This is a genomic window from Vibrio sp. 1557 (genome assembly GCF_033340175.1).
Lineage (GTDB): Bacteria > Pseudomonadota > Gammaproteobacteria > Enterobacterales > Vibrionaceae > Vibrio > Vibrio alginolyticus.
The window spans coordinates 1-57,671 of record NZ_JAWOVZ010000025.1 but is presented as its reverse complement, the minus strand read 5'-3'; the positions used below and the strand labels follow the sequence as shown (position 1 = coordinate 57,671).

53 protein-coding genes (1 of these 53 running past the window's edge) are annotated in these 57,671 nt (G+C 46.2%); 23 read left to right on the top strand and 30 right to left on the bottom strand.

Annotation, left to right across the window (positions count from 1 at the left end; translation table 11 throughout):
- Nucleotides 1–387, bottom strand: the 5' portion of a protein-coding gene (pyrE, locus tag R7070_RS20990; RefSeq protein WP_033905947.1) for an orotate phosphoribosyltransferase. 255 nt of this gene lie to the left of the window's left edge; 387 of the gene's 642 nt are visible here — the first part of the coding sequence; its start codon is at nucleotides 385–387; its stop codon lies beyond the left edge, outside the window.
- A 104-nt stretch (nucleotides 388–491) separates the two neighbouring features.
- Nucleotides 492–1,208: a ribonuclease PH gene (gene rph / locus R7070_RS20985; RefSeq protein ID WP_031780917.1), complete on the bottom strand. Its 717-nt coding sequence runs from the start codon at nucleotides 1,206–1,208 to the stop codon at nucleotides 492–494.
- Nucleotides 1,209–1,392: 184 nt separating this feature from the next.
- On the opposite strand from rph, the gene R7070_RS20980 reads away from it, so the two are divergent.
- The gene (locus R7070_RS20980; RefSeq protein WP_005384776.1) at nucleotides 1,393–2,259 is read left to right on the top strand and encodes a YicC/YloC family endoribonuclease; all 867 of its coding nucleotides are present in this window, start codon (nucleotides 1,393–1,395) and stop codon (nucleotides 2,257–2,259) included.
- A 55-nt stretch (nucleotides 2,260–2,314) separates the two neighbouring features.
- On the opposite strand, the gene R7070_RS20975 is transcribed toward R7070_RS20980, so the two are convergent.
- The 6 genes from R7070_RS20975 to R7070_RS20950 form a co-directional block, all read right to left on the bottom strand.
- The gene (locus R7070_RS20975) at nucleotides 2,315–2,740 is read right to left on the bottom strand and encodes a phosphate-starvation-inducible protein PsiE (protein ID WP_025768316.1); all 426 of its coding nucleotides are present in this window, start codon (nucleotides 2,738–2,740) and stop codon (nucleotides 2,315–2,317) included.
- Between the two features lie 168 nt (nucleotides 2,741–2,908).
- Nucleotides 2,909–3,748, bottom strand: coding sequence for an ABC transporter ATP-binding protein (locus tag R7070_RS20970; RefSeq protein ID WP_104975751.1), 840 nt, complete (start codon nucleotides 3,746–3,748; stop codon nucleotides 2,909–2,911).
- 35 nt (nucleotides 3,749–3,783) lie between these two features.
- The gene (locus R7070_RS20965) at nucleotides 3,784–4,641 is read right to left on the bottom strand and encodes an ABC transporter ATP-binding protein (RefSeq protein ID WP_005379371.1); all 858 of its coding nucleotides are present in this window, start codon (nucleotides 4,639–4,641) and stop codon (nucleotides 3,784–3,786) included.
- Between the two features lie 9 nt (nucleotides 4,642–4,650).
- Nucleotides 4,651–6,477, bottom strand: coding sequence for an extracellular solute-binding protein (locus R7070_RS20960; protein WP_213896268.1), 1,827 nt, complete (start codon nucleotides 6,475–6,477; stop codon nucleotides 4,651–4,653).
- A gap of 38 nt (nucleotides 6,478–6,515) precedes the next feature.
- Nucleotides 6,516–7,559 carry an ABC transporter permease gene (locus tag R7070_RS20955; protein WP_005379369.1) on the bottom strand — a complete coding sequence of 348 codons (1,044 nt, stop codon included), beginning with the start codon at nucleotides 7,557–7,559 and terminating at the stop codon, nucleotides 6,516–6,518.
- 1 nt (nucleotide 7,560) lies between these two features.
- The gene (locus tag R7070_RS20950) at nucleotides 7,561–8,586 is read right to left on the bottom strand and encodes an ABC transporter permease subunit (protein ID WP_005379368.1); all 1,026 of its coding nucleotides are present in this window, start codon (nucleotides 8,584–8,586) and stop codon (nucleotides 7,561–7,563) included.
- Nucleotides 8,587–9,406: 820 nt separating this feature from the next.
- Here R7070_RS20950 and R7070_RS20945 point away from each other — a divergent pair.
- The 13 genes from R7070_RS20945 to R7070_RS20885 all read left to right on the top strand — a co-directional run bounded on the left by R7070_RS20945 (nucleotide 9,407) and on the right by R7070_RS20885 (nucleotide 25,420).
- Complete coding sequence (locus R7070_RS20945) at nucleotides 9,407–12,007, top strand: TonB-dependent receptor plug domain-containing protein (protein ID WP_104975749.1); 2,601 nt, start codon at nucleotides 9,407–9,409, stop codon at nucleotides 12,005–12,007.
- A 65-nt stretch (nucleotides 12,008–12,072) separates the two neighbouring features.
- Nucleotides 12,073–12,837, top strand: a complete 765-nt coding sequence (locus R7070_RS20940) for a DUF3450 domain-containing protein (protein WP_005379365.1) — start codon at nucleotides 12,073–12,075, stop codon at nucleotides 12,835–12,837.
- Between the two features lie 3 nt (nucleotides 12,838–12,840).
- A complete protein-coding gene (locus R7070_RS20935) occupies nucleotides 12,841–14,202 on the top strand; it encodes a MotA/TolQ/ExbB proton channel family protein (protein ID WP_017634999.1) in 1,362 nt (453 codons plus the stop codon).
- A gap of 9 nt (nucleotides 14,203–14,211) precedes the next feature.
- Nucleotides 14,212–14,739: a MotA/TolQ/ExbB proton channel family protein gene (locus tag R7070_RS20930; protein ID WP_005379363.1), complete on the top strand. Its 528-nt coding sequence runs from the start codon at nucleotides 14,212–14,214 to the stop codon at nucleotides 14,737–14,739.
- Between the two features lie 25 nt (nucleotides 14,740–14,764).
- Entirely contained in the window at nucleotides 14,765–15,172 is a 408-nt protein-coding gene (locus R7070_RS20925) for an ExbD/TolR family protein (RefSeq protein ID WP_005379359.1), read from the top strand.
- A gap of 4 nt (nucleotides 15,173–15,176) precedes the next feature.
- Nucleotides 15,177–15,809, top strand: a complete 633-nt coding sequence (locus tag R7070_RS20920; RefSeq protein WP_005379353.1) for an energy transducer TonB — start codon at nucleotides 15,177–15,179, stop codon at nucleotides 15,807–15,809.
- Between the two features lie 9 nt (nucleotides 15,810–15,818).
- The gene (locus R7070_RS20915) at nucleotides 15,819–17,042 is read left to right on the top strand and encodes a tetratricopeptide repeat protein (protein WP_054579406.1); all 1,224 of its coding nucleotides are present in this window, start codon (nucleotides 15,819–15,821) and stop codon (nucleotides 17,040–17,042) included.
- 448 nt (nucleotides 17,043–17,490) lie between these two features.
- Nucleotides 17,491–18,114, top strand: a complete 624-nt coding sequence (gene gmk, locus R7070_RS20910; RefSeq protein WP_005379347.1) for a guanylate kinase — start codon at nucleotides 17,491–17,493, stop codon at nucleotides 18,112–18,114.
- Nucleotides 18,115–18,295: 181 nt separating this feature from the next.
- The gene (gene rpoZ / locus R7070_RS20905; protein ID WP_005379346.1) at nucleotides 18,296–18,568 is read left to right on the top strand and encodes a DNA-directed RNA polymerase subunit omega; all 273 of its coding nucleotides are present in this window, start codon (nucleotides 18,296–18,298) and stop codon (nucleotides 18,566–18,568) included.
- A 39-nt stretch (nucleotides 18,569–18,607) separates the two neighbouring features.
- Entirely contained in the window at nucleotides 18,608–20,728 is a 2,121-nt protein-coding gene (spoT, locus tag R7070_RS20900; protein ID WP_005379340.1) for a bifunctional GTP diphosphokinase/guanosine-3',5'-bis pyrophosphate 3'-pyrophosphohydrolase, read from the top strand.
- A gap of 52 nt (nucleotides 20,729–20,780) precedes the next feature.
- Nucleotides 20,781–21,464, top strand: a complete 684-nt coding sequence (trmH, locus tag R7070_RS20895; protein WP_017635001.1) for a tRNA (guanosine(18)-2'-O)-methyltransferase TrmH — start codon at nucleotides 20,781–20,783, stop codon at nucleotides 21,462–21,464.
- A gap of 253 nt (nucleotides 21,465–21,717) precedes the next feature.
- Nucleotides 21,718–23,799, top strand: a complete 2,082-nt coding sequence (recG, locus tag R7070_RS20890) for an ATP-dependent DNA helicase RecG (protein ID WP_256900488.1) — start codon at nucleotides 21,718–21,720, stop codon at nucleotides 23,797–23,799.
- Nucleotides 23,800–24,031: 232 nt separating this feature from the next.
- On the top strand, nucleotides 24,032–25,420 hold the full coding sequence (locus R7070_RS20885; protein WP_047103752.1) for a uracil-xanthine permease family protein: 1,389 nt from the start codon (nucleotides 24,032–24,034) through the stop codon (nucleotides 25,418–25,420).
- Nucleotides 25,421–25,491: 71 nt separating this feature from the next.
- On the opposite strand, the gene envZ is transcribed toward R7070_RS20885, so the two are convergent.
- The 5 genes from envZ to R7070_RS20860 all read right to left on the bottom strand — a co-directional run bounded on the left by envZ (nucleotide 25,492) and on the right by R7070_RS20860 (nucleotide 30,726).
- Nucleotides 25,492–26,784, bottom strand: a complete 1,293-nt coding sequence (envZ, locus tag R7070_RS20880) for a two-component system sensor histidine kinase EnvZ (RefSeq protein ID WP_085569724.1) — start codon at nucleotides 26,782–26,784, stop codon at nucleotides 25,492–25,494.
- 102 nt (nucleotides 26,785–26,886) lie between these two features.
- Entirely contained in the window at nucleotides 26,887–27,606 is a 720-nt protein-coding gene (gene ompR, locus R7070_RS20875) for a two-component system response regulator OmpR (RefSeq protein WP_005379333.1), read from the bottom strand.
- Nucleotides 27,607–27,735: 129 nt separating this feature from the next.
- A complete protein-coding gene (locus R7070_RS20870) occupies nucleotides 27,736–28,131 on the bottom strand; it encodes a DUF1090 domain-containing protein (protein WP_017635004.1) in 396 nt (131 codons plus the stop codon).
- Between the two features lie 105 nt (nucleotides 28,132–28,236).
- Nucleotides 28,237–28,728 (bottom strand): transcription elongation factor GreB, encoded by a 492-nt coding sequence (gene greB, locus R7070_RS20865; RefSeq protein WP_053307281.1) that lies wholly within the window; start codon nucleotides 28,726–28,728, stop codon nucleotides 28,237–28,239.
- 117 nt (nucleotides 28,729–28,845) lie between these two features.
- Nucleotides 28,846–30,726, bottom strand: a complete 1,881-nt coding sequence (locus tag R7070_RS20860) for an ATP-dependent zinc protease (protein ID WP_139832030.1) — start codon at nucleotides 30,724–30,726, stop codon at nucleotides 28,846–28,848.
- Between the two features lie 229 nt (nucleotides 30,727–30,955).
- Here R7070_RS20860 and R7070_RS20855 point away from each other — a divergent pair, with 229 nt between their 5' ends.
- Complete coding sequence (locus R7070_RS20855; protein WP_085569726.1) at nucleotides 30,956–33,277, top strand: Tex family protein; 2,322 nt, start codon at nucleotides 30,956–30,958, stop codon at nucleotides 33,275–33,277.
- A 104-nt stretch (nucleotides 33,278–33,381) separates the two neighbouring features.
- On the opposite strand, the gene R7070_RS20850 is transcribed toward R7070_RS20855, so the two are convergent.
- Both R7070_RS20850 and bioH read right to left on the bottom strand, forming a co-directional pair.
- Complete coding sequence (locus R7070_RS20850; protein ID WP_005379316.1) at nucleotides 33,382–33,846, bottom strand: hypothetical protein; 465 nt, start codon at nucleotides 33,844–33,846, stop codon at nucleotides 33,382–33,384.
- Between the two features lie 124 nt (nucleotides 33,847–33,970).
- Nucleotides 33,971–34,738, bottom strand: a complete 768-nt coding sequence (gene bioH / locus R7070_RS20845; RefSeq protein ID WP_005384724.1) for a pimeloyl-ACP methyl ester esterase BioH — start codon at nucleotides 34,736–34,738, stop codon at nucleotides 33,971–33,973.
- Nucleotides 34,739–34,822: 84 nt separating this feature from the next.
- Here bioH and R7070_RS20840 point away from each other — a divergent pair, with 84 nt between their 5' ends.
- The 4 genes from R7070_RS20840 (at nucleotide 34,823) to cysQ (ending at nucleotide 37,848) form a co-directional block, all read left to right on the top strand.
- Nucleotides 34,823–35,548, top strand: coding sequence for a phosphoribosyltransferase family protein (locus tag R7070_RS20840; protein WP_256900489.1), 726 nt, complete (start codon nucleotides 34,823–34,825; stop codon nucleotides 35,546–35,548).
- Between the two features lie 97 nt (nucleotides 35,549–35,645).
- A complete protein-coding gene (nfuA, locus tag R7070_RS20835; RefSeq protein WP_005379313.1) occupies nucleotides 35,646–36,230 on the top strand; it encodes a Fe-S biogenesis protein NfuA in 585 nt (194 codons plus the stop codon).
- A gap of 176 nt (nucleotides 36,231–36,406) precedes the next feature.
- Nucleotides 36,407–36,976: an ADP compounds hydrolase NudE gene (gene nudE, locus R7070_RS20830; RefSeq protein ID WP_005379309.1), complete on the top strand. Its 570-nt coding sequence runs from the start codon at nucleotides 36,407–36,409 to the stop codon at nucleotides 36,974–36,976.
- 44 nt (nucleotides 36,977–37,020) lie between these two features.
- Nucleotides 37,021–37,848 carry a 3'(2'),5'-bisphosphate nucleotidase CysQ gene (cysQ, locus tag R7070_RS20825; protein ID WP_005379308.1) on the top strand — a complete coding sequence of 276 codons (828 nt, stop codon included), beginning with the start codon at nucleotides 37,021–37,023 and terminating at the stop codon, nucleotides 37,846–37,848.
- A 292-nt stretch (nucleotides 37,849–38,140) separates the two neighbouring features.
- Here the strand turns inward: cysQ and R7070_RS20820 are convergent, their stop codons facing one another.
- The 12 genes from R7070_RS20820 to gspC are packed head-to-tail and all read right to left on the bottom strand — an operon-like array spanning nucleotide 38,141 to nucleotide 49,449.
- The gene (locus R7070_RS20820) at nucleotides 38,141–38,902 is read right to left on the bottom strand and encodes a type II secretion system protein N (protein WP_085569728.1); all 762 of its coding nucleotides are present in this window, start codon (nucleotides 38,900–38,902) and stop codon (nucleotides 38,141–38,143) included.
- Between the two features lies 1 nt (nucleotide 38,903).
- Nucleotides 38,904–39,395 carry a type II secretion system protein M gene (locus R7070_RS20815; protein ID WP_085569729.1) on the bottom strand — a complete coding sequence of 164 codons (492 nt, stop codon included), beginning with the start codon at nucleotides 39,393–39,395 and terminating at the stop codon, nucleotides 38,904–38,906.
- 7 nt (nucleotides 39,396–39,402) lie between these two features.
- Nucleotides 39,403–40,605, bottom strand: a complete 1,203-nt coding sequence (gene gspL, locus R7070_RS20810; protein WP_085569730.1) for a type II secretion system protein GspL — start codon at nucleotides 40,603–40,605, stop codon at nucleotides 39,403–39,405.
- Nucleotides 40,574–41,584, bottom strand: coding sequence for a type II secretion system minor pseudopilin GspK (gspK, locus tag R7070_RS20805; RefSeq protein ID WP_017820693.1), 1,011 nt, complete (start codon nucleotides 41,582–41,584; stop codon nucleotides 40,574–40,576). Before gspK ends, gspL begins: the two co-directional genes overlap by 32 nt.
- Nucleotides 41,577–42,254: a type II secretion system minor pseudopilin GspJ gene (gspJ, locus tag R7070_RS20800; RefSeq protein WP_017820692.1), complete on the bottom strand. Its 678-nt coding sequence runs from the start codon at nucleotides 42,252–42,254 to the stop codon at nucleotides 41,577–41,579. Before gspJ ends, gspK begins: the two co-directional genes overlap by 8 nt.
- Complete coding sequence (gene gspI, locus R7070_RS20795; RefSeq protein ID WP_017820691.1) at nucleotides 42,241–42,630, bottom strand: type II secretion system minor pseudopilin GspI; 390 nt, start codon at nucleotides 42,628–42,630, stop codon at nucleotides 42,241–42,243. Before gspI ends, gspJ begins: the two co-directional genes overlap by 14 nt.
- Complete coding sequence (locus R7070_RS20790) at nucleotides 42,617–43,216, bottom strand: prepilin-type N-terminal cleavage/methylation domain-containing protein (RefSeq protein ID WP_017635010.1); 600 nt, start codon at nucleotides 43,214–43,216, stop codon at nucleotides 42,617–42,619. Before R7070_RS20790 ends, gspI begins: the two co-directional genes overlap by 14 nt.
- 29 nt (nucleotides 43,217–43,245) lie before the next feature.
- Nucleotides 43,246–43,689, bottom strand: coding sequence for a type II secretion system major pseudopilin GspG (gene gspG, locus R7070_RS20785; RefSeq protein ID WP_005379298.1), 444 nt, complete (start codon nucleotides 43,687–43,689; stop codon nucleotides 43,246–43,248).
- Between the two features lie 59 nt (nucleotides 43,690–43,748).
- A complete protein-coding gene (gene gspF / locus R7070_RS20780) occupies nucleotides 43,749–44,966 on the bottom strand; it encodes a type II secretion system inner membrane protein GspF (RefSeq protein ID WP_005382993.1) in 1,218 nt (405 codons plus the stop codon).
- Nucleotides 44,966–46,468, bottom strand: a complete 1,503-nt coding sequence (gene gspE / locus R7070_RS20775; RefSeq protein ID WP_005379296.1) for a type II secretion system ATPase GspE — start codon at nucleotides 46,466–46,468, stop codon at nucleotides 44,966–44,968. The genes gspF and gspE overlap by 1 nt, the downstream gene beginning before the upstream one ends.
- The gene (gene gspD, locus R7070_RS20770; RefSeq protein WP_005379295.1) at nucleotides 46,468–48,486 is read right to left on the bottom strand and encodes a type II secretion system secretin GspD; all 2,019 of its coding nucleotides are present in this window, start codon (nucleotides 48,484–48,486) and stop codon (nucleotides 46,468–46,470) included. Before gspD ends, gspE begins: the two co-directional genes overlap by 1 nt.
- Nucleotides 48,487–48,522: 36 nt before the next feature.
- On the bottom strand, nucleotides 48,523–49,449 hold the full coding sequence (gene gspC / locus R7070_RS20765; protein WP_005379294.1) for a type II secretion system protein GspC: 927 nt from the start codon (nucleotides 49,447–49,449) through the stop codon (nucleotides 48,523–48,525).
- A gap of 253 nt (nucleotides 49,450–49,702) precedes the next feature.
- Between gspC and hslR the strand changes: the two genes are divergently transcribed.
- From hslR to R7070_RS20745, 4 genes are all read left to right on the top strand, one after another.
- A complete protein-coding gene (gene hslR, locus R7070_RS20760; protein WP_005379292.1) occupies nucleotides 49,703–50,089 on the top strand; it encodes a ribosome-associated heat shock protein Hsp15 in 387 nt (128 codons plus the stop codon).
- Between the two features lie 31 nt (nucleotides 50,090–50,120).
- Complete coding sequence (gene hslO / locus R7070_RS20755) at nucleotides 50,121–50,996, top strand: Hsp33 family molecular chaperone HslO (protein WP_005379290.1); 876 nt, start codon at nucleotides 50,121–50,123, stop codon at nucleotides 50,994–50,996.
- A 336-nt stretch (nucleotides 50,997–51,332) separates the two neighbouring features.
- Nucleotides 51,333–52,961, top strand: coding sequence for a phosphoenolpyruvate carboxykinase (ATP) (pckA, locus tag R7070_RS20750; RefSeq protein ID WP_017820689.1), 1,629 nt, complete (start codon nucleotides 51,333–51,335; stop codon nucleotides 52,959–52,961).
- A 190-nt stretch (nucleotides 52,962–53,151) separates the two neighbouring features.
- On the top strand, nucleotides 53,152–55,269 hold the full coding sequence (locus R7070_RS20745; RefSeq protein WP_256900490.1) for an AsmA family protein: 2,118 nt from the start codon (nucleotides 53,152–53,154) through the stop codon (nucleotides 55,267–55,269).
- Here R7070_RS20745 and R7070_RS20740 read toward each other — a convergent pair.
- The 3 genes from R7070_RS20740 to R7070_RS20730 all read right to left on the bottom strand — a co-directional run bounded on the left by R7070_RS20740 (nucleotide 55,255) and on the right by R7070_RS20730 (nucleotide 57,629).
- Nucleotides 55,255–56,172 (bottom strand): bifunctional GNAT family N-acetyltransferase/hotdog fold thioesterase, encoded by a 918-nt coding sequence (locus R7070_RS20740; protein ID WP_005379283.1) that lies wholly within the window; start codon nucleotides 56,170–56,172, stop codon nucleotides 55,255–55,257. The two genes, R7070_RS20745 and R7070_RS20740, sit on opposite strands and share 15 nt — an antisense overlap.
- A 106-nt stretch (nucleotides 56,173–56,278) precedes the next feature.
- Entirely contained in the window at nucleotides 56,279–56,713 is a 435-nt protein-coding gene (gene dtd / locus R7070_RS20735) for a D-aminoacyl-tRNA deacylase (protein WP_005379282.1), read from the bottom strand.
- Nucleotides 56,685–57,629 carry a virulence factor BrkB family protein gene (locus R7070_RS20730; RefSeq protein ID WP_085569732.1) on the bottom strand — a complete coding sequence of 315 codons (945 nt, stop codon included), beginning with the start codon at nucleotides 57,627–57,629 and terminating at the stop codon, nucleotides 56,685–56,687. The genes dtd and R7070_RS20730 overlap by 29 nt, the downstream gene beginning before the upstream one ends.
- Nucleotides 57,630–57,671 lie beyond the last annotated feature (42 nt).

Genomic DNA, 57,671 nt, shown 5'->3' with positions numbered 1-57,671 from the left:
TGCTGTGATTACGTCATCTACTAGCATGATACGGCCTTTAAGCGCAGAGCCTACAAGGTTACCGCCTTCGCCGTGATCTTTCGCTTCTTTACGGTTGAAGCAGTAAGGCGTGTCGACGTCATGATGATCCGCCAGCGCGACTGCTGTTGTCGTCGCGATTGGGATACCTTTGTACGCCGGGCCAAACAGCACATCAAACTCAATGCCTGAATCAGCGAGTGCGGCTGCGTAAAAACGACCAAGACGCGCTAGGTCACGACCAGTATTGAAAAGACCAGCGTTAAAGAAGTACGGGCTTTTACGGCCAGATTTCAAAGTAAACTCACCAAACTTAAGAACTTCTTTCTCAAGTGCAAACTCAATAAATTCACGCTGGTATGCTTTCATTATTTTCTCTCTATGTCCTTGGTTTCTTGTGTCTCTTCTCGACAATCATTCATTTCTCTATTGTCGAGATAAAAAAATAGCCCCCATAATGGGAGCTATCTAAATCAATTGGCTAACGCCGCCTTCTGCGCTGCGACAATTTCCGTAATGCCGACTTTCGCCGACTCGAGCAATGCCATCAGCTGTTCGTGACTGAACGGTTCACCTTCTGCGGTGCCCTGAATTTCAATCATCTTGCCTTCTTCGGTCATTACGACGTTCATGTCTGTGTCTGCCGCTGAATCTTCAACGTATTCAAGATCACACAATACTTCATCGCCTAGCAAGCCGACAGAAACTGCCGCTACGTGGCCTTTCATTGGATTCGCTTTTAGCTTGCCGCTATCTACTAGGTGTTGGAATGCATCGGCCATTGCAACACTTGCGCCGCTGATGGATGCAGTACGCGTACCACCGTCAGCTTGGATAACGTCACAGTCAACGGTGATCATGAACTCACCCATGGCTTTTAGATCGACAACTGCACGTAGGCTTCGCGCGATAAGACGCTGAATTTCCATCGTACGGCCGCCTTGCTTTCCACTTGCCGCTTCACGACGAGTACGAGAATGTGTTGCTCGAGGTAGCATGCCGTATTCAGCTGTAACCCAGCCTTTACCTTGACCTTTTAGCCAACGTGGCACAGATTCTTCGACGGTCGCATTACACAACACTTTGGTGTTACCGAACTCAACTAACACTGACCCTTCAGCGTAAGCTGTGTAGTTACGAGTAATTTTGATAGGGCGAACTTGATCCGCCTTGCGATCGTTTGGACGCATGGGCATCTACCTTAAATATGAGGAGAAGACGATTTGGTTGGGCGAAGATTATAACGGAATCGATTCCGGATTCATAGGTTACGCATCTGGCACAACATAAACAATCCATACATGCCGCGCACCTATCGACGCAGCGTGATACACTCTTGAAGTAATTTTCAAAAAATGAAGACAGGAAAATTCGATGATTTACAGTATGACAGCGTATGCACGCAAAGAAGTAAAAGGCGATTGGGGTTCTGCGGTATGGGAAATCCGCAGCGTGAACCAGCGTTATTTAGAAACATACTTCCGCATGCCAGAACAATTTCGCGGATTAGAGCCCGTTTTACGTGAGCGCTTTCGTAAGCGCTTAGCGCGAGGCAAAGTAGAATGTAATCTGCGTTTTGAAGCAAACCCTGCCGCAAAAGGTGAGCTTAGCATCAATGAAGCGCTTGCTAGCCAGGTAATTAAAGCCGCTGAACAAGTCATGCACATGACTGGTGAACTGAGCCGAATCAATCCATTTCAAGTCATGCAATGGCCGGGGGTAATGGAAACGCCAGAGCAAGACATGGATGCGGTAAATAAAGTGCTACTAGAAGCGTTTGATGGCGCAATGGATGAATTTATTGAAGCGCGCGCTCGTGAAGGCGAGAACATGAAGGCGCTGATTGAGCAACGCCTAGAAGCGATCACATCAGAAGTTGTGAAAGTGCGCGCACGCATGCCAGAAATACTAGAGTGGCAACGTGAGCGTCTGTTCTCTAAATTTGAAGATGCGAAAGTAGAGCTAGACCCATCTCGCGTTGAGCAAGAGCTAATCCTTCTGGCACAGAAATCAGACGTAGCAGAAGAGCTAGACCGTCTTGATTCTCACGTAAAAGAAACCACAAACATTCTGAAAAAAGGTGGCGCAGTCGGTCGTCGTCTGGACTTCATGATGCAAGAGTTCAACCGTGAATCGAACACGCTAGCGTCAAAATCCATCAGCACCGACATCACCGCATCGGGCGTTGAACTGAAAGTTCTAATTGAACAGATGCGTGAGCAGATCCAAAACATTGAATGATCTAAAAGTCATCGAGTATTGAAACAAAAAAGCCCCGCTAATACGGGGCTTTCTTTTATTCGTCTTTTTCCAAGGTACTGTTATCAACGTAGGGCCAATAATGATGTCCAATTCTGATCAGCAAAGTAGCCGCAGCCAAAATAAACGCAGCCAGAGATAACCACACAACCAAAACTGCATCCAGCTCTTTCATTCCGAGAGTGATATAGCGGGCGATCGCCATCATCGCGATGTAGATAGGATAGCGTACCGGAATTTTACCGTTCATCACGAACTGCTGCACCATGGCGAGCACTTCCAGATAGATAAACATCAAAAGAATATCTGTGAGTAAGACACGCTTCTCTACAAATACGTGCACAAACTCTTGCATCATGGCGTACAACGTCGCCAAGGTAATAGAGACTAATAACACCGCCTCCAAAATATGGAAGATTTTCAGGAAAGGTCGACTAAAGGATTTCGGTAAATTCGACGGCATGGTCCATTATCCAAACAAAGAAAATAGGCCTTGAGTTTAGCATGCAACGATCTTCAATCAATCAGAATAAACATCAGTGCGAATCGACTCCAAGTCCTGGCATTTGCTTATAAAAACGCTCCGCTTATTTGTCGGAGCGCTTTTGTGTTATAGGACCTGTGGCATCACTTACGCCACTTGCTGCTTTTTTTCAGCTACGCGCTTTTTCTTCCGATATTTAGGGTGAGTGATCGGAATCGCAGATAGGAGTTTTTTGGTGTATTCGTTTTGCGGGTTTGCATAAATTTCTTTAGCGCTGCCTGCTTCTACCACTTTACCAAAATACATCACGGCAACTTTGTCAGAGACATGTTTCACCACAGAGAGATCGTGAGAGATAAATATGATCGCCAAGTTCATTTCTTGTTGCAGTTGTAGCAATAGGTTCAAGATTTGCGCCTGTACCGATACATCTAACGCAGATACCGATTCATCACAAATCAGCAGTTTAGGCTTCAATGCAATCGCGCGAGCGATACCGATACGCTGCCGTTGTCCGCCTGAAAATTCATGTGGATAACGGTTTACTGCCGTTTCTGGTAATCCCACTTTGATTAAAAGCTCTTTTACCCACTGTTTACGCTCTGTTGGCGTGCCAATTTTATGAATAACAAACGGTTCTTCCAGAATCATACCGATGGTATGACGCTGATTGAGTGACTCCATTGGGTCTTGAAAGACGATTTGCATGTCTTTACGCAGCGAGCGCATCTCTTTAACAGACAGTTTAGTGATGTCTTTACCTTCAAAGAAAATCTTACCTTCTGTTGGCTCGTATAACTTTAAGATCGTGCGACCAAGGGTGCTTTTACCACAACCTGACTCACCAACTAGCCCCAGTGTTTCACCTTCAGAAACAGACAGTGAAACCCCGTCTACCGCTTTGATGGTGTAGCCTTTCTTGAACAGCCCTTTACCAGAAACAAAGTGCTGCTTAAGATTTTCAACTCTTAATACTTCTTTTGCCATAACATCCTCTTTTATGACTGGTTCACTTTGCCCAGTTAACTGGCAAACATACTGGCATCAATAGGCTTGATATCGATCATCTGCTTCGGCTCATTATCTAAGCTCGGCATCAATCCCATTAAACGCTCTGTGTAGGGGTGCTGCGGGTTATCAAACAACTCAAAAATTTCTGCTTTTTCGACAATACGCCCACCATACATCACGGCAACATCATCACACACTTCTGCCACAACTCCGAGGTCGTGAGTGATGAAGATCATTGCCATGCCTGTTTCTTCCTGAAGCTCATTCATCAGTTCAAGGATAGACGCCTGAACCGTAACATCCAACGCTGTAGTCGGTTCATCACAAATCAGAATATCCGGCTTACAGGCCAATGCCATCGCGATCATGACACGCTGGCGCATACCACCAGATAGGTTATGGGGATACTCATTCAATCGCTTCTCTGGCATTGGAATTTTTACTTTTGCCAGCATCTCAATCGAGTACGCCTCCCGCTCCTTTTTGTCGAGCTCAGGTCGATGGAGCTCAAGCACTTCACATATTTGACGACCAATGGTGTGCACTGGGTTGAGCGCCGTCATCGGGTCTTGGAAGATGATCGAAATACGATCGCCACGCATGGCGTACATCTCTTCCGCAGGCAAATCAACTAGGTTGGTGCCGCGATAATTCACTTCACCTTTAATGATGTTGCCATATGGCTTAGGTAATAGCCCCATGATCGACATTGAAGTTACGCTCTTGCCACTACCTGACTCTCCCACCAGGCCGAGTGTACGTCCAGCTCTCACATCAAAGTTCACACCATGCAGAACCTTCACTGGCCCATCATCGGTGGTAAATTCAACTTCGAGATCTTTAACACTTAGGATTACATCGTTTTCCATAACCAATCCTTACAGCTTATAAGTGTCATCTACGACAACAACAGGTTCAAAAGCTTTGCCTGATTTCATCGCTTGTTTCGTTTCTTTTTTGATATCACTATCAATCCAGTAAGTGCCATCGCCTATGATTGCACCACTGAACAGCGCCTCTGTCATGCGATTCATTGGCTTATCTGGAAACTTTAACCAGCGCCAGTGACCATAGCGGACATAAGGAACCATGTAGCCTGGGACGATAACGTGAGCATCAATGATGTCACGCTGAATCTCATGACCTAGCTGGATCTTTTTATCCATATCCATGCCAAAACGATACTCGATGATCTTTTCATCCAGTTCAGGCGTGCTGTAGTTTGTGAAAGAGTTAGTTTGCGGCTTGTTCGCATTGACTGAATGGAAATACTCCCAATACGTTGGGATCTCAGACGTACCCATATCTAAGAAAGCCAAATCGTGCTTTTTCTCACGTACGTATTTGAACATGGATGAGCCATCAACTAACTTGAGCTCAATATCCAGCCCTGCTAGCTTGGCTTGCTCACGCAAAAAGGCAATACGAGGAGTATGAACAGGTGTTCCGTAGGTCAGCTCGAAGCTTAAGCGCTCACCTTTATCATTGACACGAATACCATCAGAACCAATTTTGTTAAAGCCTGCGGCTTCGAATGCCTCGGCCGCTTTTGCGGGATCAAACTTCGGTGCCTTAGCATCTGGTAGGGTGTATTTACCATGACCATAACCGGTCGGGTTCGGTTTACGGGAGTAGTCGCCACGCATGACATTCTCTATCATGCCATCAAAGTCAATCGCGTAAGTAATGCCCTTGCGAATGTTTAAATCATCCAGCAAAGGCATCGCGGTGTTCATCCATACACCACCAGCCCCAACTGGGAATTGGTTGTAACCCCAGAACTTTTGAATGTATCCCTTTTGGTAAGGTTCCGTATTCGATTTATCATGCCATAAGCTTGGTAAAACAAGACCAAATGCGTCCAGCTTCCCTTTCTCAAAGTGCTTCATCGCGATATCACTGTCGCGAATCACTGTGATGCGGATTTTGTCGACATTATAGCGATGTTGATAATACTTATTGCTGTAACCCCACCAGTCTTCACCGACATGCTTGAAGGTAACACTTTTACCTTTTTTAATGTCATCTAGGTAGTATGCACTGGTCGTTGGTTCACTTTTAAAATTGTAGTAGCGGACAAAGTTGTCATGTATACCGTCACCATTTTCATCTTTTGAAGGGTTAGCATAAAAATGTGCGGGACGTGGGCGCAGAGCCCCCATTCGTAACAGCAATTCTTCCGGATTGAACTCTTTCGCCGCCTTAACAGCAAACGTGTGAGTGTCGTACTTGATAACATCCGCAATCGTTTTGTTGTAGTAATCGTTGTACCAAGGTTCCAAGATGTCTTTGGAACGATAAAACTTCAGCATGAACACGAAATCGTCGGCAGTCACAGGTTTGCCGTCCGACCATTTGGCTTCAGGGTTGAGTTTAAAATAGACCGTTTTGTTGTCACCTGCTAACGCCCACTCGTTAGCAAGCTCAGGTATGAACTCTAAAGTTTCTGGGTGGCGGACCACCAAGCCTGGTGTTTCATCTAAGATAAAAGAACGTAGCCCTGCATTAGCATCTGGGCCAACACTACGTAACGTCTGCGGGAAACTTGACATAAAGGTGCGATAAGTCCCTCCACGTTTCGCTTCTGGCGAACCATATTGAGGCTCATCCCAGTTTGTTTGCCAGTTTAAGTCAGTCGGAAGCGTTGCTGACATTGCACCAAAACTCAGGGCGCTCAGCGTGGACGCTAAAAATAATTTCTTCATAAAACTTCCCTTTTTTATGTTTTGCTCACAATGCTCGCTTAAACATAGCGTGTGAATTTTTTCGGGTCGAAAGCCGCTCGAATGGCTTCACCAATAAAGGTCACCATTACCAGAACCAGAACAATAGAAGTCACTACTGACGCAACAATCCATGGCGAATCTAAGTTTGACTTACCTTGTTGCAGTAATTCCCCCCAACTTGGTGTTGGTGGCATCAAGCCTAAGCCTAGGTAATCGAGAGCAGTCAATGCTGTGATGTTAGCTGCAATAGTGAAAGGTGCTAGGGTTACAATCATCACCATCGTATTTGGCAAGATGTGATTAAACAAGATACGTCCAGTCGATGCCCCTAAAGCACGTGCCGCCATTACGTATTCTCGTGCCGCTTCTTTATAGGTCATGGTCCGCATGTACCATGTCATCCCCATCCAAGTGAAAAGCACGTTAATAGCGACAAAGAGAGCAAACGTCGGTTGAACGATTGAGACAAGAATCATAATGACGTACAAAAACGGGACCATTGACCAGATTTCGATAAGTCGCTGTACAAACAAGTCAAATTTACCGCCCCAAAAACCCATAGCACAACCGACTGCAGTACCGATCGCGTAGGAAATGGCCATCGTAAGCAACGCAAATCCCATCGCCGTTCTGAATCCGTAGACAAGTCGCGCCAAAATATCACGACCTATCACATCTGTACCTAAATAATGCTTATTTTCGGCGCTAGGTGCTGTTGGCGGGAAATCACCACTAAAATCTTGTTCATATGGGTTCCATGGCACAAGCGGCAAAATAACAAAGTTGTCGCCCCCTTCGGCCTCAAACGCTTTTTGCAGTACGCGATAATCCGCTTCGCTGGATGACTCTTGGCCGAATTCGCTACCTAAACGTACGTCACTGACAACAGGAAAATAGTAGCTACCATCGTACTTGACGACTAGCGCTTTACTGTTAATCAAAAGTTCGGCGAATAGAGAAAGGATCAACATGATAGAAAGAGCAACAAACGACCAATAGCCTCGTTTGATCTCTTTAAAGTGACGAATTTTCTTTTGAGTTAATGGACTAACTTTAATCATGTTACGCTCCAAACTTCACACGTGGGTCGACTAAAGCAACACAAATATCTGAAATAATGTTACCAATGAGCAGCAACAGCGCATTAATGGCGACAATACCCATAACAACAGGGTAATCACGCTCCATGATTGATTCGTAACCCAATAAGCCAATGCCATCAATATTGAAGATAACTTCAATCAGGAAGGCACCGGTCATGAAGAACAACAAAGAGTTACCAAAGTGACTTGCGATTGGAATTAAGCTGTTACGCAACGCGTGCTTACGAACTGCTTTTTTGAAAGGTAATCCTTTCGCAATTGCGGTGCGGATGTAATCTGAGGAAAGGTTTTCCATCAGGTTATTTTTCATTGTCATCGTCAGCGTGGCAAAATCACCAATGAGGTAACAGATCAAAGGCAACACCGCATGCCACATAATGTCTTTAGTGCGTTCAAAGAAGGTTTCGTAATCGTCGAAGTCATCGCCGACAAAGCCTCCCATCGGAAACCATTCCAAGTGATAACTAAATAACGTGATCAGCAATACACCCACCACATAACCTGGTAGCGCGTAGCCTACGAAAATGAGTACTGAAGAAGCGGAATCAAACACAGAACCGTGCTTGAGCGCCTTATAGTAACCAAGAGGAATCGAGATAAAATAACTAATAAAGAAGGTCATGCCGCCATAAAACAACGACACTGGCAAACGCTCTGCGATCATGTCCGAGACAGGCTCGTAGTAACGCGTCGACTCGCCAAGATCTAGCATTACCAAACGACTTAACCACTCGACGTACGCTTCCGTTACAGGTTTATCCAGGCCATAAAACGCATTCAGCTCCGCGATTTGATCGTCAGAAAGGGCCGTATTACCACCCGCAGACGTCATTGATGCGGCGCCGTCCCCCTGGGACTGCATTTGTGACAACATGCGTTCAACAGGTCCGCCAGGCACGAAACGAGTGATAGCAAAGATGAGAATAGTTATCCCGAGAAACGTTGGGATAACCAACGCCAAACGGCGTAAAAAGTACGACAGCATATACAACTTGCTCCTTGTCTACTGTCCAGTTCAAACGGAGTGAAAGAGGATATTTTCCGCCCAAAATGGTGCATATTTATCTCGTAGTAACTAAAACTGTTGAAGCACACTCCCTGCGCCTCAAGAGCTAGACTTTTCTACTACGGCAATAATTTCAGCGTCATATTTATCTTGAATCCACATCAGCTTCAAGTGTTTGAAACCAAAACATGACAAACTTCCTTCGATGTCGAAAAACAGAAATGTTTTTGTAAAAAATTATAAAAAACCACAAAAATAATTCATACAGAATATCAATCTAGGCTGTTTAGAGCCAAAACCCTACATAAAAATGCACCCTACACACATAAATAGACACACAATCCAAGGTTATATTTGACCTAAAAATACGAGTGAGCCCTTTAACCGCAATGGGTATCATATTTTGATACCACCTAATAAGTTCGAGCTAACAAAGTATGGATTCGATATAAAACTCATCTCAGAACAATTCACTGGAAAAATATCTTTTTCCAGATTCAATTACCCACTAAAAAACCATAGGCAAGATAAGTCATTAAAGTTTATAAGAAACACAAAATACGGTGTTTTATTGAAATTTAATATCGATTCATAAACTTTATTCGGTTTTTTATTCCGCCTTTTTAACAAAGCCCAGTCGTTCACATCTTTTTTACATTTAAGCATCCCCGTTTACCACTGGTTTGACTTCCTTTTTTCATCTCGGTTATACATTGGCCGAACGTTAACGAAATATTAACGTCACATTTGGCCGCTATGCGGCCAGACATAGGAAATAATAATAATCGGAGCAACAAGGATGTATAAAAACACAACCGCTTTATCTGTTGCGATAAGCCTTGCTTTGGGGACAGCAGCAGTTGCAGCCCCAGCAACAGCACTGGCAGAAGAGCAGCAAGTTGAAAAACTTCAAAAGATGAAAGTTACTGGTTCGCGTATCTCCACGACGGATATGGAAGGTCCTTCACCAGTTACTGTTATTAATAGTAAAGACATTGAGTCTAAAGGCTTTAACAGCGCGCAAGACGTATTGAACAGTTTGACCCAAAACACAGGTGGTGTAATGGCTCAAACAGACTCTTTCTCGTTTACACCAGCAGCGCAGTCAGTCAACTTACGTGGCCTTGGCGCGTCACGCACATTGATTCTTATTGATGGCCGTCGTCTTCCTCAATACCCGCTAGCACAAGATGGTACATCTAACTTCCAAGATATCGGCCAAATCCCTGTCGCCGCTATTGAGCGTGTTGAAGTAATGACCGACTCAGGTTCTGCTATCTACGGCTCCGACGCAATCGGTGGTGTCGTAAACTTCATTTTAAAGAAAGACTTTGATGGCGTTTCTGTAAAAGTACGCGCGGGTGACGCGACGGATGGTGGTTACCAAAATGGTCGTTTAGACGTTGTAGCTGGCAAAAACTTTGACGACAAACGTATTCTCTTCGTTGGCCAATTTGCGGGCAACGAAATGCTAAAGCAATCTGACCGAGATGATTGGGCTGGCGATGACGGTTCTAGCCGTTCTCAGCTAAGTGGCTACTCTAGCTACGGTGCAAACTTTGAAGGCGCCAACGGAACACTTCTAACACCAGCTGATGCTGGTTCTTCCTGTAAAGAAGTCGTTGGTGATGCCGCGATTGAACGAGCGGATGGAAAGTGTGGTGTTAACCGCTCTGCATACCGAACATTAAAACCAGAAAACAAACAAGTAGACCTACTTTTACGTGGTGAAATGGACATTAACGACAATGTCACTGCCATGGCAGAAGCCCGTTTTGGCTACAAGTCTACAGAATCTGAATTCGAACCTAACCCTTACAGCGTTGAAGTTGATGCCACTCACTTCCGCGGCGAAGGCGAATACACTCGCCGTATGGTCGAATTTGGACCACGCGAAAGTAACACTGAAGCCGATTCTTTTGGCTTAACCTTAGGCTTGAACGGCCTGCTTGCTGATACGTATGATTGGGACCTATCCGCTGGTTACTCTGAGCAAAGCGTTGAAACAAGCAACCCAGCAATCTTCCTAACTCTCGACCAAGCTGTACAAAATGGTGATGTCGATCTTCTAGGGCCTATCTCTCAAGACGTTGTAGACAAATACAGCGGCACTTCAAGCAAAGAAGCTTACTCAAAGCTTTACTCTGTTAACGGCTCACTGGCTGGTGATTTGGTTGAACTTCCTGCAGGTATGTCTGGCTTTGCTGTTTATGGTGAATGGAACCGTACTGACTACAATGAGACGATTGATGCTACAACAGCAGCTGGTGGTTTCTCTGGCCTAGGTGGAACATCAGGCGGCGGTGACCGTGATCAGATTGGTCTTGGTGTTGAAGCTCTTATTCCTATCATTGAAGATTTAGAAATGACTGTCGCTGGTCGTTACGACCACTACTTCGACGACTCGGCAACTGGTGGCGCATTCACTCCTAAAGTAGCCCTAGCATACCGTCCTACTGACACCCTATTGCTACGTGGTAGCTACGGTCTAGGCTTCCGAGCCCCAGACTTGAAGCGACTATTTGGTGATCAAACTCGAGGCTTTGGTTCTGGCTTTGACCCAGAGCTTTGTACCAATGCTGGTGGTAGCGGCCCACAAGATAAAGATAAGTACCCAGAGTGTGATACTCAGTACTTCGATACGCTTAATGGCCCTAACTCAGAGCTGAAAGAAGAAACAAGTACAAACATTAACTTGGGCCTAGCGTGGGAGCCTGTGGATGATCTTGGTGTAACTGTTGACTGGTACCACATCAAGATGGAAGACGTCGTAACAGCACCAACTTACCAAGACGTAATTAACGATCCAGGTAAATACCCAGGTACTGAAGTCGTTCGTAACCCAGATGGCACCATCAAGTCGGTATCCTATGGTCCAGTGAACCAGTCGTATGAAGAGCGTTCTGGTATTGACCTAGCGATCAAATACGCATACGACACTAATGAGTTCGGCTCATTTAACACGCGTGTTGCTGTAACGAAGATCTTGATTGCTGAATATCAAGAAAACGACAGCGAACCTGTAACGGATGAAAGAGATTTCATGCCTGAATACACCGCAACGTTAAATCTTGGCTGGGCATATGAAGATGTCGCTATCAACCTATTTGGTAAATACCGCGACCGTATGTGTTCAAGCTACGCAAACCGTTACTACTTTGATGACTGTGATTCTGCTAAAAAAGCGGGTTACAAAGCAGAAATCGCTAGTATGACAACGTGGAACCTAACGGCTTCTTACCAATTCAACGAGAGTGGTCGTGTAACTCTTGGTGCTATCAACATGTTTGACAAAGTACCGCCTGCAGATCCTCTAAGCGATACCTCTCCATTCTATGCAACTGGGTATGACGATCCAATCGGACGTCAGCTATACGTCGAGGCATCATACGACTTCTAAAAAATATTTGGCGCGGGTTTTCCGCGCCCTTTTCGACTGACTAAAACACTGACAAGGATGCAACCATGAAATTCAAGGAATTTGGTCTCAGTGCCATAGCTGCAGCATTGCTTACTATCAGTAGTAGCTCTATAGCGGCCAACTCTGGTGCTGTCGTTTCCACACAAGCAAAAGCAAATCAATCTTCAGAAGCTTCACAACAAAAAATCGACAATTATGCCGAAAGTACTGAAGGCATGTTGGCAGAATACAAAGGCTTACTACGTCAAATCGACAGCATGAAAGTCTACAACGAGCAAATTAACCGTATGGTTCAATCACAGCAAGGTGAATTGGACTCATTAAATAACCAAATTGCTCAGATCGATCAAACGGCAACAGAAGTAGTGCCACTAACACTTAAAATGATCGATGCACTCGATGAGTTTGTGACTCTCGATCTGCCTTTCCAGAAAAAAGAACGTAATAAACGTGTCCAAGAACTGCGTCGTCTCATGGATCGCGCCGACGTAACGACTTCTGAGAAATTCCGTAAAGTGATGGAAGCCTACCAAATTGAAGAAGGCTTCTCTCGCTCAATTGAATCTTACAAAGCTAGCCTAGATAGAAATGGGGAAACCGTGACTTACGACTTCCTACGTATTGGTCGCACGGCGCTTTTATTCCAATCTCCAGACGGTGGTGAGACAGGTATGTGGAACCAACAAACACGTCAATGGGAAACATTACCGGAAAGCTACCGCATAGCGGTACAGCAAGGCCTTCGTATCGCGAAGAAGCAAGCGCCACCAGCGCTAATCAAATTGCCTGTATATGCTGGGGAGGAATAAGAGATGAAAGGATTCAAAACTCTAGCCGCTGGTCTACTAGCGAGCTTATTTATGGCTTCAGGCGTACAAGCAGAAACGCCTAAAAACCTATCTGAACTACTCAAAAACGTAAAATCAGAAAGCATCGTTGAGTCAAAAGAGAACAAAGCCCGTGAAGCTGAGTTCAAGAACAATCGCGATAAGCAAGCAGCATTATTGCAACAGGCTCGTGAAGAGCTAGCTTCACAGCAAGCACTGGGCGATCAACTTAAAGCGACATTTGATGAAAACGATAAGCAGCTGACTGAACTAACAGAAACCTTACGTGTTCGCTCTGGTACTTTGGGCGAAATGTTTGGTGTGGTCCGCCAATATGCGGGCGAGTTTAAAGGCTTATTTGCAGCCTCTCAAAACGCAGTTCAGTTCCCAGAGCGTGACGCTCTACTAACGAAACTGGCTGAAAGTAAAGAACTGCCATCAACACAAGAGCTAGAAGCATTCTGGCATACTATTCTTCAACAAGTGGTTGCCTCAGGCGAGACAGCAACAACCCAAGCAACGGTTGTTTATGGCGAAGGTAAAGAAGCGGTTCGCGATGTTACTCTTGTCGGTGAATTTAACGCGATTGCCGATGGTAAGTACGTTACTTATGTACCTCAAACAGGTAAGTTCGAAGAACTCTCTCGACAACCTCGCACCAATATTACACGTCATGTTGCAGGCTTTGAGTCAGCGTCAAATAGCTATGAGCCACTGTTTATTGACCCATCCCGTGGTGTAATTCTGTCTCTACTTGTACAAAGCCCAACCGTTCAAGAACGTATTGATCAAGGTGGCATTGTAGGTTACGTCATCCTTGGTATGGGTGCAGTTGGCGCTATCATTGCTCTAGTTTGCTTCCTACGCCTTCAAGTGATTGGCGGTAAAATGCGTAAGCAAGCGAAATCAGAAACCGTGATTCCTGGTAACCCTCTGGGTGAAGTTATCCAAGCTTACCAAGAACACAAAGGTGACAACCTTGAAGATCTGGAAGCGAAACTGGACGAAATCATCCTACGTAACGCACCGAGCATTGAACGCTTTATCAGCTCAATCAAACTGTTCGCTTCTGTAGCACCACTTCTAGGTCTACTGGGTACGGTTATGGGTATGATCGGTACGTTCCAAGCAATCACACTATTTGGTACAGGTGATCCTAAGCTAATGGCTGGCGGTATCTCTGAAGCACTTGTTACTACGATGCTTGGTCTGGTTGTCGCAATTCCTCTACTGTTCCTGTACACCATCGTACACAGTAAAGGTCGTCGTTTGGTTCAAACTCTTGAAGAACAGAGTGCAGGCTTCATCGCTCGCTATCAGGAAAAACTACATAAAGCCGAAAGCTAAGGAGGCGTTATGTGGTGGTTAGTTGGAGAACTTGAATCAATTAGGCGCTTCTTGGGAATGGGTGGCGATGTACTCGTCGCCATCTTCATCCTCAGCTTTATGCTTTGGGCAGTATTGTTAGAACGTTGGTTCTATTTTGCTGCCGTCGCTCCAAAAGCCATGAAAAAAGCCGTTGGCTCATGGCAGGGGCGATCAGAGCACCAGAGCTGGAACGCTAAGATGATCCGACAAGAAATTGTTTCTCGTCAGGACATTGAGAATAAAAAGGGCCTGCCAATCGTGAAAGTGTTGATTGCGCTTTGTCCCTTACTGGGTTTGCTCGGCACCGTTGTTGGCATGATCCAAGTATTCGACATCTTAGCGGTAACAGGAACAGGAAGCCCTCGAGCAATGGCCTCGGGGATCTCAAAGGCAACAATCCCAACGTTAGCCGGGATGGTGGCTTCTCTATCAGGACTGTTCTTTAGTTCACGTCTTGATCATTTAGCCAAAGTCACAACGCAAAAGCTGGAAGATAAGCTAAAGCATATTGCCTGAGTAAATGGAATTAGAGGTATAGGTCATGAAAAGACGCTATAGCAGTGATAGCAGTGATGAAACCGCTATCGATATGACACCGATGCTCGACATCGTATTCATCATGTTGATCTTCTTTATCGTAACAACATCGTTCGTAAAAGAAGCTGGTCTAGAAGTAAACCGCCCGACGGCAAGCTCTGCGCAAACCGTGAAAAAAGGTAACATCATGGTCGCAGTTGGTGCGGCGGGTGATGTTTGGGTTGATAAACGCCGCATCGAAGTGGACGCGGTTCGCGCGAATATTGAACGTCTTCGTGCAGAAAGCCCTGATGGCGCAGTTGTTATCCAAGCCGACACAGAAGCAAATGCTGGCGTAGTCGTGAAGGTTATGGACCAGATCAAAATGGCAGGTGTAGAAAGCATCTCCATTGCCGCAACCAATAAGGATTAAGCTTATGCGGTATCTGGCCTCAATTGCACTGGCGCTCATTGTCTCCCTCGGGTTGTTCTGGGGGATGGACAAGCTAGTAAACAAAGAGCGCCACGAGTTAGTGTCGAATGATGACCTGCGTATGGTCGAGTTTATTCGCATTAAACCAGACGAAAAAATACAGGAGAAAAAACGCGAACTTCCAAAGCCACCACCGCCTAAGCGTCCGCCGCCGCCGCCAGAAATGAAAGTGACAGCGACAGTAAAACCGGTGATGGAGCAGACCCCAATGGATATGCCAAAGCTTGACCTACCCGTAAATGTTACAGGTGGTTCGGTGCTTGGACATTATAGCCAGGGTGGAGGTGCGCAACTCGCGGGTAGCGGAGGTCCAACACCTCTAGCGACATTCCAACCTCAAATGCCTAGGAAAGCTGCGAAAGCAGGAATAGAAAAAGGGGTCGTCTTATTAGAGTTTACTGTCAACGCACGTGGTGCCGTAGAGGACATCAAAGTTCTTAAAGAGCAACCACGACGCTTAGGCCTCGGTCGAGCGGCAAGAAAAACAGTCTCTAAATGGACATTTAAACCAAAATTGGTTGACGGGAAACCTGTTAGCTCGCGCCTATCGCAAGAAATAGAGTTCTCAACCAATTAAGGAGTCACGATGAAAAGTTTATGGAAAAGCAAAGTGGCTTCTTTAATTCTCTTCGTAGGAGTGGCAATGGCCGCTCCTACGATGGCAAAAGAAGCTCCTCAGTTATCAGATCGGACATTTCGAACCGTTAACAAAGTGCAAGAGTTGATCGCAACTGAAAAATATTCAGCAGCGAAAGAAAAACTAGCAAGCGCTTTAGAAAGCACAAGTTCGAAAAAATACGACCGAGCAGTTTTACTTCAGCAGACTGGCTTTTTGTATTCGCTACAAGACAATTATGTGCAAGCAGCAAAATACTTTGCCGAAGCATTACAGCTCGACGCACTTCCCGTTCCTGTTGCTCAACAAGTTCGCTACAGCTTGGCTCAGCTTTACCTAGCTGAAGAAAAGTATACGTTATCTGTAAAAACGATGAAGGAATGGTTCAAGGTTGCAGAAACAACCAAAGAGAAGCCTCAAGCTCATGCTTATATCACGTTAGCGAGCGCCTATGTTCAGTTGGAAGATTACAGAAATGCAATCCCGCCAACCAAAAAAGCCATCGCGATGAGCAAGAGCCCAAGTGAGTCTTGGTACTTAATTCTCGTTGCATCTCACTACGAGTTAGGCCAGCTGAAAAGCGTTGCCAGTGTACTCAAAACTCTGACTTCAAAGTACCCTCAGAAAAAGCGTTACTGGATGCAACTTTCTGGTGTCTACATGGAGCTAGGTCAAGAGCGCAACTCTCTAGCCACCCTAGAAATGGTTTACAAAATGGGGAAACTAGAAGGAGAGAAGGAATATTTACGCTTTGTAAACTTCTTGGCTTATCAAGGTATTCCATATAAAGCAGCCAAAACTCTTGAAAAGGAAATGGCAGCTGGAAACATTGAAAAGACGAAGGAAAACTATGACCGCCTAGCCAGTTTCTGGCAGCAAGCTAAAGAGCTAGATAAATCAATTCTCGCTTATAAAAAGTCATATAACCTCGCTCCTTCTGCTAAAACGCAAATTCAGATTGCTCGCTTAATGATACAAGACAAGCAGTATTCTGAAGCAACTCGTTTTGTAGAAAGCGCGGCATCCAGTGCCTCTAAAGAGCAAAAGGCAGAACTTGAATACATTCGCGGGATGGCCTATTTCGAGCTTAAGCAACCACAAAAGGCCTTGCAGGCGATGAAAGGCGCTGCTCAATCGCCAAAATTCAGGTCAACCGTTAGCCCTTGGATAAATTTCCTAGAGTCTCAAGGATAATTCGAAGATTAAGTGTGAGTCAGTCGCACGCCTGGGGAAGTGAAAGCTTCCCCTTTTTTCCGTTTTATCTTTATTAACCCCTATTTTTAACCAGAGTCACTCACGCAAGCCAAATCGGGACTCTAAACCTAAAATCAGCACACTAAACGGTTGTAGAAATGGTTTTAATAACAGAGTGCGCGGATGGTAAGTCCTGTACCACGCTCCTTCTTCGCTGTTTAGGAACACTCTGGCGTAAGTAACTATTTCATCTGGGACGATCACAGACAGAAAGATCAACTGGTAACAAAATAGAGATCATGATACTCTTCGCCTCCATTTTTCTGGCGGGATTATCACCAATATCCACCCCTTTGGTGGTTGATTTCTCAATGCCAGTGCTATCGTTATAAGAATGTCGAACTTTCCTTCGGCACTCAATCAATCCAATCAAAAGTGGAACAGTACAATGGGCAAAGGTACTCTCTATATCGTATCTGCACCTAGCGGCGCAGGTAAATCTAGCTTGATCTCAGCGATGTTGGAACGCAACCCAACCTACGCAATGAAAGTGTCTGTGTCTCACACCACGCGCAACATGCGACCTGGTGAAGAAAATGGTGTCCACTACCATTTTGTAGCGAAAGATGAGTTTGAAGCCCTGATCGCTAAAGGTGACTTCCTAGAATACGCAGAAGTGTTTGGTAATTATTACGGCACATCTCGTGTATGGATTGAAGAAACACTAAATAAAGGTATCGACGTTTTTCTAGATATCGACTGGCAAGGCGCACGCCAAATCCGTGAACAAATGCCAGAAGCCAAAAGCATCTTCATCCTGCCACCATCAAACGGTGAGTTAGAGCGTCGCTTGAACACTCGTGGTCAAGATAGCGATGAAGTGATCGCAAAGCGTATGGCTGAAGCCAAGTCGGAAATCTCTCATTACAACGAGTACGACTACGTGATCGTAAACGACGATTTTGATACCGCTTTGATGGATTTTAAAGCTATCTTGCGTGCTGAAAGATTGAAGGAAGAAAAGCAAGCTGCTAAATATAAAGGTATGCTTGACGCGTTGTTAGCAGAGTAACTTCAAAAAAGTCACGCTGTAAAACATAAAGAATTTCCCGTTTTTTGCCCAGTGCGAAAAACACAATAAACTACCTGAGAAAGTCCACAAACGGTGGCTTGTCTAATTGCTAGTAAATAAAGTAGTTAGGTTGTATACTTTCTCGTCATTCTAAAATTTTAGTTAACTATTTGGAGTCCTCATGGCACGCGTAACTGTTCAAGACGCTGTTGAAAAAGTTGGCAACCGTTTCGACCTAGTACTGATTGCGGCTCGCCGCGCTCGTCAAATGCAAACTGGCGGTAAAGATGCACTAGTGCCAGAAGAGAACGATAAGCCAACGGTTATCGCTCTACGCGAAATCGAAGAAGGTTTAATTACTAAAGAAGTTCTAGACGCTCGTGAACGTCAAGAACAGCAAGAGCAAGAAGCGGCAGAGCTAGCGGCAGTAAGCAGCATCGCTCACAACCGTTAATTCTGACTTTAGAATTCAACAACCTCCCGGGCCTATAATTTGTATCTATTCGATAGCCTCAAAGACGTTGCCCAAGAATACCTAACAGAGCCTCAGATTGAGGCTCTGCGTCAATCTTATGTGGTAGCGAGAGATGCCCATGAAGGGCAAACCCGCTCTAGCGGTGAACCATACATCATCCACCCTGTCGCTGTGGCTCGTATCTTGGCCGAAATGCGCCTTGATATCGAAACCCTCCAAGCTGCTTTGCTGCATGACGTCATTGAAGACTGTGATGTAACTAAAGAAGATCTCGAAGAGAAATTCGGCAACACTGTCGCAGAATTGGTTGATGGTGTATCTAAACTGGACAAACTCAAATTCCGCGATAGGAAAGAGGCTCAGGCTGAGAACTTTCGTAAGATGGTTCTGGCCATGGTGCAAGATATCCGCGTCATTCTGATCAAACTGGCTGACCGCACGCACAACATGCGTACGCTTGGCGCGCTTCGACCAGATAAAAAGCGTCGTATTGCTCGTGAAACGTTAGAAATTTACGCGCCCCTCGCTCATCGTCTTGGTATTCACAATATCAAAACCGAACTCGAAGAGTTGGGCTTTGAGGCGCTATATCCCAACCGCTACCGCGTACTGAAAGAAGTGGTTAAAGCCGCACGTGGTAATCGTAAAGAGATGATCCAACGCATTCACAGCGAAATAGAAGGCCGTCTGCAAGATTTTGGCTTGAATGCTCGCGTCGTTGGTCGTGAGAAAAACCTGTTCTCTATCTACAACAAGATGAAAACCAAAGAACAGCGCTTTCACACCATCATGGATATCTATGCGTTCCGAGTCGTTGTTGATACCGCTGATACTTGTTATCGCGTTTTAGGCCAAGTACACAGCTTGTATAAGCCACGTCCTGGTCGCATGAAAGATTACATCGCGGTACCAAAGGCGAACGGCTATCAATCGCTACACACTTCCATGGTTGGCCCACACGGCGTACCTGTTGAAGTTCAGATCCGTACTGAAGATATGGATCAAATGGCGGACAAAGGTGTCGCGGCACACTGGTCTTACAAAGACAAAGGCGACAAGTCTGGTACCACTGCGCAAGTGAAAGCTCAGCGTTGGATGCAAAGCTTGTTAGAGCTACAACAAAGCGCGGGTAACTCATTCGAATTCATTGAAAACGTAAAATCCGATCTTTTCCCAGATGAGATTTACGTCTTCACACCAAAAGGTCGTATCGTTGAATTACCTTTAGGCGCAACGGCTGTCGACTTTGCCTATGCCGTACATACCGATGTAGGCAACTCTTGTGTTGGTGCTCGTGTTGATCGTAACCCTTACCCATTGAGTAAGGCATTGAAAAACGGTCAGACGGTGGAAATTATCAGTGCCCCTGGTGCGCGTCCGAATGCGGCATGGCTAAACTATGTCGTGACTTCTCGTGCCCGCACTAAGATTCGACAAGTACTGAAAACGATGCGTCGTGAAGAGTCGATTACTTTAGGTCGTCGCCTACTTAATCACGCACTTGGCCGTCACTCGATTGATTCAATTTATCCAGAAAATATCCAAGAAGTCTTGAATGATCTTCGCCTAGAAAGCATCGATGATTTATTGGCTGCTATTGGATTGGGTGAGTTGATGAGCATTGTGATCGCACGTCGTCTCCTTGGTGACACCGAAGAGCTCACGACAACAAGTTCAATCCCAACGGACTCGAAGAAGAAGCTTCCGATTCGTGGCGCAGAAGGCTTATTGCTGACGTTTGCAAATTGTTGTCATCCTATCCCAGATGATCACATTATTGCTCACGTATCGCCTGGTCGTGGTTTGGTTGTTCACCGAGAAACATGTCCGAACGTTCGTGGTTATCAGAAAGAGCCAGACCGTTATATGGCTGTCGCTTGGTCTGAAGACTACGATAAAGAGTTCATTGCTGAACTTAAAGTCGACATGCTTAACAACCAAGGTGCTCTTGCAGAACTTACCAACGTGATCTCGAAAACAGGATCAAACATTCATGGCCTTTCAACGGAAGAACGTGATGGTCGTCTATACACTGTGACTGTGCTGTTGACGACGAAAGATCGTGTCCACCTTGCTGGTATCATGCGTAAGATTAAGGCAATGCCTCAAGCAACCCGAGTCAGACGCAGAAAGAACTAACCTCTATCGCCACCTACTCTGTTAGGTGGCGATTTTTTATACCTCAATAAATATGAACCTAGAACGTTACAACCGTATTCACCAAGTCCTAAAAACTCGCCAAACTGATCTGACACTTTGTCTCGAAGAAGTACATAAGCCAAACAACGTCTCTGCTGTGATCCGCACCGCTGACGCGACAGGCTTACACAAAGTTCACGCAATTTGGCCAGACAAAATGCGTACGCTGAGCCATACCTCAGCTGGCGCGCGTAACTGGGTTGAAGTGGATACTCACGATTCGATTGAAACTGCGATTACCGAACTCAAAGCGCAAGGTATGCAGGTTTTGGTGACCAATCTTTCGGACACCGCCGTCGATTTTCGCGAGATCGACTACACCAGACCAACGGCAATCATTTTAGGCAGTGAAAAAGTTGGCGCTTCGGAGCAAGCCAAACAGCTTGCCGATCAAGACATTATTATCCCAATGGTGGGCATGGTGCAGTCACTAAACGTATCGGTTGCCAGTGCCGTAATTTTGTATGAAGCGCAACGTCAACGTGAAGCCGCAGGCATGTACGACCGAGAAGAAAGCGCTCTGCCTAAAGAGACAATCAACCGTATTCTCTTTGAACGTGGTCACCCAGTGCTGGCAAAAGTCGCGAAACGAAAAGGGCTCGTTTACCCACCACTCGATGAAGAAGGTCAAATCATCGCCGATGACGCGTGGTGGCAAGAGATGCAAAGCAAGTAACAGACTTTCGTCATCCTGAACGGCGGCGAAGGAGCGTGGTTCAGGATCTAATTCTCAAATATACAGATGCTGATAGTGTTAACTTCAGCGACATACTTGTTGGAAATAGAATCCTGATGTCGCTAAAGCTCCTCGGAATGATAGGTTATCAGTCAAATCATGACACTAACTAAAGCATGACTATTTTTTCCTGTACAAAAACACAGCTCCATGGTTAACATACTGCTATGTTAACCATTTTCTTGAGCCCTCTATGTCCGCCCAAATGTTATCTGCCGTCCCATTAACCTCCCTTTCTGGAGTTGGCGCGAAAGTCGCAGAAAAACTCGCCAAAGTTGGCTTACATAGCGTTCAAGATTTGCTGTTTCACCTTCCGTTACGCTACGAAGATCGTACTCGTATTTACCCTATTGCCAAACTGCATGCTGGCCTTTGGGCGGCAGTGCAAGGTAAGGTCATGGCAGTCGACACCATCTTCGGTAAGCGCAAAATGCTAACGGTAAAAATCAGCGACGGTAATGGCACTATCACGCTGCGCTTTTTCAACTTTACCGCAGCCATGAAGAACAATTTCACGCAAGGTAAGTTAGTACATGCTTACGGTGAAATTAAGCGCGGTGGCATGGGTTTGGAAATTGTTCATCCTGACTACAAGTTTTACGTTAGCGAGCAAAAGCCCGATGTAGAACAGAGCTTAACCCCTGTTTATCCCACCACCGATGGTTTACGTCAAATCACATTGCGCAACCTTACCGAACAAGCTTTAGCCCTGCTTGATAAAACCACAGTGCAGGAATTACTTCCAGCTGGGTTGTATGACCATCAAATCACGATGTCGCAAGCGCTGCACACCATTCATCGCCCACCACCAACCATTAATTTAGATGAGTTTGACGAAGGCAAACATCCTGCCCAAATCCGCTTGATCATGGAAGAATTGCTCGCACAAAACTTATCGATGCTGGCGGTGCGTAGCAAAGGTCAGAAGGATTCAGCGCTACCTCTCGGTCCTTGTCATAAACTAAAAACGCAGCTTTTAGCCCAACTGCCTTTCTCTCCTACAAACGCTCAAACCCGAGTAGTACAAGAGATTGAAGCCGATCTAGAAAAACCGCACCCAATGATGCGATTAGTGCAAGGCGATGTTGGTTCGGGGAAAACATTGGTTGCCGCTTTGGCCGCTGTTAGAGCCATTGAGCATGGCCATCAGGTGGCACTCATGGCGCCAACCGAACTATTGGCCGAGCAACACGCTATCAACTTCGCAAACTGGTTTGAAACAATGGGCATTCAAGTCGGTTGGTTAGCGGGCAAACTCAAAGGTAAGGCAAAGGAAGCCGAGTTGGCTCGTATTGCCAGTGGTGAAGCACAAATGGTAGTGGGTACTCACGCGCTATTCCAAGAGCACGTTGAATTTCATCACCTTGCTTTGGTCATCATTGATGAACAGCACCGCTTCGGTGTCCATCAGCGATTAGAATTGCGTGAAAAAGGCGCAAAACAAGGCGCCTATCCACATCAGTTGATCATGACGGCGACGCCTATTCCTCGCACCTTAGCCATGACCGCTTACGCCGATCTGGAAACTTCCGTGATTGACGAGCTACCACCGGGTCGAACGCCGATTCAAACCGTTGCCATTCCAGATACAAAACGTGACGAAATCGTCGAGCGTGTCCGAAATGCCTGCTTAAACGAAGGCAAGCAGGCATATTGGGTGTGTACCCTGATTGATGAGTCGGAAGTATTAGAAGCGCAAGCCGCGGCAGATACCGCAGAAGAGCTTCAACGTAAGCTACCGGACGTAAAAATTGGTCTAGTACACGGACGAATGAAGCCGGCAGAGAAACAAGCGGTGATGCAAGATTTCAAAGACAATAAACTGCATTTGCTGGTCGCAACGACAGTGATTGAAGTTGGTGTGGATGTACCAAACTCTAGCTTGATGATCATAGAAAACCCTGAACGTCTTGGTTTGGCACAATTACACCAGTTAAGAGGTCGCGTGGGCCGAGGTTCTGTTGCTAGCCATTGTGTACTGCTGTACCACTCTCCGCTGTCAAAAACCGCGCAAAAACGTCTCGGAGTACTACGTGAAAGTAACGATGGCTTCGTCATTGCACAGAAAGACCTAGAAATTCGTGGCCCTGGAGAACTATTGGGTACAAAGCAGACAGGTCTTGCTGATTTCAAAATCGCAGACTTAGTTCGAGATCAACGCCTGATTCCCGAAGTTCAGCGCATTGCGCGTCATATTCATGACAATTACCCGTCTAACGCAACAGCGATTATCGATCGCTGGTTGGGTGAGCGGGATATTTACTCCAAAGCGTAATGATTGAAAGCGAGCCAAATGGCTCGTTTTTTAATGCGCCAAAAACAAAGCAAACGTTTGCTTTTTGAGTAAATCTCTCTATAATCGCGCACAAATTTTTAAGTGTGTTAGATCACACTCCACCAACCTGAGTTGACTCTGATTAACAGCAATCACAGGTAACGACGTCAACTCCACCCTGCTCTCCCATTCAGCGAGAACTAGGGAAATATTGCGACTAGCGAGACAAACAATGACAACTTCAAACCGATCTTCGGAACTGGTCTATCAACTCAACGATCGACCACCTTTGCCTCAAACCATTTTTGCCGCACTTCAGCACTTATTGGCGATGTTCGTCGCGGTTATCACTCCGTCACTGATCATCTGTCAGTCTTTGGGTGTACCAGCAGACCAAACGAATACCATCATCAGCATGTCTTTATTTGCGTCAGGCGTGTCTTCGTTTATTCAAATTCGCACCATTGGCCCAATTGGCTCTGGTTTGCTCTCTGTTCAAGGTACCAGCTTTAACTTTTTAGGTCCTATTATTGGTGCAGGCCTATCGCTGAAAGCCGGTGGAGCAGACATCAGCACCATGATGGCTGCCATTTTTGGTACGATTTTAGTCGCATCATTTGCAGAAATTTTCCTATCTCGCGTGTTGGAGCATGCCCGCCGAATCATCACTCCGCTCGTTTCAGGCATCGTCGTCACTCTTATCGGTCTCACACTGATTCAAGTCGGCTTAGTATCAATGGGCGGTGGCTACGCAGCATTAAATGAAGGAACCTTCGGCAGCTTAGACAAACTTGCTCTGGCTGGGACGGTACTTGGATTAATTGTGATTTTAAACCGCTCGAAAAACCCATACATCCGTGTGGCTTCAATCGTGATTGCGATGCTAGTGGGCTACATCATGGCGTATTTTATGGGGATGGTAGATACTTCTCAGCTAGGCGCAACCGAGATCGTAGCACTGCCCGTACCAATGCAATATGGCTTATCGTTTGACTGGTCTCTGTTCATTCCGCTGGTACTGATTTTCTTTATTACCGCACTAGAGGCCATCGGTGATATTACCGCAACATCTGAAGTGTCTGGTGAGCCAGTAAAAGGCCCAGTGTACATGAAACGCATTAAGGGCGGTGTGTTAGCAGACGGCTTAAACTCTGCAATCGCAGCCGTTTTCAACAGCTTCCCGAACTCAACGTTTAGCCAGAATAACGGCATCATCATGCTAACAGGAGTCGCGAGCCGCTACGTGGGTTACTTTATTTCTGGCATGTTAGTGATTCTTGGCTTGTTTCCTGGCGTCGCTAGCTTTGTTCAGCTGATTCCTGAGCCAGTACTTGGCGGCGCAACGATTGTCATGTTTGGTACGATTGCTGCCGCTGGTGTGCGTATTATCTCTCGTGTTGAGCTCGATCGCCGCGCAATTCTGATCATGGCCTTATCCTTCTCAATGGGACTTGGTATCGCACAAAAACCAGAGATCCTGCAATTTATGCCAGAATTTATTAAGAGTATTTTCTCAACTGGTGTTGCAGCAGGTGGCATCACAGCGATCATTTTAAATCTACTTCTGCCAGAGAAACTGGAAGACGAAGATGAACTTCCTCAGGAAGTGAAAGAGTCTTAAGATTATTGAGAATAAGAAAAGCCCAACCTATTTAGGTTGGGCTTTTTGTTTAAAGGGTGCAGGCCATCGACTTACTTGGTAGGAAAGCTGATTTGAGCGATTAAACCGCCTTCACTGCGATTACGCATCACCACAGAGCCTGAATGTTGGCTGATTATACGCTTCACAATCGCCAACCCTAGCCCAGTGCCTTCACTACCGCGAGCGGTGTCACCACGCGTAAAGGGTTCAAATAACCTCGCGATTTGGGAATGCTCGATACCCGGTCCGTTGTCCTCTACTGAAATCCACACTAGCTGCTTATCTGCTGTCACACCAGTGCTGATTTTGACCCAGCCACTGCCATAACGTAGCGCATTCACAACTAAGTTACTGATCGCCCGCTTAATCGCAATCGCGCTTCCTTTGGCTGGCGGCAAGTTAAGATTAAGATCTGTTTCAATTTCAACCTCATAACCACCTTCAGAACTGGCGACGTCACTGGCAATCGTACTGATATCAACCGCTTCAAACGATTCTTGGTTCACCGGTTTGAGATAATCCATAAACTGACTGATGATCTCATTACATTCTTCCGTATCGCTAATGATCCCCTCCGCAAGATAGCTGTCCTCAGGAGACATCATTTCTGTTGCTAGGCGAATACGCGTCAGAGGTGTTCGTAAGTCATGGCTAATCCCCGCCATTAATAAGGCTCGGTCCTCTTCTAGCTCTTGAATACCTTTCGACATTTGATTAAAGGCTCGAGTTACAGAGCGAATTTCCGATGCGCCTTTCTCTGCTAAGGGGGGTGGGATCTCACCTCGACCGACGTCTTTCGCGGCTCTCTCTAAAGCCAAAAGTGGACGGTTTTGCAAACGAATAAACAACCAACCACCTGCAATGATCAGCAGCGCCATAATCAAGCTGTTACGAAACAGCGGTGCAAAATCTTCTTCTTGCAGCTCAGATAACGGAATACGAATGATGGAGTTCGGCAACTTTTCGATGTGCATCCACAAAATGTAACTTTCATCGCCAAGCAATAAGCGTACTTCTGTAGGCGAACCCAGCTCTTGGCTCATTTCTTCAGACATCAAATCAATCGACATTGCGTGATGGAATTCAATCGCCTTATCGCTGTCGAGACTATGAACCGTCACCCCTAGTCTTTCTAATAATTGACGCCTTAATGGTGCATCAGACTTTAAAGGTCCTTCATCATCAAGCACTAAATTGAGCTCATGGGCGAGAATTTTATTGAACTGCTGCAAACTCGGCATCAACGCGTAGTTAAAAACGGCGTAGTAAGAGAAAACTTGGCTCGCGAGAAGCAAAGAGATGAACAGCAGAATAGATTGTGTCAATGAACTTCGGATGCGCATGGAACGTTCCTAGTGGTCCTAATCGCGAAATTTCAGCCTTCAAAGGGAAGGTAATGAAGGCTGAAGTTGCTATAGCCAAGTGTTGGCTATGGAGTGAAGAGATTACACCTCTTTGCCGTCTGGGACGAAAACATAACCTAGGCCCCACACGGTTTGAATGTAGCGCGGCTTGCTCGGATCGTCTTCTAACATGCGACGTAAACGTGAGATTTGTACGTCAATAGAACGTTCCATTGCAGAATATTCACGGCCACGCGCCATGTTCATCAATTTGTCTCGTGACATTGGCTCACGTGCATTCATCACGAGCGCCTTTAGAACAGCAAACTCTCCAGAGGTGAGTGGCATTGCCTCATCACCGCGGAACATCTCGCGAGTGCCTAGATTGAGTCGGAATTCCCCGAACTCCACCACTTTTTCTTCCGTACTTGGTGCACCCGGCAACTCTACGGTTTGGCGGCGTAATACGGCCTTGATGCGAGCCAATAATTCGCGTGGGTTAAACGGTTTTGGCAAATAATCATCCGCCCCTACCTCAAGACCTACGATGCGGTCCACTTCATCACCTTTCGCGGTGAGCATTAAGATTGGCAACATATTGTTCGCGTGGCGTAGACGACGACAAATCGACAAACCGTCTTCACCTGGCAACATTAGGTCTAGCACCATTAAGTGAAAGTTTTCGCGCGTTAGTAGGCGATCCATCTGTTCGCCATTGGCGACACTTCGTACCTGAAAACCTTGCTCAGAAAGGTAACGCTCCAATAGAGCACGTAAACGAGCATCGTCATCAACCACTAAAATTTTATGATTTTCTTGCATTGAAACATCCTTTCAGAAGCGTCTATTGTCGAAAATGTATCACTGTTTTTCCTAACGTGCTCAAGCAAATTGTTACTCTTTTTATCTTAAGCGCTTTATTCTCTCTCTAGCAGGTATTTTCAGCACCTACTATTGACCATAATTCCATTCCAGTTCACGTTTGGCCTCAAGCAGCTCTTGCTGTGCCTCAGCCAGCTTGTGACGTTTTTTCTCAATTTTGTCTGCTTTCCCTGAATGCTGAGCTTCGACTAATTCTTCCTCTCGCTCCTCAACTTCTTTAGTCTTTTCTTCCACTTCTGCTTGCAGCTCTTGGCGCAGCTCACCTTCCGAGCATTCATTCTGGATAGCGGAAAGTGCTTGCTCCAAGCCTTTAATGCGATGCTCATTACCTTGCGCTTTTGCATACTCGAGCTGCTGCTCTACCGCTAACTCTTTAGCGTCACAGCCTTTCACTTCATCTTGAGCAAAAACTGAAAGTGAGAAACCTATTGTTAGTGCAGCACTACACATGACTGCTTTGTTCATTTTACTTCTCCGAGAAAGGCACCATGCCTTTATACCAAATATTCTGACGTTGAGACCCAAGTCACTCCTAGTGAACTTCATGAGACTTGAATCGGTGATAAAGCCTCAGTCTTCCGAGGCCGGTTGAATATATTCAATTGAGTTGATGAACCACTCTTTTTCACCTTCTGGGGTGCGTACCGTGAACTCTTCATCCACTTGTTTTTTCAACATCGCTCGCGCCATAGGTGAATCGATAGAGATGTAGTCTTTCGCATCGCCATAAATCTCTTCAGGCCCGACAATACGAAACTTTTTCACTTCTCCTGCCTCATTTTCTATTTCCACCCATGCACCAAAAAAGACTTTGCCTTCTTGTTGCGGAGAATAGTCAACGATCGTGACTTCTGGCAGGAATTTACGAAGGAAGCGGACACGACGGTCGATCTGACGGAGTAAACGTTTATTGAAGGTGTAATCCGCATTTTCTGAGCGATCGCCCAGGCTCGCCGCCCAAGTGACGATCTTGGTGATTTCCGGGCGCTTTTCATTCCAAAGGTAATCATGCTCTTGTTTGAGTTTGTTGTAACCTTCTCGTGTAATCAGCTTAGTTTTCAAATTAACTCCTATCTCAACTAAAAAATGCTGCTCTTTGGCAGCATTAAGGAGATGATATACCCAAAGATCCAATGTTGTTCAGGCTTTGGGTATCAAGGTGATAAGGCGGCCAGAGTGTTACTTTTCGTAATCCGGTTTTTGCGTCACGATGTAATTCGTATCACTCGAAACAACCGCGCCATGTTTTAGGAAGTTTTTACCTAAAATCATGCTGTAATGGAAGCGACCTCGGTCCTGTAAGTTGACTCGGATCTTCTTCTCTAATTCGCCAAGCTTAACATGCATTTCAACCACAGGGCGTACGTTCGCTTTCTCGCCTTTCTTAGCTTTAATACGCATGACATCAACAACAGGCTTGGTAAACGCCTGTTTCATGCCAAGATCGTTCTCATAGGTAAAGCTCACCATGTCTTTGCCGTCTTTCTTAAACTGCTTGATGTTCTTAGCATTGATTGAGCTTACATCTGCACCCGTGTCTAACTTCACAGGGAAAGACATCCCCTCAACTTCAGCCACTTCGATATGGCCAGCTTTGAAAAGTGGCCTTGCATCTAGTAGATGGTCTGCGCGAGTGTTCAGCAACACACCACCCTTGGCTATGTCATGACCAAAGACGAAAAAGGGTTGAGTGTCACCCTCATCAAGCACATCGAGCGCAAACTTCATTGATGTGTCTTTTCTACCGAGAAGAAAGTCTCCTTCGACAACAGGGCGAACCGCGCTGCCAACCTTGAGCTTTTTCAACACTGGTTTGGTGATTTTTTCTTCTTTCCCCTCATCGTTCATTAAATAAAACGTGACGGACTCATCCTTACCTTTTTCTGTTACTTCAAACCCATTTACACGCAGTAATGGCGTTTTCACAGTAAAAGTGGGGTAAGCAGGGACGGTATAACCATCAATGGTGACCTGTTCTTCTGGTGAAACGACAAGAGGTTTTGATTTGAGTGCGCTTTTGAACGTTTTTTCTACGCCACCCAATAGATTTTCTTTGTCCGTATCAATAACAAAGTGCTGACTCGCAACGTCCCGACCTAAGCGAATTTGCGAACTGAACTTACTGCGATCACGCAGATACACCAACCAACGTTGAGTTTCATTTTCGCCGACTTTGACGGGTAAATAGACTAAAGGACGCTCGCTTTTGGTCGTTTTCAGCATTCGTACCAAGGGTAATGTCATTGGATGACGCTTGCCATTCTCGCCCTCTAACATAAAAGATACTTCGTTATGCTTTTTGTCTACCTTGATGTCCAGTGCATGGACGTTGGTATAACGGCTAGAAGTTGAGATGCTGATCTTATATGGCACACCTTCGACTTCAACCGTCTCTTTTTTGCCAATCATTTTTGCGCTTGGCTGTTCTTGAAGATAATCATAACCAGCGAAGACCCATGCGTTATCATCGAGATAAGTTTTACCAATCAAGATAGGAGAAGAGAATTGCGTACGCTTGGTCAGGTTCACTTCCGTATCAACGGTGTGACCAGCGATTGTCATCGGCATTTTTATTGTCGGGCGTAGGATGGGCTTTTTGCTTGTTCGACTGCGAATCGCGCTCACTCTTTCCAGATCATCGGTAATCTGTATTTCCTTCCCTGTATAAGGGTGAGGAACCGTAAAGCTAACCTTTACTTGATATTGCTTAAAGCTGTCGGCGTCCCACTTTGCCTTCGTACCACCTAAGTCATCGACAATTGCCCAAAGTAACTCGTTATCTTTCAAATCTTGGTAATCTGGGTGTGAGCTACTGACATGGATATTCTCCGCATGCATCGATGTCGTATCTGCACCAGTATCAATCTTGCCAATAAATGGCACCGCTTTTAGTTCCGGAATGTCACTGTAGTAGACGCTCTCCACACGCCCTAGTACCAATTTGTTATCGAGCTGATAAACGGGAGCTTGTGTGGTTCCTGAGATAGATTGCGCCCAACTAAGCGGGGCGGCAAGTAAGGCACTCGTAAGCGCTAACGCCAAAGACATTTTTTTCATCATGATTATCCGTATAAGCCGAGGTACATTTAGTGATATCAACAACCGTGGAATTAGGTTAGTCGATAACTGCGGATATAAGTTCTCAATTTAATTACAGTTTTGACATAAATCTGACTGATGTCCACCAGCGCCCGGTAAATTTTTGCCTCGTTAATTTAAAACATTGCAAATTCTTCGAACGACCCCAATGTTCTATACAACCAAAACCGAATTAAAAGAGAAAACACGGATGAGCCAAGCTATCTGTCGCATGATTGCTCAAGAACTGAATGTTCGCCCAGAGCAAGTCAACGCCGCTGTCACCCTAATTGATGATGGCAACACTGTCCCTTTTATTGCACGTTACCGCAAAGAGGTGACAGGGGGCCTTGATGATACCCAGCTTCGTACTTTGGACAGTCGTCTGTCTTACCTTCGTGAAATGGATGATCGCCGTCAAACCATCCTCAAATCAATCCAAGAGCAAGGCAAACTGACGCCAGAGCTAGAACAAGAGATCGCGCAGGCAGACAGCAAAACTCGTCTTGAAGACTTATACCTACCTTACAAACCCAAGCGTCGTACGAAAGGTCAGATCGCGATTGAGGCTGGTCTTGAGCCGCTCGCAGATCAGCTTTGGAATCACCCACAAACCGAGCCAGAAAGCGAAGCAAGCAAATACCTTGATGCAGACAAAGGCATCGCAGACACCAAAGCTGCATTGGATGGCGCTCGCGCGATCATCATGGAGCGCATCGCAGAAGACGCAAACTTACTGGAAAAAATTCGCAACCACTTAAATCGCAATGCGGAACTGGTCTCACGAGTCGTTGAAGGCAAAGAGCAAGAAGGCGAGAAGTTTAAAGATTACTTCAACCACAACGAGCCCCTAAGCAAAGTGCCATCGCACCGAGCACTGGCGATGTTGCGTGGCCGTAACGAAGGCTTCCTGACATTGGCGATGAACGCTGATCCAGAACAGGAAGAAGGCGCTCGTCAGTCTTACTGCGAAACGATTATCGCCGACCATTATGGCGTAACGCTAAGCAGCGCACCTGCAGATACCTGGCGTAAGCAAGTGATCAGCTGGGCATGGCGCATCAAAGTATCGATGCACATGGAAACCGAGCTAATGGGCGCAATGAAAGAGCGCGCTGAAATCGAAGCGATTGAAGTATTCGCCACTAACCTAAAAGACTTGTTGATGGCAGCACCGGCTGGCCCTCGTGCAACACTTGGTCTCGATCCGGGTCTGCGTACAGGTTCAAAAATCGCGGTTGTCGACTCAACAGGTAAAGTGCTTGCAACCGAAACCATCTACCCTCACCCACCACAAAAACAATACGACAAGTCAGCACAAATCGTTGAGCAGTTGGTGCGTAAGTACAACGTGGATTTGATTGCGATTGGTAACGGTACGGCTTCACGTGAAACCGACAGCTTTGTCGCAGACGTCATCAAACGTGGCAACCTGAAAGTTCAGAAGATCATAGTAAGTGAAGCGGGGGCTTCGGTTTACTCAGCGTCTGAGCTTGCAGCAAAAGAGTTCCCGAATATGGACGTATCACTGCGTGGTGCAGTGTCGATTGCACGTCGTTTGCAAGATCCATTGGCTGAACTCGTGAAAATTGATCCGAAATCTATTGGTGTGGGTCAATACCAGCACGATGTAAGCCAATCTATGTTGGCAAAACGCCTAGATGCGATTGTGGAAGACTGTGTAAATGCGGTTGGTGTTGATGTGAACACCGCTTCTGCCGCACTATTAACACGCGTAGCAGGCTTATCAAGCACCATCGCGCAGAACATTGTCGACTTCCGCGATGAAAACGGTCGCTTTGAAGCACGTACAACCTTGAAGAAAGTACCTCGTTTAGGTCCTAAGGCGTTCGAGCAGTGTGCGGGCTTCCTACGAATCATGGATGGTAAGAACCCACTTGATGCGTCTGCGGTTCACCCAGAAGCGTACCCGGTGGTCAAAGCAATTTCTGAGAAGAACAACAAAGACATCAAAGCACTGATTGGTGATTCAAGCTTCCTTAAAGGTCTGCATGCGGTCGATTACACCGACGATAACTTCGGCGTTCCAACCATTACAGACATCATCAAAGAGTTAGACAAGCCGGGTCGTGACCCACGTCCAGAATTCAAAACGGCGACCTTTGCAGAAGGTGTAAACTCGGTATCTGACTTGGAACCGGGCATGATTCTAGAAGGTGTGGTATCAAACGTAGCCAACTTCGGTGCCTTCGTTGATATTGGCGTTCACCAAGATGGTCTCGTACACATCTCTGCACTGACAGATCGTTACGTGTCTGACCCACGTGAAGTGGTGAAAGCGGGCGACATCGTCAAAGTGAAAGTGATGGAAGTTGACGTGCAGCGTAAGCGTATTGGTCTATCGATGCGTATGAACGACGAACCGGGTCAAGACAACCGCAGCCAACGCTCATCAGCAGCGCCACGTCGTAATGACCAACCGCAGCATCGTCAGCCTCGCCGTGATGATTCGTCATCGAACAGCGCGATGGGCGGTGCGTTTGCTGCAGCGTTTGCTAAAGCGAAAAAGTAACCTTACCTAGGCTTCACCGCTAACGAGCTTTCATAACTAAAAAGAAAACGCTCCAATCAGTCAACCTGCTTGGAGCGTTTTTGTTTGAGTAGGATATTGAGTCGTCATAATACTGCTATCACTTCTGACGGGGTATGGGGAGCGACTGCATGACCATAATGAAACTTGATCACCTTCCTGCGCTTTTCCATTAATCCTTCATTGATCGCAGCATCCAAAATGCGCTTTGGTAAGCGAAAGCGGATCGCGTAGCCTTTCCCCTGGTCTTCACTATACGATTTGAGCGCAAGCAAACTAAAAAGCCGTTCTAGTGTATCTTCCGGCTCTTCTTGATAACGCGTGTCGACTTCCGTTTCCATATCATAATCAGGATGCTCTGAAGGATCCCAAGAAGACTGACGTCGGCGCTTGTCATCACCTTTTACTTTTCGCTCTGCATTGGTTTTGGCCAATGCGACCGTTGGCGTTACAGGCTCTCGGACTTTATTGTCGCGAGCTGCTTGTTCCGTCTGCACATTCACGGATGGGGCGATCAGTGGCACACTTACGTTGGTCGGTGACACAATCATTGCGAACCCTCCTCAGAGTCGCCCAACTCGTCAATATGGCTTAGCTTTATTGGCTAATAAAACCTCACCAGCCTTTATATCGACCACTTTTTAAACAACTTGAGGTATTTCCGTTCGCACTTGCTCAATCGTGAGCAAACTCTCGGATTTGAACACAAAATTCGTCATGTTCGGTGATAAAAGGCGCATGAGAGGACTGATTAAAAACAAACTGCTGGGTATGAGGCAACTGTTCACTCAAATCGTTAGCTACTTTAATTGGCACCAACCCATCTAAACGGCCATAAAGACGCAACATTGGAACAGAAAGAGACGTCAACGCATCGCGCAGATCCACATCAGCAAGGATGTTTAGCCCAACCAACAGCGATTCAGGGTTTGGCTGAGGGCGCGATAGTACCGCTTGCTTGAGCTGTTTAACATCTTTACGCGCTGATGGGCTGCCCATCGCTTGCAACGCCATAAAGCGCTCAATGGTCAGTGAGAAATCTTCTAGCAACTGAGAGGTGAACGCACTCAGTACATTCGGTTGAATGCCGCGCCACGGTTTTTCTGCGGCAAATTTTGGTGAGCTGGCAACCGTAATCAACTTAGCCACGCGCTCGGGCATATTTAACGCCACATGCGTCGCCACTAAACCTCCGAGGGACCAACCAAGCCAAATCGCTTTCTCTGGCGCACCTTGCACCACCAGGTTAGCAATATGGTCTAAATCTTCAGCATGAGATTCGGCGCTATGTCCGTACCCCGGAAGGTCAACCACATGAACTCGGAAATAAGGTTGAAGAGACTCGACTGTCTGCTGCCATACCGCACCATTCATGCCCCAACCATGAAGTAACACCAAATCTGGTCCCTGACCAAATGACTGCCAGTGTAATTTCGTGCTCATGCTCTCAATCTCTCCCACTTATTTTATTCCCTACGGCTTCAGCCAAGCGTTAGGCTGAGTAAAATATCACCATGAATAAACGCTATGTTATCTCATCACTGGCAAAACATCATGCATCGCGTATTGAGCAGTCAATGCGGCCTGTGTCGGTTCCCTATTCAAACACCAAGCCACACAAATACTCTGCGCTGGTGCGAGCACTGTTTAAAATACCTAACTCCGGTAAAACGATGTCAACGCTGCGGTTTATCATTACAGAAAGAAGAAATGAGTACGGATAGTATTTGTGGTGAATGTCTTTCAAAGCCACCGCCATGGCAAAGGCTATACACGTTAGGCGATTACGACTTTCCCCTTTCACGGGAAGTACAACGCTTTAAAGATCACGGAGAGTCTTGGCATGTAAAAGCATTAACCGAGCAACTGGAACAGCGCATCACCACGCCAGCTCCAATCATTACCAGTGTGCCATTGCACTGGCAGCGTTACCTGCGCCGGGGTTTTAATCAAAGTGATGTTTTAGCCCGACACCTCGCCAAGCAATTGCAGACTAATTTTGATGCGAAGGTCTTTCGTCGAGTAAAGCTCGCCCAATCACAGCGTGGTAATACCAAAACAAGCCGTGAACAAAACTTAAAAGGCGCGTTTATTCTCAATAAGCGCCCTCACTCTTCCCATGTTGCCATCGTCGATGATGTAGTCACCACAGGCAGTACCGTCCGACAATTATGTCATTTACTACTTGAAGTTGGCGTAGAAAGCATCGATATTTACTGCATCTGCAGAACACCTGCTCCTCGTTCTCTCTAGATCGCTTCGCCATGCCTTAGCATCAAAAAGACTAGACCCATACGTCAACAAGAGTAGAATAGCAGCAGTAACCTACAAATTTACTCGGGTATTCGTCGTGTCAAATATTACTATTACAGAAACTGCGCAAACGCATTTCGCTAACCTTTTAGGTCAACAACCTGAAGGCACTAACATTCGTATTTTCGTTGTGAACCCAGGTACACAAAACGCTGAGTGTGGCGTGTCTTACTGTCCACCAGAAGCAGTAGAATCGACCGACACTGAACTCTCTTACAGCGGTTTTTCAGCTTACGTTGATGAGCTAAGCCTGCCATTCCTTGAAGACGCTGAAATCGATTTTGTTACCGATAAAATGGGCTCTCAGTTAACGCTAAAAGCACCTAACGCTAAAATGCGTAAAGTTGCGGACGACGCACCACTGGTTGAGCGCGTTGAGTACGTTATCCAAACTCAAGTGAACCCACAACTTGCTGGCCACGGTGGTCACGTAAACTTGGTTGAGATCACTGAAGACGGTGTTGCGATTGTTGCATTTGGTGGCGGTTGTAATGGCTGTTCTATGGTTGACGTAACACTAAAAGAAGGCATCGAGAAAGAGCTGCTAAACCAGTTCATTGGTGAACTAACCGCAGTTCGTGATGCTACAGAACATGACCGTGGTGATCACTCTTACTACTAAGAGTAAACACTGTCAGAAAATGGGAGGCTTCGGTCTCCCATTTTTGTATCGATACTGAGGTGATGCTGAGATGCTTAGCTCGACTCGTAAAATCCGCTAGAAACTCAGGCGGAGTTCTCATATATTAAGAATCTTACGCATCTCGTAAACGCCAACGACACCAAGGAGCCAGCGTCATGCCGAAACGAACCCCACCAGAGATACTCTCATGCCAGACGGTTGCAAAATCCAAACTGTTTGCTGTGGAAGCGCTCGACCTTCGTTTTTCCAATGGTGAGCATCGTACTTATGAGCGTATGAAGCCAAGTGGACGAGATGCTGTAATGGTAGTCCCTGTAACAGAACAAGGCGATTTATTACTGGTGCGTGAATACGCCGCTGGAACTGAACGTTACGAGCTAGGTTTCCCAAAAGGGCTGATTGACCCAGGAGAAACACCACACCAAGCTGCGGATCGTGAGTTAAAAGAAGAAATCGGCTTTGGCTGTAATCAGTTAACCCCGTTGAAACAAGTTATCCTCGCGCCATCTTACTTTTCGAGCAAAATGACTCTATTTTTAGGACAGGCGCTTTATCCAGAGAAGCAAGAAGGCGATGAGCCTGAACCACTGGAAATTGTGCGTTGGCCACTTGCGCAAGCCGAAGAGTTATTAACTCACATGGATTTCTGTGAAGCACGAAGCATCACAGCGCTAATGTTGGCACTGAAACACTTACCAAACACCACTCACAAGCATAACCAATAACGGTCATTAGAACCGAATAACACTGTGAGTAAGGACTATCACTTATGCCAATGACAAAAGATCTATCTCACCTACTTCCTCAAGTCATCGAGATTGCCCGCAGTGCTGGGCAAATGATCCTCGAAATATATGAAAAGAAGCAATACGAGGCCTACACCAAAAGTGACGAAACTCCCGTAACAAGTGCGGATATTGCAGCTCACAAGTTCATCACTGAACGCTTGAGTGATCTGACGCCTGACATTCCCGTGTTGTCAGAAGAAGACGCAGACATAAGCTTAGAGCAACGCGCTCAGTGGGAACGTTATTGGTTAGTCGACCCTCTTGATGGTACTCAAGAATTCATCGCTCGCAGTGGTGACTTTGCCACTATTATTGCGTTGGTCGACAACAATCGACCAACCATGGGCGTCGTTTACGGCCCTGTATCTGGCGTGACTTACTACGCTTATAATGGCAAAGGCGCCTGGAAAATTCCCGACATGTCGGACAGCGTCAAAATCCATACACACAAACACGAACAGCCAGAGCAAAGCATCGCAATTGCTATTAGTCGTCGCCAAGACATCAATCGTATTACTAACCGTATGAGCAGCGCCTGGAATTACGACTTAATACCGCTCGGTTCTGCAGCATTGAAAGCATGCCTCGTCGCGGAAGGGGCGGTAGATTGCTATCTCCGACTAGGTCCAACAGGTGAGTGGGACACCGCTGCGACACAATGCATTGTTGAAGAAGCTGGCGGACGTATTCTCAGCACGCAATTAGAACCGCTGTCATATAACGAGCGGGAAACACTAGAAAACCCGAACTTTATTGTTCTTGGTGATGCGGATTTACCTTGGAATGAGATTTTACAACGCAAAGATTAAGCGCCCTATCGGTAAAATTTAGAGCACAAAATTCTAGCAATAGAAAGGCCACGAATATCTTCGTGGCCTTTTCTTTTTGACCTTCTGTACAGCACTTGGAGTATTTGGCCTACTATGTTCCAATTGCCTGTAAATCTGAACGAAAGAAAACAAATCAATTAAAAATCATGGCTTTAAATTTCCATTCATTCCCAATGTACAGCGAATAGAGGTTTTAGCTTACGATGATCCAAAAGCAAAAAGAGCTGCACAATAGCAGCTCTTTTAAGATATTGGATTTTGTCACGATAGGTTAGAAGCGCCCTTGGTAATTAAACTCATATTGACCTTGAGCATTCGGCTTACCCAACCATTTCAGTTGCTCCCCCATGCTGGATGGGAACTCTGCACCAGGTTTGAACCACGCTTTGGTTGAGTACCGTTGATTAGGCATCAGTTCAGCGGAAAACGCCGCAGAGACTTGTTTGCTGCTCTGCTCACCAGTTGCCGTCAATACACTATCCTGACAGTTTATATCGGCAATCACAGGACCGAGATCTAAGCTGCCAACGGGACTTTGAATACCACTGGCATTCCATACTAAAGTGCCTTCACCGTCCTTACACCAAGGCGCAGCATAAGTCGCATGACGAATATTCAGCTCAAGCTGCCCATCAACACCAACAGGCACAGGGAGGCGCGCTTGCTCAACAACTTTTACCGCCGGAATCGAGGCAACTAAGTTTTTGGCATAAGGGCCATCACTTAAGCTATAGCCGACAGAACCGCGCCCACGAACGTCCATTTCACTACCACGACCAAAGCGCACAGCAAACTCAGCTTTACCTGTCAGTAGACTCGACCATTGGAAATCCCAATTAACTTCTCCAAGGTTCTGGCGCTGCCAACGAATACTAGAAGCTTGACCTTGCCATACCGAACCGTTGGTTCCTTGAATGTCCAGGCCTCTCACTGTTGGTGCTTGTTGTAACACCCAAGAGACTGGTAATCCCATTAAAAGACTGACTGAAAAAAAGACGATAAAGATAACAACGTAAAGTACTGCTCGCTTCACCTTAACCTCGCTTAAACTGAAGGCGGTTTACATCGATCATGCCCGCTTGCTCTGTTCGGTCGATATCTAAAAATTCGACTTCAATACCCTGTTGCTCTTTCAAGTAACGTAACCAATCCACTAGTTGATTAAACGCGAGTGGTTTGATCCACACTTGAACGCTCTCATTACGAGGTTGTACTCGAATCAACTCAACTTTATAACGACGAGCTGAAGAAGAAACCAACTGATTCAACGGTTGACTAGAGTAGCTCACACCGCTGCTTTTTCGCAGTGCAGTGATGCCATCCGCTTTATCTTGTACCCAAGCTAGCAACTGCTTTTCACTTTGAATACGTGACTGAGCTAGCTCCGCACGTTGACTCATTGGCTGTAATAAACCCCAATAAATAATACCGATAACGACAATTGCGCCACATCCCATGACCAAACGCTGCTCACGCTGCGAGATGCTGCTCCACCAAACCTGAGCTTGAGAAATTAAATTTTTCATCATCACCTCACAAACGCTTCAAAACAAAGCTGCCAACCACAACGTTATCGCTACGGTTCAACTGACCTTGCTCAACATTAAACTTCTCTGCCAATTTCACACGAGCCTGCTCAAAAGGTTGGAAGTCTGAACTACGAGCCTGAATACGTACTTCGCCACGTTGTCCGTCGTATTTAAAGCTAGTGATCTCCAAGTCACTGACCTGACCAAGCGTCGCGGGTAATGCCGCCAACCATGACAACATTGCCTGCTGACCACTTCCACCAGATAAGCTGCGCTCTTCATCATCCATTTGTCGTTTGAGGTAACTAACGGTAGGAATGCGTCGTTTATTTGGGAACACCTGGCGGAAAATACGCTCACTCTCCTCACGATACGCTTGAGCTTGTGCTTCGTACTTATGGACCACGAGCAACTGCTGCGCAACCATAACGACGATAAGCACCCCCGCAGCAATGGTGGCTTTTTGCCAGAGCTTCCAGTATTTACCCCAAGAAGATTTCGGCTTGAAGCTCCCAGTCAGCAAATTGACTTTGCTTTCTGTCACCCCCTTCGCCAGTAAAGCCATCGTCATTTCTTCTGGTTGCGGATCCCATATTTCAGGTAACGCAGATTCCGGGACCGAGCTAAAGCAATCGAGCTTCCAACCTTCATGATTTTGTAGATAAGAAGAGAGGTAAAGGTCTAACCAAGAAGCGTCGACAACCGCGCCCTCTGTCGCAGAGTGACGAATTAGCCATTGCTCGCCAATCATTGCAGCACTGCTGTGATCTCCACGAACCGGTAACGCAAGCACATCGGGTAAAATGCGTTTAATGGCGATACCTTGGCTTGAGAAACGTTGCAGTACAGTCTGAATCCAAGCACGTTCAACTGCGCAAATCTGCGCTTTATCCGCTTGTTTACCCAACACGCTAAAGTGCAGGCCATCAACGTCCTGAGCAACTTCGTCTTCCACTAAGTACGGTAACATCGCCTCGAATTGGCGTGTTGCACCAGGTGGTATATCCACTTGCGTCAGGACTACATCATTACTCGCCAACAGCGCCACAACTTGGCGCTGACCAGCATATGAGACCAATTCATCTAAGTGTTCCCACCCGGCGATTTCACCGCTAGCAATCACTTCCTGTTGATCTGTCGACCACACCACCCAAGGAATGGTACTTTGTTGTTCGCTACTCAGCCGAACGGTCAGAAACTCGCTCACTGATCCCTCCAAAACGACGGCGAACTACGGTCACCGTTTCTCTATTTGTACTTTGCAAAAGGCTTCGGATACGTACACGTGATTCATCCACCAACACTTGTGCATCCAATTCAAAAAAGGCGCTATCTACACCCAAATAGCCTTTGGCGTTTTTCTTTACATCTTCACTTAAGCCAGCCATTTCTGACTCTGCTAAAAATTCATCAATGCTATCCCACCCATCAAATGGGCGTTTTTCAATTAGCTGAATCGCATCACTACTGCTTAAGTTTGGTGAGAACATTGCCACCAAAATCGGAGCTTGCTCAACATCAATCGTATTCACGTTTAAACGCCAGTCATCACTTGGCAATGCACAGACCAACGGCTCCAATTTTTGGAAAATTTCACCACTCACCTGATAGACAGCCCGTAACTCGGAAGCATCTGCCATCCAACCATTTGATGCCAAATAGGAAGGTTTCATCGCTTCATATGTGCTGTCTTCAACCCCAGTAGTCGAACGGACAGAGTCATCAGCATCAATGTATTCCCAAGTAGAGTCTGCAATGATTTCTGCTTGATATGGCTCGACATCCAACTCTTCTAATATGCGCTGCAATACATTCACTAAATATGGTCTTGTAATTTGCTGACCCGTTGGTTGCACACGACTCAATACATTTAGATTAAAGCACGCTTGCTTGTCTCTAATTCGTCCCGCCGCTTGACCATAATCTAACGGATAGACTTGCTCTTTTATCGCCCACGGTTGACTCATATTAATCGTATCGGTGTCTTTATAACTTTGTTCGATACCCACTTTTGCTAGCGCCTCGACGCCAAGGCTGTACCAGTACGCTTGCTGGTAATTGATTTGATTAGCGCCTCGCTGAAACTGCAAGAACAAACGTTCCGACATGCTGGCGGCAACCGTCGCCATAATCGCCAGCAACATCAACACTATAATCAAAGCAACACCGCGCTGACGGTTAACCATTATTGCTGTCTCCTGAACTTTCCTCTTTCTGACTCAATGTGCCATCAGGAGTGAGATAAGTGCGGGTAATTTCTCCATAGTCTTTGAGAGTTAGAACAACAGAAACCGCTTTCGGCAGCGCTTTTTCTTCAGCCCACTCTTTTTTCCATTGCTTACCATCATAGAAACGCATATCAAATGACTCGACCTGCGTTAGCAATGGAGTAACAGTACCTTGTTGCCCAACCGGCGTATCAGGATAGCGCCACCATACTCGCTGCAGTGTTTCTTCTTTTAAGCGATAGCCAACCTTGGTTACTTCTCCACGAGGGAACTGCTGCTGAGGGTTGTGCCAACCTAAACGGGCAAACATCAGTCCTTTGGTATCGGAGTCCAACAGGTAATCGGACCAAAAAATTAGCCGGCTAGCAGGCTCTTCACCATTAGTACGTGTTTGACGCATCGCCATTTGACGAAAATCGTTATCCATCATCACCATGGCACGCTGAATTTCGTTTAAGCGTTGGGTTCGTTCTTGTGATAGCGCATTGCTACGCTGTACTTGCGATACCACTTGGTACGCAGCGACACTTAAACTGGCAAAGATGGCAATCGATACCAACACTTCAATAAGTGTAAAACCTTTTACCCTTTGGCGCGTATTTGCGCGGGGATTATTATTGCGCCACATAGCTTCGTACCGTTACTACAGGGCTCGCGCTTTTCTCTACCGAGACGCTCACATCAAATGCTTTCAGCAATGGCTGCGTCGTGGCGACTGGCGTGACTTTCCAGAACCAAGTGCGTCCTGCCAGCTCTTCTGTGCCGTTTTTCGCTTTGAGTTCTCCGGTATTCAACATCACATTTGCCATCTGATTATCCACAACCATGGCTGCAAACATTTTTTCTTCTAAATAACTGATTGTATTAATATGCTGGCTCACGGAGCGAATGACACTGATGGCAGCGGTGGCGAAAATTGCCAGTGCGACCAATACTTCCAGTAAGGTCATGCCTCTCGTCCGGCGATGACTCAAATTTGGGTGAGCTTGCTTAAAATTGCGCATTCTCATCCTCTTTCACTTCTTCGCCCGGAGCTAATAACAAAATTTGTCCACTTTCTTTGCCAATGACTCGCCAACCGTCATTAAAGGCATCACCATTTTGCGGAAAAAAAGACAGGGTAAATGGCGTGACTTCGGCGCTGGAAAATATAAACACTTGCGGTGGCTCAATTTTCTTTTCGTCCTCTTCTTCTGCGAACATGTCTTCATCAAAAAGAGAACCTGGTTTGAATAAGCGCTCATCATTATCCCAAGCACCACCTCCGAGCTCGAGTTGTAGCGTAATATCTTCTTCTAGCTTGGTTTTGCTCGGAATCTGCTTTAATTTCAGAGGCTGCCAACCTTCTGAGGTTAAACTCAGTAGAGCGTAGGTCGATTTGGCATCATCCACTCGAACGCCAAAATCTTTACCGCTCAGCACCGCTTCTTCATTGAGCAGCTGTAAACGCTGAAAAAAGCTTTGAGCATACTGTTTGGAAAGATCTTTTTGGCTAGTCGGTAACGTCGAGATCACGGCCACAGCCGTAAGAGATAGCAAAACCAGCACCAATAGAATTTCTATCAATGTAAAACCGTTATGTTTTCGCATTTGTTTCATTAGTGCTGGCTTAGGCTCAATTATTGGAAGTCTTGCATGTTCCAGTTGCCAATATCTGCAGCTGGACCTTCTCCACCCTCTTGGCCATCTGCGCCTAGAGTGAAGATATCGATTGTACCGTTATCACCTGGGCTTAAGTATTGGTACTGGTTGCCCCAAGGGTCATTAGGAAGACGTTTGATGTAACCACCATCACGGTAGTTGCGTGGCTCTGGGTTAGATGGCTTGCTAACCAATGCTTCTAGACCTTGGTCCGTTGTTGGATAAACGCTATTGTCCAACTTGTACATATCTAAGGCATTTTCCAACGCGACAATGTCCGTAATCGCTTTTTGTTGGTCTGCCTTCTCTTTGTTACCCAATAGGTTTGGAACAACAAAACTTGCCAAAATACCCAGGATAACGACAACAACCATCACTTCTAAAAGTGTAAAACCCTGTTGTTTACTACGCTTAAACTTCATTTTTTTCTCCGAAAGTTAGATTAAAGCCATGCCGTTAGTAGACACGTCTTAATTCGAAATTATCCGCTCATCAAGTTATTCATTTCTAGCATTGGCATCAAGGTCGCCATCACAATGAACAACACTAATCCAGCCATTAATGCAATCAGCGCAGGAGTAAACACACCCAGAGCAATATTGACTGTTGATTCAAAGTTTTGATCTTGGTTATCGGCTGCCCGCGTCAACATGCTCTCTAATTCACCACTTTGCTCACCACTGGCGATCATGTGTAGCATCATTGGTGGAAACAAGCGAGTTTGGTCCAACGCCTTACGCAAACTAGCGCCCTCTCGGACGTTATCCGCTGCAAGCAAGACTTGCTGCTTCACATAACGGTTAGACATAACATCTACCGCAACGCGCATACCCTCGAGAATTGGAATAGCACTGGAAGTACAGATCGAAAGTGTTCGTGCGAATCGTGCGGTATTCAAACCTCGAGAGATCTTACCTATTAGCGGTAAGCTCAAGATTTTTCTGTCCCAAGCTAAGCGAAAGTCTGGCTTTTGCAACGCCAGTTTGAGGCCATAGAAAAGCGCCACCAGCACAACGAAAATAATCAGCCCCCAATCTTGCACAAACTCACTGGCTGCCAGTAAAAATTGCGTCGATTGAGGTAACTCTTGGCCCATCTGAATGATGGGTTCAATGATTTTAGGAACCACTGTCGCCAATAAGAACGAAACGATGACAACCGCGAATACCACCAAAACTACAGGATAAATCATGGCTTGAAGCAATTTAGATCGCATCTTTTGGCGGTTTTCGACATAGTCTGCCAAACGCTCTAATACGGTATCGAGGTGACCTGATTTTTCGCCCGCCGCAACCATAGAGCGGTACAGTTCATCAAACACGTGTGGGTAATCAGCAAAACTGTCGGCGAGCGGATAACCCTCGGTTACTTTCGAGCGAACCGCAGCCAGCATAGAACGAATTCTCGGCTTTTCAGCCTGCTCAGAGACCGCGCGCAAACATTCTTCCAGAGGCATGCCTGATTGGACTAACGTGGACAATTGACGTGTGATGAGTGCCAGCTCAGATGTTGAGATGCCGCGCTTAAAGCTGACTGAGCCTGAAGACTTAGCCGATTTAGCTTTCGTCTCAACCACTTCAATCGGGATCATCCCTTGCTCTTTGAGTCGCTGGCGCACTTGTCGGGCGTTGTCCCCTTCTATCGTGCCTTTTTTATGCTTGCCTTTTGCATCTAGCGCTTTGTACTCAAATGCCGCCATTAGGTTTCCTTCGTCACTCGCATCACTTCTTCAAGTGACGTAATACCACGACGTACTTTGCTTAGACCATCACTGCGAATACTTGGCGTATGGGCGCGAACGGCTCTCTCAATTTCTTGCTCACCAGACTCTCGGTGAATCAATTCTTGCACTTGCTCATCGACCATAATGAGCTCGTGGATACCTGTTCGACCTCGGTAACCTTTTTGGTTACACGCTTCGCAGCCTTTAGCACGGTGTAGCTCTAGTGGTTCATGCGCTTCCATACCAAACAGTTTCTTCTGTTCAGCATCGGCTTCATACGGCTCTTTACAGCTTGGACAAAGCGTTCGAACTAAGCGCTGCGCTAGCACCCCTAATAACGAAGAAGAAATAAGGAATGGCTCAATACCCATATCACGTAGACGCGTAATCGCACCCACTGCGGTGTTGGTGTGGAGAGTAGACATTACCAAGTGACCCGTTAAGGACGCTTGCACTGCAATTTGTGCAGTTTCTAAGTCACGGATCTCACCGACCATCACCACATCCGGGTCCTGACGCAGAATGGCACGCAAACCACGCGCAAAAGTCATGTCGACCTTTGGGTTCACCTGAGTTTGACCGATGCCATCAATATCAAATTCGATCGGGTCTTCAACCGTTAGAATGTTGCGCTCGTTGCTATTGATCTCTTGCAAGCCAGCGTACAAGGTGGTGGATTTACCAGAACCTGTCGGGCCCGTCACCAAGATGATACCGTGAGGGCGGCCAATCAAGTGACGGAAGTTGTCATGCACTGAAGGTGTCATGCCCAAACTATGTAAATCAAGACGAGTCGCGTTTTTATCCAACAAACGCATTACCACGCGCTCACCATGTGAGGACGGCATCGTAGATACACGCACGTCCACCGCACGACCACCGATACGCAACGAAATACGGCCATCTTGAGGCACACGCTTTTCTGCGATATCTAGTTTAGCCATAACCTTCACACGAGAAACTAGCAAAGGCGCTAGCTTACGGCTTGGAGTCAGGACTTCACGCAATACGCCATCGACACGGAAACGAATCGAAAGGGTTTTCTCGAACGTCTCAATATGAATATCCGACGCACCTTCTTTGATCGCTTCGCCCAACATGGCGTTGATCAATTTGATGATTGGCGCATCGTCTTCCGATTCTAATAAGTCTTCATCATGCGGCAGTTCTTCAGCCAAAGAGAAGAAATCATCGCTATCAGCACCAATATCTTCCATCAACTGACGCGCTTCAGACGAGTCGCGTTGATATGCTTCAGTCAGCTTTTTATCAAAGGCTTCTTTATCGATAGGTTGCGGTACGAAGCTTTTCTTTAATACACGACGGACTTCAACCAGAGCCGCAGGGTTAAGCGGCTCGACATAGTAAAGAATAGGTGGACGCTCAGGATGCTCTGTCTCCAGCACCAGTTTAAAGCGGTTGGCAAAACTGAATGGCAGACGACGCATACTTGGCGCTGTGTCTAACATATCAACCATTAGTTGTTTTCCATTTGATCAATAAACGCTTGAATCTCTGTTGGGTGCTGACGCTCCTGGCCAAAGGCAGGCATAACCGGGATCTTCTCGTCAGCCATCAACTTCAAACCTTGATCCGCTTTGTAAAGCTGTTCTGCGCGAATAAAGTTGTATTTACGCTGCGTAATACCGTCGGCCGTCACACCATCGCGAATAATCGTCGGCTTGATGAACACCATCAAGTTACGTTTTTCTGTTTGCGTGCTAGTTGACTTGAACAGATGGCCAAGTACCGGAATGTCACCCAATAGCGGCACTTTAGACTCACTTTCAAGTGCGCGTTCATCGACCAAACCACCAAGAACCAACATCTGACCATCTTGGATCATGACAGAGGTGTTTAACTGTCGTTTAGCAAAGCGAACGTCAACCGCACCGTTTGCGCCTAATACGTTGGAAACTTCTTGTTCAATGTTTAACTGTACAGAGTCACCTTCGTTAATTTGTGGCACTACTTTGAGTTTGATACCGACTTCTTTACGGTCAACCGTTTGGAATGGGTTGTCGTTGTTTGAGCCAGCCGTAGAGCCCGTAATAACCGGAACCTCTTCACCCACAATAAATGATGCTTCGCCATTATCCATTACGGTAATACTCGGAGAAGATAGAATGTTTGAGTTGGAGTCAGAAGCAACAGCACTAATTAGCGCTGTCCAGTCACCCATGACAATACTCATTGCCGCACCATTTACTCCGCTAAGTGCTGACGCTAGCGTAGAGTAGTCACCTGATTCAGTAACATCATATGGCGTTCGTTCGCCATTAGAGTTGGTATAGTATTCAGTTCGGGTTTGATCTTTTGCTTCTTCTAGACCAACCATCACCTGACCAATCGGGGCTCCTGAGTTACCGTACTGAATTACAGCACCCGTTTCTAACGAACCCCACTGAACACCTAGGTTAATACCATCACCTTCAGACATTTCGACAATTAACGCTTCAATAAGAACCTGAGCACGACGAATATCGAGTTGAGAAATGACGTCTTGTAATGCCATCATAATATCTGGCGGCGCTGTTAAAACTAACGAGTTAGTTGCAGCGTGAGCAGCAATGACGACCTCACCACGCGATGCACCTGATGTTTTCTGACCGGCTTGCTTTTCAGCTTGCAGGTTATCGGAAACACCTTTCAATACATCCACCAAGTCTTCAGCTTTCGCATTTTTCAGGTACACAACTCGGTTGTTACCTTTTGTCGCCATTTCAACATCAAGTTGACGAATCAAACGTTTCAAGCGGGCTCTTACTTTTGGATCACCAGAAATTAAAATCGCGTTAGTACGTTCATCGGCCACAATTTTAGGTTCAAGGAACTCTGGCGTGCTTTTCTGATTCGCACTTTTATTCAGTGCTTCGACAATGCGTACCATTTCAGCAGCAGATGCATTACGCAGCTCCACCAATTCAATTTCTTTATCACCGGCTTGGTCAACACGCTTGATGATCTCTGCTAAGCGATTCACTACTGCCGCACGACCAGTAATCAAGATAATATTCGCTGGATCATAATGAACCACGTTACCGGCACCGGCATTATCAATCAGCTGACGAAGTAGAGGAGACAACTCTCGAACCGACACATTACGCACCGCGACAACTCGAGTGATAACACTATCGCCTTGCGCGCTGCCATCACCTAACACAGGGATTGCTGAGGTTTTTGAGTCTTTTGCTTTGATAACCTTAAGTACCCCATTGTCCATTTCTACGACTGCGTAACCGTATACTTCAAGGACATTAAGGAAAAAGCTGTAGTATTGCTCTTCGTTAAGAACGTCATAGCTGCGGACATCGATTTTACCGCGTACTGAAGGATCAACAATGATGGTCTTTTCGAGGTTACGACCCACTATGTTGATGAATTCTTGAATATCAGTGCCTTTAAAGCTCGCACTAAATTCGTTTGCCATTGCACCTGGTACGCAGAGTAAACTTCCTGCTAGTAGCCAAGCACTTTTGCTGAACCAATGTTTCACGTATGTCTCCCTGAACTTACGCCGGTTGCCTAAGTCTTACAATTGGATATAGATATCGTACTGTTGGCCGTCTCGCTCAACAGTTAAATTTAATTCTTGCGGATCGCTCATCACTTGCATCAGTTGTACTGAAGAAGACGGGTCACTTAAATCGATCCCGTTCAGTTGAACCGCAATATCGCCAGGTTGTAGCCCTACATCATTAAATAATGCGGCATCACGACCAGGTGATACTCGATAGCCAACAATGTCTCCGTCTTTTTTGACGGGTGAAATGGTGATGTATTTAAAAACGCTTTGTGGATCTTTCGCAATTTCCTCGCGGATTTGCTCTAATTTCTCTCCAACGTCAGACGTCGCTGCTTCTGCTCGCTGAGCTTGCGCCCTAGCTACCTGCGGCGATTCAGATAGCTTCTTATATTCTATACCTTCCATCATTAAGGTCTCGTCTCGACCTTGGTTATCAATGATGACGCGATCCACCAATACCGCTTTTAGTGTCGCACGTGTCCCTTCGATTTCTTCACCCAAACCGTACGTAGCTTGCTTACCTCGGTTAGCAATAACAGCAAGGCTGGTGTTGGCATCACTACTTGCAACCGCACCGACCAGCGTAAGGTTAAGGCGCGTCTTAGGGGCGTCTTTAACAATAGGCTGTTCTACAACCGCCGCTTTTTGCTCAGTGTATTTACCGAATAGGTTGGCATTCTGAAGGGCATTAAAATCTATCGCGTCGCCTTTATTGCTCGCAGCAACGCTACTCGCCGATGGACGCCATTGCGGCACTTCCGACGATTGAGGTATGGCTAACCACACAATTTTGCCAAGTATCCATCCGGTTATCGCAATAAACAGACAGGTAAGCAACAAGCTAAGTTTGGCTTGAATGGTATAATGATTGGACTTGATCTGAGCCAGTAGCGGTCTGCTTGATAATCCTGCACTTAGCTCTAAACGTTTCACTGAATGGATTCCTTTATTCTAACGTCCGTCATTTAAGCTATAACGATAGCTATCGACTTTAAATTGCTAAATTTGCAATAAAATTATTACTCAACAAAGAGCAGTGAACTATATCACAAGTTGTCTTTCATACCTTTTTCTTATGCAGTTTTTGCCAACTCCCTTGAAAAAAATACGCCTTGACTCCATCTGTAGGTGAATAATCCATCACTCATTGCCGTATTCGGGCAGTGATTAGATAGCGTAGTGTTCTATGAGTTCCCTAAATGAAGCCGTTAGGCTAGATAAATGGCTATGGGCCGCAAGATTTTACAAAACCCGCTCCATCGCGCGTAACATGGTCGATGGCGGTAAAGTCCACTATAATGGCCAACGAAGCAAGCCGAGTAAAATCGTTGAAGTGGGCGCTGAAGTCAGACTTCGTCAAGGCAACGAAGAAAAAATCGTGATCATCGAACAAATCTCAGATCAACGCCGAGGCGCTCCCATCGCACAAACCTTATATCGCGAAACCAATGAGAGTATCGCGAAACGTGAGGAACACGCGACTCAACGTAAGCTTAATGCCCACAACCCAAGTCCGGAACGCCGCCCAGATAAAAAGCAGCGCAGAGACATCATTAAGTTCAAACACCAATAAAAGCCGGAATTACCAACGAGGAAAGCACTCCATGGCAAATAATGTTTTAAACCGCTACCTATTCGAAGATCTTTCAGTACGTGGCGAGTTGGTACAATTGGATGAAGCGTACCAACGTGTTATCTCCAGCAAGGAATATCCGGCAGCAATAGAGAAACTGCTGGGTGAGCTACTCGTTTCAACTACTCTTTTAACTGCCACTCTTAAGTTCGAAGGTTCGATCACCATCCAGCTACAAGGCGACGGTCCTGTGTCTCTTGCCGTTATCAACGGTGACCATAACCAACGTGTTCGTGGCGTAGCTCGCTGGGAAGGCGATGTTGCCGATGACGCAAACATTCACGATCTAATGGGTAAGGGCTACCTTGTGATCACCATCGAACCGAAAAACGGCGAGCGTTACCAAGGCGTCGTTGGATTAGAAGGTGACACTTTAGCAGAAGTGCTAGAAGGCTACTTTGCAAACTCAGAGCAGTTAAAAACGCGCCTATGGATCCGCACTGGTGAGCATGAAGGCAAAGCACACGCAGCAGGTATGTTGATTCAAGTGATCCCTGACGGCACTGGCTCTCCAGATGATTTCGAACATCTAGAGCAGCTCACTGATACAGTAAAAGATGAAGAATTGTTTGGTTTAGAAGCGAACGAGTTATTGTATCGACTATATAACCAAGACAAAGTACGTCTGTACGAGCCGCAACCTGTCGAGTTCCATTGTGGCTGTTCTCGTGAGCGTAGCGGTGCAGCAATCATCACCGTTGAGAAAGCTGAAATTTATGACATTTTGGCAGAAGTTGGATCAGTTTCTTTACATTGTGATTACTGTGGCACAACTTATACGTTCGACGAATCTGAAGTCACTGAACTGTATGCACAAGCTTCTACAGACAAGAAAACCCTGCATTAATTTACATAGCTTATCAAGCACGTAATTTACCCTACAAAAGGCCAGCTTAATGCTGGCCTTTTTGTGATCAACCCCTCGTAATAACTAGCCTCAAGCGTAATAAAACAACTGCTTAATTTTAAACAATTAATAATGATTTTGCCCTAGCGCAAAGGATTGCGTGCACGATAGACTATTCCCACCAATATGTGACGGGTTACCTAAAACCTTATTGAAATCATGGGTAAATTTTGAGCTATCTCCCTGTTTTCTCCCCGCCCCGTTGCTAGCATGGTGAGCAGATTAAAATTAAAACATTCTTACAAAATCCCTACAAAATCCTTATAAGGAGCACCTATGACCGTTATGGAACATACTAAGGCTGCAACACTTGATCTAACCAAGCACGGACTGCATAACGTAAAAGAGGTTATTCGCAACCCAAGCTACGAAATGTTGTTTGAGGAAGAAACGCGTGAAGACCTAACCGGTTATGAGCGCGGCGTGGTTACTGAACTAGGTGCGGTTGCCGTTGACACTGGCATCTTTACTGGTCGCTCACCAAAAGATAAATATATCGTCAAAGACGCTACGACAGAAGAACATATGTGGTGGACGTCTGATCAAGTGAAAAATGATAACAAACCAATCACTCCTGAAGTGTGGGACGAGCTAAAAGAACTGGTCACAAACCAGCTTTCTAACAAACGCTTGTTTGTTGTTGACGGTTACTGTGGTGCAAACCCAGATACACGTTTGAGCATTCGTGTTATCACAGAAGTCGCATGGCAAGCGCACTTCGTTAAAAACATGTTTATTCGCCCGACAGAAGAAGAGTTAGCGACATTTGAACCAGACTTCGTAGTAATGAATGGCGCAAAATGCACTAATCCAAAATGGGAAGAGCAAGGCCTGAACTCAGAAAACTTCACCGTATTTAACCTAACTGAGCGCATGCAACTTATCGGTGGTACTTGGTACGGCGGTGAAATGAAGAAAGGTATGTTCGCCATGATGAACTACTTCCTTCCACTAAAAGACATCGCATCAATGCACTGTAGCGCTAACATGGGCAAAGATGGCGATGTAGCGGTATTCTTCGGTCTATCTGGTACGGGTAAAACGACCCTGTCGACTGATCCTAAACGTGCGCTAATTGGTGATGATGAGCACGGCTGGGATGATGACGGTGTCTTCAACTTCGAAGGTGGTTGTTACGCAAAAACCATCAAACTTTCGAAAGAAGCGGAGCCGGACATCTACAACGCAATTCGTCGTGATGCACTGCTAGAAAACGTAACAGTACGTGGCGATGGCTCTATCGACTTTGATGATGGTTCGAAAACAGAAAACACACGTGTTTCTTACCCTATCTACCATATCGATAATATCGTTAAGCCAGTATCAAAAGGCGGTCACGCGAATAAAGTGATCTTCCTATCAGCCGATGCATTTGGCGTACTGCCTCCAGTATCTAAATTGACACCCGAGCAAACTAAGTACCACTTCCTATCAGGCTTTACCGCCAAACTAGCGGGAACAGAGCGCGGTATTACTGAGCCAACACCAACTTTCTCTGCTTGTTTCGGCGCGGCGTTCCTAACGCTTCACCCAACTAAATACGCAGAAGTACTGGTTAAACGCATGGAAGCAGCGGGCGCTGAGGCTTACCTAGTGAATACTGGTTGGAACGGCACTGGCAAACGTATCTCTATTCAAGATACACGCGGAATTATTGATGCAATTCTTGATGGTTCGATTGAAGATGCACCAACTAAGCACATTCCTATCTTCAATCTTGAAGTACCAACGTCACTACCAGGTGTGGATCCAAGCATTCTAGACCCTCGCGACACGTACGTTGACCCACTTCAGTGGGAAAGCAAAGCGAAAGATTTAGCAGCGCGCTTTATCAATAACTTTGATAAGTACACAGACAACGCTGAAGGTAAATCTCTGGTTGCGGCTGGTCCTCAGATTGATTAAATCGAGTAACAGCGACGTCGCGTAAACTCAGTGAAAAGTTGGCATTAACTTATCACCTTTACGTAGGCCAAGTTACAAAAATTGCTTCAAGCCCCTCTTTTGAGGGGCTTTTTATTGAATACCACAGAATATTGATACAAGCTAAAGCCTATCTAGTTTTATTTAATAACACACGTAGGTTCTAGCAAAGATGAAAACAGCGCGTCGAGTTCTACTTCTGTTACTGGTTATCTTAGTTACCATTCCGGCCGCTACGATTGCGCTGCTAACAACATCTTACGCGGACGCAACCTGGCGCTTGCTGTCAAACACCTTTTCTCTTCCCTTCCGGGCCGAAAGCGTGCGTTATGGCTTTCCCTATCACCTAACTTTACAACGCGTGAACACCAGCGGAGACAATGCGTCTTACATCGAGCAAGTCGATTTATGGATGAATCCCGATGTTTATCGCGATGGTAAATGGATCGTTGATAGTTTATTGATTGATGGTATGAGCTTGCAGTATGGCGCACCAAAGCTCCCACCTTTAGACAACGTTTTATTCCATCAAATCGCGCTCAAAAATATTGATTACGCCGACGAGCAGTTCTCTGCCAATGGCATTGACCTTCAAATTCAATCACCACAATGGAATGGTCAATTAATACCATATGGCGAAGTTCAACTTGCGGCCGACCAACTCTATTGGAATGGCGAAGCCTTTAATCAAGTCTTAGTCGATATAGACTACAAACCGCAAGACAGTACGCTTTATGGCACCTCTTTTAACTGGCGTAACAGTCAAATATCTGGGCAAGGGGAGCAGTATCCTCAAGGCTGGTCTTTAGTAAATGTGACCATCAACAAGCTGAAACTGAGTAATACGCAGCGCCAATCACTGCTTGCAAAACCTTGGCACGATCTACCATTTAGCATTAATCATATTAATAGCTTAGATTTGCTTAACGCCGATATTGAATGGGGCGACTGGCACTGGCAGAACTTGGATCTTTCTGTGGAAAACGCCACACTGCCACTGTCTCTCTGGAAGACAAAAGCTCAAGTGTCATTGCAGGCGGATAGCGTTCGATTCCAGCAGCAAACCGCAATAGAGCCACGTTTGAGTGCCGCTATCGAGCCAGGAACAATCCAGCTCAACGAGCTCAGCTTAGATTGGCAGCAAGGTCGAGTGCAAGTTTCTGGATTGTTCACGCCAACACAATGGAAGCTCAAAGAAGCCTCTATTCAAGGCCTCAAGTGGGCAACACAGCCAGAAGACAACCTAAATTGGTGGCACGCCGCCACCAGCGAGTTAGAGCATGTTGCAATCGAACGACTCGACATTGAGCGCAGCCAAATTATCCAGCTATCTCACGAACCTTATTGGCAACTTTCCGGTTTAAATATCGAAGGGCAACAGCTTGATATTAAACAGTCGGCTCAACGTTGGGGCCTTTGGCAAGGCGAATTGGAAGTCAGCGTTGTCAACGCCAGCTATGACCAAATACTCACGTCTCACGCAGCACTTGCCATGCAAAGCAAAGATGGCTTTTGGCAATTGACTCGCCTTTTTGCGCCACTCGAGCAAGGCTACGTAGAAGGCATCGGACAAATAGATTTGAGTACCCCGAGCCAACCTTGGGCGCTCAACGTCAATGCTGATGGTATTCCCTTATCGCTCTTCCACGATTATTTTTTACCCGACACACTGGCTATTGATGGTTTTTCCGATCTCAGCCTCGATCTACAAGGGTTATCAGGTGATCGCAACATGCTGGCCTACAGCTTATCGGGTGAAGTGGAAGCCAATCTCCGAGATACCCGCTTGAAGTCCCAAGCGGATCATTCGCTCAAAGCCATTACCTTAAGTCCACTGCGTTTAAGCGCGCAACGAGGGGAAGTTGCCATAAAGCCGGTCACCATCTCAGGAAAAGCCATAAGTGGTAAGGTTTGGGGAACATTTGATATGGCCAACAACCCGCTAAGTGGCATTACTTATCAATTGGAAGAGTCGTGCGGAAACATTGAAGGCGATCTACTAAGTGGCGAAACCCACCGTAATGAGTGCGTGAACGCATCAAAACTGGCCGAGCCTACTGATATTGAGACTCCACAGAAAAATGAACCTTCCATCGAGCAGCCAATCGTAATTGATAACATCAATTTGGAGACTCAAGAGGAAGAGCTTTACGAAGAAGTTATCGAAGAAGATGAAGTACCCGACACGAATTCCGCAGCAGAACAAACCCTCTCACCGACAGAGCAAGAAGGTGAAACAGATAAGCGCCCAGCAGATCAGTCGGCGCTTACCCCATCAGCAACTGAGTAACTGCGAGTAGTTCGGTATCAGCATATAGGTACCGACAAAATCAACAGCTGGCGTGTCACCACTATAAATCACTACGTGAATAACGATGCGTGCTTTGCGTCCCGACTCCAATCGGTCTAGGTCACCACTGATCCCATCCAACGAAGTACTCGCCACGGGGTTTTGTTCGACTGGTTGACGATAGCGAATCGAGCTGTCGGCCAACACAATATCACCGTGCAGCCCACGCTCTTTAAGCAGCAGCCACGTCATCCCCCACCCTGTCAGGGTTGCTAAGGTAAAAGCTGACCCAGCGAACATGGTGTTATGCGGATTAAGGTTAGGATTAAGCTGCGCACAGCATTCAAACTGGTAACCCGTGTACTGGTTAATCTTGATCCCCATTTTGTCGCTAATTGGGATTTGTTGCTCCCAGCGCTGTTGAAGCTCAGTACACCATTCAGGGCGACGTAACACATTGGCCATCGGATCCAGTTGCTTCACCATTTGCTGATGGCGCACAGGGCCACGCTCATCGGTCAGCTCACCTCGACGCTCAAAGCCATTTTTTTCATAAAAGGCGATGGCATCTTCACGGGCATTACACACCAAGCGTTTCGCTCCTTCCTGGCGTGCTAACGACTCTAGTGCAACCAAAACCAGCGAACCCATCCCTTTGCTACGGCGATTATTTTTAACCGCCATATAGCGGATCTGGCCATCATTGTCCGGCGTAATGTATAAACGGCCAATCGCCATAGGACGACCTCGACCATCAACAATCATGCGGTGATGACTCATTTCGTCGTATTCATCGCGCTCTGAGCCGATCGGCATACGCCATGGCTCACGAAGCAGTTGCCAGCGAAACTGATAATACTTGTTTATCTGATTATCGGTTTTGGGAGTAATGAGTTTGAACATATCAATCCTTTGAAAGCACAACACTAATCAGTGTCGGAAAAATTACTCCAAGCCAATTCCATGAGCTTGGAGTTAAAGCTTAGACTATGGCGCCTGTGTTACCAGATTAGACCTGCAACCAAAACGTCACAGGACCGTCATTCACCAAGGACACTTTCATATCGGCAGCGAAGCGGCCACGCTGTGTGGGTAAGACTTCTTCACACAAGTCAGAAAAGTAATCATACAAGCGCTCTGCATCAACAGGATGCGCACCGCGAGAAAAGCCAGCTCGCGTGCCTTTTTTTGTATCCGCAGGCAGCGTAAATTGAGAAACCACCAGCACTTTACCTTCCACCTGTTTAACGTTCAGGTTCATCTTGCCTTCGTCATCTTCGAACACACGGTAGGTTGTAACACGCTCCATTAAACGCTTTGCTTTAGCTTCATCGTCGTCCTTCTCTACGCCCAATAAGACCAGCAGACCACGATCAATTTCTCCTACGACTTCACCATCCACGCGGACGGCCGCTTCACTGACTCGTTGAATTAGCGCTATCACTACTCTCGCTTCCTTCATCTGTTAACTGAGATTCAGCGGTCGAGTGTATCATGTCTAAATCTTCACTCCAGTGCTCTCGCTCACCAAGCGCAGCCGTAACTTCCGCCCCCAATAACACGATCATCCAGCATAAATACACCCAAACAAATAAGATAGGAATCGCCGCTAACGCGCCGTAGATGAGCTGATAAGACGGAAACTGAGTGATGTAAAGCGCAAAGCCTTTTTTACTCAACTCGAACAGTATCGCGGCGACTGTTGCCCCCATGGCACCATGAGCGAGGTGTACTTTTTTATTCGGCACTAGAATATACAAGCCAAGAAAAGCAAAAAAGGACAGCAACAACGGTAGCCAACGCAGAAATAAATTAAACGCACCAGATAATGTCTCGTTCTCTAAAATTTGCAGCGAAGTCACGTACGACGTCGCCGCAATACTCGCACCGACCATGATCGGCCCTAACGTGAGTACCATCCAATACATAGAGAATGAAAAGACTAAACGGCGCTTGTCTTTAACTCGCCAAATGTAGTTTAAGTTCTTATCAATGTTGGAAATCAGCATGACCGCTGCGATGAATAAAAACCCACCGCCAACCGCGCTCATTTTGCCCGTATTCGCCACAAATTCCTGTAATGCCGTATGTACAGCTTCTCCAGAAGCTGGCACAAAATTCTCAATAATGTAGCCTTGCAGCACCTCACCAACGTTCGCAAAAACGGGAAATTTCGACAATATTGATAACAATACCGTCAGCATTGGCACGATGGATAACAAGGTAATGTAGGCAAGATAGCCCGCGTTCACATTCACACGGTCATGCGTTAATCGCTTAAGAAGATACTTAAAAAACGCGACGCAACTTGGCAGTAGATTGATTAATCTCGCCTTGTAACTCTCTGATAACTGGTTCATAGTTCATCCCATAATTAGCGCCGAGGACATAAGAATGCCTTA

Coding starts and splice junctions, on each gene's coding strand:
- rph (WP_031780917.1), bottom strand. CDS start 1,208: ATGCGTCCAAACGATCGCAAGGCGGATCAAGTTCGCCCTATCAAAATT.
- R7070_RS20930 (WP_005379363.1), top strand. CDS start 14,212: ATGTGGTGGTTAGTTGGAGAACTTGAATCAATTAGGCGCTTCTTGGGA.
- bioH (WP_005384724.1), bottom strand. CDS start 34,738: ATGAGCACGAAATTACACTGGCAGTCATTTGGTCAGGGACCAGATTTG.
- envZ (WP_085569724.1), bottom strand. CDS start 26,784: ATGCGCATCCGAAGTTCATTGACACAATCTATTCTGCTGTTCATCTCT.
- R7070_RS20970 (WP_104975751.1), bottom strand. CDS start 3,748: ATGGCAAAAGAAGTATTAAGAGTTGAAAATCTTAAGCAGCACTTTGTT.
- R7070_RS20955 (WP_005379369.1), bottom strand. CDS start 7,559: ATGATTAAAGTTAGTCCATTAACTCAAAAGAAAATTCGTCACTTTAAA.
- R7070_RS20860 (WP_139832030.1), bottom strand. CDS start 30,726: ATGATGAAAAAAATGTCTTTGGCGTTAGCGCTTACGAGTGCCTTACTT.
- R7070_RS20815 (WP_085569729.1), bottom strand. CDS start 39,395: ATGAAAAATTTAATTTCTCAAGCTCAGGTTTGGTGGAGCAGCATCTCG.
- cysQ (WP_005379308.1), top strand. CDS start 37,021: ATGCCAATGACAAAAGATCTATCTCACCTACTTCCTCAAGTCATCGAG.
- gspE (WP_005379296.1), bottom strand. CDS start 46,468: ATGGTTGATATGTTAGACACAGCGCCAAGTATGCGTCGTCTGCCATTC.
- R7070_RS20870 (WP_017635004.1), bottom strand. CDS start 28,131: ATGAACAAAGCAGTCATGTGTAGTGCTGCACTAACAATAGGTTTCTCA.
- hslO (WP_005379290.1), top strand. CDS start 50,121: ATGGCAAATAATGTTTTAAACCGCTACCTATTCGAAGATCTTTCAGTA.
- gspG (WP_005379298.1), bottom strand. CDS start 43,689: ATGAAGTTTAAGCGTAGTAAACAACAGGGTTTTACACTTTTAGAAGTG.
- R7070_RS20960 (WP_213896268.1), bottom strand. CDS start 6,477: ATGAAGAAATTATTTTTAGCGTCCACGCTGAGCGCCCTGAGTTTTGGT.
- hslR (WP_005379292.1), top strand. CDS start 49,703: ATGAGTTCCCTAAATGAAGCCGTTAGGCTAGATAAATGGCTATGGGCC.
- gspF (WP_005382993.1), bottom strand. CDS start 44,966: ATGGCGGCATTTGAGTACAAAGCGCTAGATGCAAAAGGCAAGCATAAA.
- R7070_RS20915 (WP_054579406.1), top strand. CDS start 15,819: ATGAAAAGTTTATGGAAAAGCAAAGTGGCTTCTTTAATTCTCTTCGTA.
- R7070_RS20840 (WP_256900489.1), top strand. CDS start 34,823: ATGTTATCTCATCACTGGCAAAACATCATGCATCGCGTATTGAGCAGT.
- recG (WP_256900488.1), top strand. CDS start 21,718: ATGTCCGCCCAAATGTTATCTGCCGTCCCATTAACCTCCCTTTCTGGA.
- R7070_RS20980 (WP_005384776.1), top strand. CDS start 1,393: ATGATTTACAGTATGACAGCGTATGCACGCAAAGAAGTAAAAGGCGAT.
- R7070_RS20965 (WP_005379371.1), bottom strand. CDS start 4,641: ATGGAAAACGATGTAATCCTAAGTGTTAAAGATCTCGAAGTTGAATTT.
- R7070_RS20885 (WP_047103752.1), top strand. CDS start 24,032: ATGACAACTTCAAACCGATCTTCGGAACTGGTCTATCAACTCAACGAT.
- R7070_RS20945 (WP_104975749.1), top strand. CDS start 9,407: ATGTATAAAAACACAACCGCTTTATCTGTTGCGATAAGCCTTGCTTTG.
- R7070_RS20975 (WP_025768316.1), bottom strand. CDS start 2,740: ATGCCGTCGAATTTACCGAAATCCTTTAGTCGACCTTTCCTGAAAATC.
- gmk (WP_005379347.1), top strand. CDS start 17,491: ATGGGCAAAGGTACTCTCTATATCGTATCTGCACCTAGCGGCGCAGGT.
- R7070_RS20790 (WP_017635010.1), bottom strand. CDS start 43,216: ATGCGAAAACATAACGGTTTTACATTGATAGAAATTCTATTGGTGCTG.
- R7070_RS20855 (WP_085569726.1), top strand. CDS start 30,956: ATGAGCCAAGCTATCTGTCGCATGATTGCTCAAGAACTGAATGTTCGC.
- R7070_RS20935 (WP_017634999.1), top strand. CDS start 12,841: ATGAAAGGATTCAAAACTCTAGCCGCTGGTCTACTAGCGAGCTTATTT.
- trmH (WP_017635001.1), top strand. CDS start 20,781: ATGAACCTAGAACGTTACAACCGTATTCACCAAGTCCTAAAAACTCGC.
- R7070_RS20730 (WP_085569732.1), bottom strand. CDS start 57,629: ATGAACCAGTTATCAGAGAGTTACAAGGCGAGATTAATCAATCTACTG.
- pckA (WP_017820689.1), top strand. CDS start 51,333: ATGACCGTTATGGAACATACTAAGGCTGCAACACTTGATCTAACCAAG.
- R7070_RS20940 (WP_005379365.1), top strand. CDS start 12,073: ATGAAATTCAAGGAATTTGGTCTCAGTGCCATAGCTGCAGCATTGCTT.
- R7070_RS20745 (WP_256900490.1), top strand. CDS start 53,152: ATGAAAACAGCGCGTCGAGTTCTACTTCTGTTACTGGTTATCTTAGTT.
- R7070_RS20925 (WP_005379359.1), top strand. CDS start 14,765: ATGAAAAGACGCTATAGCAGTGATAGCAGTGATGAAACCGCTATCGAT.
- gspK (WP_017820693.1), bottom strand. CDS start 41,584: ATGGTTAACCGTCAGCGCGGTGTTGCTTTGATTATAGTGTTGATGTTG.
- R7070_RS20950 (WP_005379368.1), bottom strand. CDS start 8,586: ATGCTGTCGTACTTTTTACGCCGTTTGGCGTTGGTTATCCCAACGTTT.
- gspJ (WP_017820692.1), bottom strand. CDS start 42,254: ATGTGGCGCAATAATAATCCCCGCGCAAATACGCGCCAAAGGGTAAAA.
- ompR (WP_005379333.1), bottom strand. CDS start 27,606: ATGCAAGAAAATCATAAAATTTTAGTGGTTGATGACGATGCTCGTTTA.
- rpoZ (WP_005379346.1), top strand. CDS start 18,296: ATGGCACGCGTAACTGTTCAAGACGCTGTTGAAAAAGTTGGCAACCGT.
- gspI (WP_017820691.1), bottom strand. CDS start 42,630: ATGCGCAATTTTAAGCAAGCTCACCCAAATTTGAGTCATCGCCGGACG.
- nudE (WP_005379309.1), top strand. CDS start 36,407: ATGCCGAAACGAACCCCACCAGAGATACTCTCATGCCAGACGGTTGCA.
- R7070_RS20920 (WP_005379353.1), top strand. CDS start 15,177: ATGCGGTATCTGGCCTCAATTGCACTGGCGCTCATTGTCTCCCTCGGG.
- R7070_RS20850 (WP_005379316.1), bottom strand. CDS start 33,846: ATGATTGTGTCACCGACCAACGTAAGTGTGCCACTGATCGCCCCATCC.
- R7070_RS20740 (WP_005379283.1), bottom strand. CDS start 56,172: ATGTTCAAACTCATTACTCCCAAAACCGATAATCAGATAAACAAGTAT.